The organism is Bacillus sp. FSL H8-0492 (genome assembly GCF_038006145.1).
GTDB lineage: Bacteria > Bacillota > Bacilli > Bacillales > Bacillaceae_G > Bacillus_A > Bacillus_A mycoides.
On record NZ_JBBOUP010000002.1, the window covers coordinates 1 to 57,671 of the forward strand.

General features: G+C 36.2%; 35 protein-coding genes and 2 pseudogenes (1 of these 37 running past the window's edge). 15 read left to right on the forward strand and 22 right to left on the reverse strand.

The annotated features are described in order from the left end of the window. The 3 genes from MHH66_RS27410 to MHH66_RS27420 all read left to right on the forward strand — a co-directional run. Window positions 1-1,933 (forward strand): collagenase (locus MHH66_RS27410; protein WP_340867940.1); only part of this gene is annotated, 1,933 nt, incomplete at its 5' end. Window positions 1,934-2,191: 258 nt separating this feature from the next. Further along, window positions 2,192-2,617, forward strand: coding sequence for a hypothetical protein (locus MHH66_RS27415; protein WP_078185373.1), 426 nt, complete (start codon window positions 2,192-2,194; stop codon window positions 2,615-2,617). A gap of 533 nt (window positions 2,618-3,150) precedes the next feature. Further along, window positions 3,151-3,738 (forward strand): methyltransferase, encoded by a 588-nt coding sequence (locus MHH66_RS27420; protein WP_078185372.1) that lies wholly within the window; start codon window positions 3,151-3,153, stop codon window positions 3,736-3,738. Between the two features lie 120 nt (window positions 3,739-3,858). Here MHH66_RS27420 and MHH66_RS27425 read toward each other — a convergent pair whose 3' ends face one another. From MHH66_RS27425 to MHH66_RS27450, 6 genes are all read right to left on the reverse strand, one after another. Next, window positions 3,859-4,956 (reverse strand): GerAB/ArcD/ProY family transporter, encoded by a 1,098-nt coding sequence (locus MHH66_RS27425; protein ID WP_078185371.1) that lies wholly within the window; start codon window positions 4,954-4,956, stop codon window positions 3,859-3,861. A 95-nt stretch (window positions 4,957-5,051) separates the two neighbouring features. Further along, complete coding sequence (locus MHH66_RS27430) at window positions 5,052-6,191, reverse strand: Ger(x)C family spore germination protein (protein ID WP_078185370.1); 1,140 nt, start codon at window positions 6,189-6,191, stop codon at window positions 5,052-5,054. A 434-nt stretch (window positions 6,192-6,625) separates the two neighbouring features. Beyond that, window positions 6,626-8,020, reverse strand: a complete 1,395-nt coding sequence (locus MHH66_RS27435) for a transposase (RefSeq protein WP_234803744.1) — start codon at window positions 8,018-8,020, stop codon at window positions 6,626-6,628. Between the two features lie 105 nt (window positions 8,021-8,125). After that, window positions 8,126-9,121: a hypothetical protein gene (locus MHH66_RS27440; protein ID WP_340867951.1), complete on the reverse strand. Its 996-nt coding sequence runs from the start codon at window positions 9,119-9,121 to the stop codon at window positions 8,126-8,128. A gap of 60 nt (window positions 9,122-9,181) precedes the next feature. Beyond that, on the reverse strand, window positions 9,182-9,643 hold the full coding sequence (locus MHH66_RS27445) for a DUF4158 domain-containing protein (RefSeq protein WP_234803742.1): 462 nt from the start codon (window positions 9,641-9,643) through the stop codon (window positions 9,182-9,184). Window positions 9,644-9,687: 44 nt separating this feature from the next. Then, window positions 9,688-10,230 (reverse strand): recombinase family protein, encoded by a 543-nt coding sequence (locus MHH66_RS27450; RefSeq protein WP_078185369.1) that lies wholly within the window; start codon window positions 10,228-10,230, stop codon window positions 9,688-9,690. A gap of 536 nt (window positions 10,231-10,766) precedes the next feature. Between MHH66_RS27450 and MHH66_RS27455 the strand changes: the two genes are divergently transcribed. The 5 genes from MHH66_RS27455 (at window position 10,767) to MHH66_RS27475 (ending at window position 14,215) form a co-directional block, all read left to right on the forward strand. Continuing rightward, window positions 10,767-11,120 (forward strand): ArsR/SmtB family transcription factor, encoded by a 354-nt coding sequence (locus tag MHH66_RS27455; RefSeq protein WP_078185368.1) that lies wholly within the window; start codon window positions 10,767-10,769, stop codon window positions 11,118-11,120. Window position 11,121: 1 nt separating this feature from the next. After that, on the forward strand, window positions 11,122-11,562 hold the full coding sequence (locus MHH66_RS27460) for a DNA mismatch repair protein (RefSeq protein ID WP_078185367.1): 441 nt from the start codon (window positions 11,122-11,124) through the stop codon (window positions 11,560-11,562). Window positions 11,563-11,643: 81 nt separating this feature from the next. Next, window positions 11,644-13,407, forward strand: coding sequence for a SulP family inorganic anion transporter (locus MHH66_RS27465; RefSeq protein ID WP_078185366.1), 1,764 nt, complete (start codon window positions 11,644-11,646; stop codon window positions 13,405-13,407). Between the two features lie 81 nt (window positions 13,408-13,488). Beyond that, window positions 13,489-13,728: a D-alanine--poly(phosphoribitol) ligase subunit DltC gene (gene dltC / locus MHH66_RS27470; RefSeq protein ID WP_078185365.1), complete on the forward strand. Its 240-nt coding sequence runs from the start codon at window positions 13,489-13,491 to the stop codon at window positions 13,726-13,728. Window positions 13,729-13,873: 145 nt separating this feature from the next. Beyond that, window positions 13,874-14,215, forward strand: a complete 342-nt coding sequence (locus MHH66_RS27475; RefSeq protein WP_078185364.1) for a zinc ribbon domain-containing protein YjdM — start codon at window positions 13,874-13,876, stop codon at window positions 14,213-14,215. 1,048 nt (window positions 14,216-15,263) lie between these two features. Here the strand turns inward: MHH66_RS27475 and MHH66_RS27480 are convergent. Then, window positions 15,264-16,070 carry a 5'-nucleotidase, lipoprotein e(P4) family gene (locus MHH66_RS27480; RefSeq protein ID WP_078185363.1) on the reverse strand — a complete coding sequence of 269 codons (807 nt, stop codon included), beginning with the start codon at window positions 16,068-16,070 and terminating at the stop codon, window positions 15,264-15,266. A 650-nt stretch (window positions 16,071-16,720) separates the two neighbouring features. Next, entirely contained in the window at window positions 16,721-17,206 is a 486-nt protein-coding gene (locus MHH66_RS27485; RefSeq protein WP_078185362.1) for a hypothetical protein, read from the reverse strand. A gap of 538 nt (window positions 17,207-17,744) precedes the next feature. Between MHH66_RS27485 and MHH66_RS27490 the strand changes: the two genes are divergently transcribed. From MHH66_RS27490 to MHH66_RS27505, 4 genes are all read left to right on the forward strand, one after another. Next, window positions 17,745-18,281, forward strand: a complete 537-nt coding sequence (locus tag MHH66_RS27490) for a hypothetical protein (protein WP_078185361.1) — start codon at window positions 17,745-17,747, stop codon at window positions 18,279-18,281. Between the two features lie 171 nt (window positions 18,282-18,452). Then, window positions 18,453-18,824 (forward strand): hypothetical protein, encoded by a 372-nt coding sequence (locus MHH66_RS27495; protein ID WP_078185360.1) that lies wholly within the window; start codon window positions 18,453-18,455, stop codon window positions 18,822-18,824. A gap of 444 nt (window positions 18,825-19,268) precedes the next feature. Then, window positions 19,269-19,442 (forward strand): hypothetical protein, encoded by a 174-nt coding sequence (locus tag MHH66_RS28695; RefSeq protein ID WP_414979042.1) that lies wholly within the window; start codon window positions 19,269-19,271, stop codon window positions 19,440-19,442. Between the two features lie 726 nt (window positions 19,443-20,168). Next, window positions 20,169-20,360 carry a YqbF domain-containing protein gene (locus tag MHH66_RS27505; RefSeq protein ID WP_078185359.1) on the forward strand — a complete coding sequence of 64 codons (192 nt, stop codon included), beginning with the start codon at window positions 20,169-20,171 and terminating at the stop codon, window positions 20,358-20,360. Window positions 20,361-20,650: 290 nt separating this feature from the next. Here the strand turns inward: MHH66_RS27505 and MHH66_RS27510 are convergent, their stop codons facing one another. Continuing rightward, entirely contained in the window at window positions 20,651-21,310 is a 660-nt protein-coding gene (locus MHH66_RS27510) for a recombinase family protein (RefSeq protein ID WP_234803741.1), read from the reverse strand. A gap of 379 nt (window positions 21,311-21,689) precedes the next feature. Between MHH66_RS27510 and MHH66_RS27515 the strand changes: the two genes are divergently transcribed. Together MHH66_RS27515 and MHH66_RS27520 are read left to right on the forward strand one after the other, a co-directional pair. Then, window positions 21,690-21,899 (forward strand): hypothetical protein, encoded by a 210-nt coding sequence (locus tag MHH66_RS27515; RefSeq protein ID WP_078185357.1) that lies wholly within the window; start codon window positions 21,690-21,692, stop codon window positions 21,897-21,899. Between the two features lie 32 nt (window positions 21,900-21,931). After that, a complete protein-coding gene (locus MHH66_RS27520) occupies window positions 21,932-22,894 on the forward strand; it encodes a tyrosine-type recombinase/integrase (RefSeq protein ID WP_078185356.1) in 963 nt (320 codons plus the stop codon). A gap of 372 nt (window positions 22,895-23,266) precedes the next feature. On the opposite strand, the gene MHH66_RS27525 is transcribed toward MHH66_RS27520, so the two are convergent. The 3 genes from MHH66_RS27525 to MHH66_RS27535 all read right to left on the reverse strand — a co-directional run bounded on the left by MHH66_RS27525 (window position 23,267) and on the right by MHH66_RS27535 (window position 25,184). Further along, the gene (locus tag MHH66_RS27525; RefSeq protein ID WP_078185355.1) at window positions 23,267-24,148 is read right to left on the reverse strand and encodes an Rpn family recombination-promoting nuclease/putative transposase; all 882 of its coding nucleotides are present in this window, start codon (window positions 24,146-24,148) and stop codon (window positions 23,267-23,269) included. 367 nt (window positions 24,149-24,515) lie between these two features. After that, entirely contained in the window at window positions 24,516-24,824 is a 309-nt protein-coding gene (locus tag MHH66_RS27530; protein ID WP_078185354.1) for a hypothetical protein, read from the reverse strand. Between the two features lie 69 nt (window positions 24,825-24,893). Then, window positions 24,894-25,184, reverse strand: a complete 291-nt coding sequence (locus MHH66_RS27535) for an ArsR/SmtB family transcription factor (protein WP_078185353.1) — start codon at window positions 25,182-25,184, stop codon at window positions 24,894-24,896. Between the two features lie 143 nt (window positions 25,185-25,327). Here MHH66_RS27535 and MHH66_RS27540 point away from each other — a divergent pair, with 143 nt between their 5' ends. Then, entirely contained in the window at window positions 25,328-25,603 is a 276-nt protein-coding gene (locus MHH66_RS27540) for an HU family DNA-binding protein (RefSeq protein WP_100248628.1), read from the forward strand. Window positions 25,604-25,666: 63 nt separating this feature from the next. Here the strand turns inward: MHH66_RS27540 and hfq are convergent, their stop codons facing one another. The 10 genes and pseudogenes from hfq to MHH66_RS27590 all read right to left on the reverse strand — a co-directional run. Then, the gene (gene hfq, locus MHH66_RS27545; protein WP_078185351.1) at window positions 25,667-25,900 is read right to left on the reverse strand and encodes an RNA chaperone Hfq; all 234 of its coding nucleotides are present in this window, start codon (window positions 25,898-25,900) and stop codon (window positions 25,667-25,669) included. A 20-nt stretch (window positions 25,901-25,920) separates the two neighbouring features. Further along, window positions 25,921-26,192: pseudogene (locus tag MHH66_RS27550) on the reverse strand (AbrB/MazE/SpoVT family DNA-binding domain-containing protein). Between the two features lie 482 nt (window positions 26,193-26,674). Continuing rightward, entirely contained in the window at window positions 26,675-27,400 is a 726-nt protein-coding gene (locus tag MHH66_RS27555) for a thioesterase II family protein (RefSeq protein ID WP_078185350.1), read from the reverse strand. Beyond that, window positions 27,387-28,091: pseudogene (locus tag MHH66_RS27560) on the reverse strand (4'-phosphopantetheinyl transferase family protein). The gene MHH66_RS27555 and the pseudogene MHH66_RS27560 overlap by 14 nt, the downstream one beginning before the upstream one ends. Window positions 28,092-28,453: 362 nt before the next feature. After that, window positions 28,454-43,336 (reverse strand): non-ribosomal peptide synthetase, encoded by a 14,883-nt coding sequence (locus MHH66_RS27565; protein ID WP_078185349.1) that lies wholly within the window; start codon window positions 43,334-43,336, stop codon window positions 28,454-28,456. Further along, the gene (locus MHH66_RS27570) at window positions 43,333-49,803 is read right to left on the reverse strand and encodes a non-ribosomal peptide synthetase (protein WP_078185348.1); all 6,471 of its coding nucleotides are present in this window, start codon (window positions 49,801-49,803) and stop codon (window positions 43,333-43,335) included. Before MHH66_RS27570 ends, MHH66_RS27565 begins: the two co-directional genes overlap by 4 nt. 2 nt (window positions 49,804-49,805) lie before the next feature. Next, window positions 49,806-54,362, reverse strand: coding sequence for a non-ribosomal peptide synthetase (locus MHH66_RS27575; RefSeq protein ID WP_078185347.1), 4,557 nt, complete (start codon window positions 54,360-54,362; stop codon window positions 49,806-49,808). Window positions 54,363-54,375: 13 nt separating this feature from the next. Then, window positions 54,376-55,629, reverse strand: coding sequence for an MFS transporter (locus tag MHH66_RS27580; RefSeq protein ID WP_078185346.1), 1,254 nt, complete (start codon window positions 55,627-55,629; stop codon window positions 54,376-54,378). A 365-nt stretch (window positions 55,630-55,994) separates the two neighbouring features. Then, window positions 55,995-56,870, reverse strand: a complete 876-nt coding sequence (locus MHH66_RS27585; protein WP_078185345.1) for an Rpn family recombination-promoting nuclease/putative transposase — start codon at window positions 56,868-56,870, stop codon at window positions 55,995-55,997. Window positions 56,871-57,475: 605 nt separating this feature from the next. Further along, window positions 57,476-57,671, reverse strand: partial view of a hypothetical protein gene (locus tag MHH66_RS27590; RefSeq protein ID WP_078185344.1) — the 3' portion only. The gene runs 161 nt beyond the window's last position; only the last 196 of its 357 coding nucleotides appear in the window; the start codon falls outside the window, past its right edge — the gene reads right to left on this strand; its stop codon occupies window positions 57,476-57,478.

Consider the following 57,671-nt stretch of genomic DNA (forward strand, 5'->3'; position numbering starts at 1 on the left):
CTCGTTAGCGGTTCCCATTTTAAATCAATTTAATCAAAATTTACAAACGTACGCGAAAGAATATTCAAAAGGAACAGCGGTATACAGTCTCTTAAGTGGCATTGACTATGATCTTCAAACGTATTTGTACCAAACAGGTACATCACCTAACGAATCGCCTTGGTATGGGAGAATAAATGCCTTTATCAATGAAATTGGAAAAATGGCATTATACGGTCAAGTCAACGCCGACACAGGATGGATTATTAATAATGGGATTTATTATACAAGTAGACTGGGTGTCTTTCATACCATAGCACAAAAAGGGTTACAAACTATTACGAATGCCTTACAGGTGTATCCTTATTTAAGTGAAGCGTATTTAACTGCCGCCCAACAAATTGACGAAAGATATAATGGAAAAGATTATACAGGAAATCTGATTTCGTACAAGCAAATCCAAGAAGCAGGGAAGAAAAAATATATACCGAAAGCTTACACATTTGATAACGGATCTATGATCATTCGAACGGGCCAACAAGTAACGGCGGAGAAAGCCCAAAGACTCTATTGGGCGTCTAAAGAAGTCCAATCCCAATTTTATCGTGTAGTGGGGTCGGATACGCCATTAGAGCAAGGGCATCGCGATGATATTTTGACTATGGTGATTTATAATAATCCAGAAGAATATCGATTGAATCGTTTATTATATGGGTATGACACGAATAATGGTGGGATGTATATTGAACAAGATGGAACCTTCTTTACGTATGAGCGAACACCACAGGATAGTATCTATAGTTTAGAAGAGTTATTTCGTCATGAATATACACACTATCTGCAAGGACGTTATCTCGTTCCAGGGTTATTTGGTGAAGGGAAGCTCTATGAAAATGAGCGTTTAACTTGGTTCGAAGAAGGTAGTGCAGAATTTTTTGCTGGATCTACCCGTACCCATCAAGTTGTACCAAGAAAAACAATCGTTCAACAGTTAGCAGTGAATCCTTTGAATCGATACACCTTGCAGCTGACCTTATACGCCACATATGGAAATTGGGAATTCTATAATTATGCGTTTGCCTTGCAGTCCTATCTATATGCAAATCGATGGGATTTATTTTCTCAATTGCACCATATCATACAAAATAATCAAGTGATACAATATGATCAATACCGTACAACAGTCAGTAAGGATGTAACACTCAATGTGGCGTATCAAAACTATATGCAGCTGTTAATTGATCATCAGAATGAATATACCGATCCAGCTGTTTCAGATGAATATTTACAACAGCCAACAGCGCAGCCTTTGGCAGATGTGCAAAAAGAAATCACCCAAATTATACCGCTTCAACATGCGAATACGACAGAGCAAACATCTGACTTCTTTCATACGTTTACCTTACGAGGTACGTACACAGGAAAGAAAACAGCAGGTGCCGAGTCCGATTGGAGAAATCTAAATACGGTATTAGATACAATACTAGAGCAGTTATCGACGAAACCTTGGAATGGCTATAAAACAATGACCGCCTATTTTACAAATTACCGAGTCAATACCAATAATCAAATAGAATGTGAGATTGTTTTTCAAGGTATTGCGAATAATATAGTAGAATCCAAGGAACCAAATGAATCCATTCAGGAGGCAACTCCACTACCTTTTCGAACAAATTTTATAGGTCACTTTGATGCAAATAATTCCTTAGATATTTATCAATTAAATGTGCAATTACCAAACAAATTGGCTATTGCGGTAATCAATCAACATCAGATTCAAATGAATTGGGTCCTATACCACGAAAAAAACTTAAAAAATCCAGTAGCGTATGCCAAGTTTCAAGGACAACGATTATTTGAAACGTATACGGCACAACCCGGAAAATATTATTTATATGTATATAGTTATGACAATCGACCAGGCGGATATCAGGGGCTTGTCACAATAGAATAGAAAAGATAGATTCGTTATTTTTGTACAGTATGGGGTATGTCCATACTGTTTTTTCATATTCTCGACTTTTTATACATTTATTTCTCAACTTCAACGGATTGCATCTTTTTTACTCGTTTTATATGATTCACATAGAGTTTGCTCTAAATCATCCTACTATTTGTTCCATTACCTGTTCTGCATAAGGTAAAACATGTAATCTAATAAACGATATTCCATTTTGAATCATTACATAATGAAAAATATAGGAGGGTTCTTATGAATAAAAGAATAAAATGGTGTAGTAGTTTGTTCATTTTGTTAGCCATACATTCTCTACCATGTATGTCTGCGCAAGCTGATCAGAGACAGGTGCAACGTACATATAGTACACACGATGAATATCTATATATGGGAACGACTTTTTTGCAGTTACAAGATATGTTTCAACAAAATGGAAACGTATATTACCGATTAGCACCACCAGGTGCAATGGATGCGCCAGCCCCAGTTGTATTACCGCCTCATATTGTGGGAAAGTATCTGATACGCCCAGATTCTTTGCAAGGATGGATCATTCAAACCTATATGAAGCAAAAGGAAGTTTTGCCAGGAAGATGGGTACAAGAAAGAAAATTAGATTTTTATAATCAATTTAGACGATATCAAGGAACTGCGTATCACCAATATACAGCTCCCCTATAAGATGACAAATAAAACTGTTTATTTATCTAGTTCATATCAGAAACAATCTTATGATTTTGTTCGACATATTACAATAAATATCTTTAAATTATAGTTTCTATACCTAAAATACAATCAAAAAATAACTCGTCACTTTTGTGTCGAGTTATTTTTTGATACTTAATGGTGGAATGGAACATTTATCTATGAAGAAAAGATTATTGGAATTAGACATGCTAAAACAACAACAAAAGAAAAAAACGTCCTCTAGGTAGGGTTTATAGTAGACATATTCCAACAAGAAACGGCCGAATAGATGTTTAAAAGAATGTACCATTGTTTATTTTCTCTTTTTTACAGACATGGTACATACAAATCGATTTGATTTAATATCTAGTAAACTAAGCGAAAGAATATGCTTTTTTTATAAAAGACTAAAATTTCAGAACTTTAACTTTTCATTTACTTTCTGTCGTGATATGATGTATCAAATCCTTATATATGACATGATTTGATACATTTCGCGAGCGAGAAGGAAAAGGAGGACTATACGTATGAAACAGTATAAAATCATAAGTGCAACAGCTTTAGCAGCAATGTTAGTAACGGGTTCATCCACATGCGCATTTGCTGCAGAAAAAGAAACAACCACGCAACAAGAAGTACCAGCAGCTCATGTATTTTCATCCGATTTTATTGAACAAACGAAAAATCTAGATGCTATTCCTATGAATAATTTAGATAAAGCGGTACAAGCAGCTTTGTTAGGTCCGGAAATAAAAAAATTAAAAGTATTTGATCATGAATTCAATGTAAAGCCAGCTTATATTTCTAAAAAGGACAATCAAACTGTCGTGAATGGCCAAATTTCGCATCATTTGAGTTATCGTCTAGATGATCAAGTCTATTATCGATTTGTAAAAGAAAATGGAGAAATCAAAAATTTAGAAATTAAAATTGATCGTGGGGGATGGACGAAAATTACTGCACCTATCGGTGCAATTATTGCTCAATATTTTGGTGTTCCTATTACGCCAGATCTTTTATCACAAATTGGCCAACAATTAGGAGCCCTAACAGATGGAAAATGGGAATACGCTTCTGAAGCGATTGTTGCCGCAATTGGTTTATATGTAGAATAAAGGGTGCATATAATGTGCATCACACCCGTCTCCTTGATTTCTATCATACGTAATGATTTTTGTATACACCGATGGGAATATACATACCATTTTTAGGATATTCCAAAATAAGGAGAATACTTATAATGTATTCTCCTTATTTTGATACTGTACTTTTAAACAAAATAACAAAAAGAGTATAGGAATATAGATATAGATTAAATAAAATGTAAAACGAGCAGTTTGTGTAATAAATGTATTAATGGTATGTCGATTTTGCAGCAAACAGACAATTATACTATTCATGCTTAATAAAATCAGTAACGTATATTTTTGACGAATCCTCGCTATTTCTCGGATACCCCGTGTACAGGCCCAAAGAGGTAAAACCATACTCGTAACCATCTGCCATGCATACGCTGATACCATCAGGTATTCAAATCTTTGTAGAAAAGGAAAAGTAATCACTTGAGAAAGCGACAGTTGGGACCAAATGAGGTGTGACAGTTGTTTTTCACTAAAACAGGCTAATGCCGAAATAATAGTCAAAACATATAACAAGTTTGAAAACAGCAGACCATATTGTGCAAATTTATGAGATTTTTTAGGAGTATGAAGAAAAGGATAAATCATAAGAATGATTTCAGAACCTGCCATCGTATAAATAGATTTTTGCATCGCATCCGCAATATCCAAGTAAGAATGATTCAAAATAGGTGAAAAACCATCCCAATGTCCATATACCATCACGCAGTATACACAGAGAATTGCATATAATATAGATATAGAAATAGAGACAATACAGACGGCGGTCATCACTTGAAATCCTGATGAAATAATGTAATACACTAAAACAGACAAAATAATGGCAAGTATAAGGGTAGAAGCAGTAGGAAACATCCATACTTGGACGATTTCAATATAAGTTCGTAAGATAGAGACACTTACCATCAAAAAATAAACAAGAAATACTAGGTTCAAACCTGTTCCGATAAACCTGCCAAACATATACGTCTGGAGTTCTAAAATACTTCCTTTAACCCAAGACAGCATACGATACATCATCCACATTAAAATATGCAAGAAAATACCCGCCAGTACGACTCCAATCCAAGCATCGTATCCGGCTTTTTTTGCGACAATTCTAGCAAACCCCAGTACACCAGCTCCAAATTGTGCACTATGTATTAAAAAGAAGACATAAATTGGAGATACTTGATATACCTTGTTAATCTTCATTTTTTTCTACTCCCACTGTATGGTATGTGATAGAAATAAAACAATATCCACGTAACAAAAGATGCATGATTTCATGGTGATAGGCTCTATATGCACTATTTTGGCAATGTCGATCCAGATTGTGTAATCTGAGGCTGTACATGAATACGAATGTGACAGGTAGAGAAATATTGTTTGCCATTCTCCCAATCATTCTCTATTTCTTTCCATTTTTTGAAGTTTTGTCGTTGATACTTGTCTCCAATTCCGATGACATCTAATTTATATTGTGTTTGTAAGCGTTTGGTTGTCATTTGTAGTTGTTTATTCATTTCGTTTGCTAATACCTGCTGGAGCTGTTTCATGGAATGTTGGTGAGCTAGAGAAGAATGCATCTCCGCAATTTTCCCATCTAATTTCACATATATATCAACCTTAGGGCGCTTGGGGTTTGCCACAGCGAGTTCCATACGCTGGTGTACACGATGAAATTCATAGGTAATACGTTGTTTGTTCATCGGAACAGTCACAATCCCTCTTACTTTTGAACTAGTCATATACTGTAAGGAGGCAGTATCTTGTGCGTTTAACATCGCAACCAAGCGATTATCGGTACCTTTAAATAAGGCAGAGCCACTTAATTCTACGCCTTGTTTTGTGCGAAATACAACGGGAAGGATAAAACTTTTCTTTGCGATGATTTTACTGTGAATATCGCCAATTCGCTTTTTCTCTATCATTTGTGCATTTTTTTGTGTATGCTCTGATAACATCCAAACATATTTTGCAGGTAAATATTCAGGACCTGCGTTTTGAGCTAAAATAGGTGCTGCACGGCCCTTAGCCACAAATAGCCGAATATTTCTTCTCATCGCTTCATCACGTGTATATACATCCAAAATATTTTGCAACATATAGGGTGTTCGTAATACCTCTTCAGAAAAAATAATGACTTGTATGTGTGGGAAAAATAAAGGGCGACTAATTTTTTTGGCAATCATACGGAAATGTGCAAAAATACTTTCTCCTGTAGAAGTTAGATTAATATAATTTTTTTGTGTAGCTGTGCCACGCTCCGAGCTACTAAATGTATTGGGTAATACCATTTGATAGGTGCCTTTAATGGCCGCATGTGATGATTGATCATAGGCAGCACCAACAACAAATCCTAATTCTTCAATTTCTCTTCGTTCCGCACACGCACATAATAGGCAAAGAAGGAAACCTGCAAAAATGAGTTTCAGAATCGCTTTCATATATACTCCTTCTGTTAATAATTGGTATGTATACTAGCGTTTGTTGTTTGAAGTATAAATATGTAAGAAAACAAAAATAGGACTAGAATAAAACAAGGTTCATGTAATAAAAATAGAGTGATTTTATTTGTCACCTATCCTATGGGGCAAAGGGATTCAAGTAAAAAAATTATTGGTATGTTATTGTACACTCATATGATTATGATGTGTAGCATGGTACTACATATAAGCATAAGATACAGAAGTAATCCTATAAAAAGGATATATCTCAAATAAGTTGGATCATGAAAATCGCTAAACAAAATGACACCTACAATTGTAATCAACATAATAGGGGTATGGCAACCAAAAGCGAAATATGGGGCCATATGCAAATAAATTCCAATTTTCAAAAGGTATGTGGAAAAGTTTTTATTCTCCACATACCCTTTTTGTTAATTTGCCACTTGATAAATTGGCATATCAAACTGTAAATCCGGTGGCTGTCTATTTGGATCAATTCCATATTTGCCAAAACGATTCACATGAGCTGTGATATATGGACTCAACTCACTTAATACTTCTTCGTCCAATTCATTTCCGTCTTGACGATAAGCATGTAACACTTGTGTTAATGCAAATACATTGTAGAAGATTAAACAATTTGCTATTAAGTGATTAAACTTAATCACTTTTCTTTGGTTTTCTCTATTATTTTCAGTAATGACTCCCTCTCCGCCAAAAAATAGCCATTTTGTAAAACCATTAAATGATTCACTTTTATTTGTAGCCGTTTGAATTGTACGTCTCAATTGTTCATCAGCTATGTACTTTAATAAAAACATGGTACGAATTACACGTCCTAGTTCACGAAACGCTTGATATAATTTGTTTTTCTTACTATAGGTTCCTAACTTATTCAAAATAGTTGAAGGGGTAATTTTTCCTACTTCAATTGACATTGCTACTCGTAGCATATCTTTATAGTGGATTTCAATTAAATCCCAATCAATTACATCGGTAAAAATATCGTCAATATGCTTAAATCGACTTTCTTTATCTGGACGGAACATTTTTAAATCTTTCCAATTTCGAATTCGTGGCATTAACTCGATCCCCATTAAGGTAGATAATCCAAAAATGGTAGCACTTTGTCCTTGTGTATCAGAATGAATGACTTCTGGTTGAATCTCAGAATTGTTATTCATTAAGACATCTAGTATATAAAGTCCTTCCCATACACCACACGGTATAAAATGACTAAATAATGCAATGTAATTATCAGAAACATGATAATAGCCAATTCCCCCATATCCTCCATAACGGATATGCCTCTCAGATAACAAGTTTTGTTCATATAAGGCCCATATTGTTCCATCAGCAGATGCGCTTTTCCCGTCTCCCCAATACTTAGGTAGGCCGAATTTGTTATAGGAATTGATAATGAATTGGATTGCTTGATCTAGATTTTCTGTCGTAATGTGTCTTTGATTTACCCATGAAATTTGCCTTCGGTCCATGTTTCCTAATGATCTTGCGGTTTGAACAGGTCCTAGATTACAACCATAGCAAAACACAGTAGTTAAATAGCGTTCAATCGGATCTTCTAATCGAGCTTCATGTTTTGAAATGGGTTTAAAAAATCGAGTCCAGTTTAACCAATGTTCTGTATCACCTAGCATATCTAGAACATTGATGGGAACTAGATTTTGAGCAATATATTTTTCTAAGGTTTTTAATTTAGGAGAAGGTTTTCTTTTCTTTGACTTTCCAATGACAATTTCACCATTCTCAATACGCACTTGTTTATTGTATGGAAAAGAAGCATCTGTTTTCTTTGCTATTTTCATAAACTTTTTCCGTAATTGTTTTACATAATCCTTACCTGTAGAGGGAAGATTGCTTTTATGACAAAAATCCAATAATTTTTGTTCATATTCATCCCAGGATATAAGTTATTGTCGATAATCAGCGTATTTTTCACTTCCCTCAATGTAAAGATCTCCAGATTTTAAACCCCACATAATTTGGGTAAATACACATGCTTCAAAGTGACGGCGATTCACTTCTTCTGGATAACACCCAGATTTTCGATTTGGAGCTATCCATCTCCACCATGCATCAGGAATCCACGATAAATCGAGTAAAGGTTTTATTTCCTTTTTCCAGTATCCCTTTTTTTCAATACTTACGATAGAAAGTGACTCTTTTCGGGAATTTTGATGAGTTTTTAAAAACGCAATAGCATCTTCTAATCCTTGATCTTGGTTTGTAGAGCGTAGGGAAACCGTGTTTAAAATTTTAAACAACGTAGAACGACTACTTTTATAATTATCCCAGACAAAGACAAAGTAGTTATCACCACTATAGGCAAGATACGATTCGCAATCATGTAATATTTCCTCATGTCGGTTTCCTACCACTTGCTCAATCGCTTTCATTTTATCTTGAGCTTGATTTTCTGACCGATAAGCAAGAATAACATCGTGAAGAGTAGTAATTAACAAATCGGTCCTTTTTTGGTTCTTCATTTGATAGTGTTGCAACTGATCACGACTTTTATTACGAGCAGACATCATTCTCTTAACCATCATTTCTCCAATATTATCTAAAACATGAGCGAGTTGAGATTGGCCAAAAGAGAGAGCAAGTGCATATCGTTTTTTAGGTTCCATTTTTTTCATTCGTGCTGCATCGAGTGTTTTGGCTTCAGAAGCCATTTGTCGTACTTTAACAGAAGGAATACTCTTAAGTATGGTAGTATTTACTCTTTGATCCATTAACCATTCCATTTGTGCTACTAATTCTCTGAAATGCTTTATGGTAGGACTTTTGGCATCTTGCTTGAGATGATGCCAGGGCGTATACACAGTACCATCATTCGTTTGAAAGAGAGAATCAAGCTTATTTTTATCGTTTTCATTTATCAACTGATATACTTGTTCATACACCACATGGTACGATTGAGAACGCAACCTTTTAGCTGTCTCATTCAAAGTAGAAAAAGTAGGTCATTCAAAGCGCTGACGAATTAATTCGTCTATGGCAGCATTAATGAAATCGGCTGAGTCGTCTTTTGTTGATGATACTTGATTCATCGTATCAACCATAATTTTTCTAGCTTGATCATTGAAGAAATGGGTGTTTCTATATTCTCTAATCAAGGCATGGTGACGTTTTTGAGTACCTGAGTTATGATATTTCTGTAAATCATCTCGTGACACAAGAGTAAGATTCATTTTTTGAGCAATATGTATGACAATGTCTTCAGGTATTTCTGTTACAGGAAGAAAATATCCTAATCGTTGAAATGTTTTTAGTAAAACGAATAACCCTAATTTAGCTACATCTCCTTTTACATGTGGCTTCATCCAATGAATTTCTTCAATTGTAGGCGAATATAGTTCTTGTAATTCTTTTTGGGATGGATTGCTTTTCAAACGAGGATAAGCTGTATCTTCAATACTAGGCATAAAAAAACTCCTTATATGAATTTAACTACTAACAAAGTCTTTTATTAGTCCATGTTTCGGTAAAGGGTCATTCTAGATATACCAGCTTTTTCGGCAGCCTCTGTGATACTTGTTCCTTGTTCCATTAAATAAAATGCATAACTTAATTTTTCTTTGTCTACAGATGGTCTACCAGGATATTTCCCTCTTTTTTTTGCTGCCAGAATCCCTTCTTTTGTTCGTTCTGAAGTTAAATCTCGTTCAAATTGAGCAATACCAGCAAAAACAGTAAACAGCATTTTTCCATGTGCAGTTGTTGTATCAAGCCAGGACTCTTTTAAGCTTTTCAAATTCGCTCCTTTTCGGGAGATGAGCTCGGCAATTTCAATTAAATCTTTTGTAGAACGTGAAAGTCGAGTCAAGTCTGTTACTACTACTGTATCTCCATTACGTAGAAACTCTAACATCCGATTTAACTCAAGACGATCTCGTTTGGTTCCTGTTACTTTTTCAAAAAACATACGCTCGCACCCAGCATCTCTTAGCTGCTGTTCCTGGCGGTCTAAATTTTGATCAATGGTAGATACCCGCATATATCCAAACTTCATATAATTCCTCCTTTTCAGTTTTATTGTATCAAAAACGATATAAAATAGGTATTGTTACAAAATAATTTTGTTACACATTTTTGTTACAGTGAGATTGCTAGTTCACTTGACTTCAGCTCTTGATACCCATCTCTGTCACAAAAACGGTCGTTTTTGTGACAGGGTATTATTTTTTTATGTAAATCTCTATTAAGAAATAAAAAACTTAATGATATAGGTATTAGACACGTTTGAATGATTTTTTTTTGGCTAACCTTATGCGCTTTTTTTCCACTTAAAGGATCATTAATATAAATGCAACCGTCCTCAAAACCTATGAGTACAACAGCGTGTAAATCCAGAGGATCTGTGATTTGTTTTTTCTCATGTTTCCAAGGCTCTCACCTATCCGGAACTTTGTACTCTCATGTCGTTCCAAAACGATTGCTTTTTGTTATTTACTAACGTTCAGATATTTTTATTGAAAATTGTAATCTCTAGGATTATGATATACATATTCAAACATTTGAAGATGTATAAGTAATGGAGGCATTAGAATGGGAAACGAAATGCAACAATTTAAAGCTGATTTTTTTAAAGCTTTATCACATCCTTTGCGAATAGGTATTCTAGAGCTATTGTCAGAGGGTAAAAGAAGTGTAAATGAAATTCAAACCATCCTTAACAAGGAAGGTTCAGCTGTTTCTCAACAATTAAGTGTACTACGTTCAAAAAACATTGTCGTTGGTACGAAAGATGGGAAACGAGTTTTATATTCTCTACGAGACCCTATGATTGTAGATTTACTGGTGGTTGCACGGAAGATTTTTAACAACCATTTAATCGATACGATTTCAATGTTAGAAGAGCTAGACGAAACAGAAAGTGAAACGATAGTTAAGGAGGGGTAAGTTGAGTAGTGAAGTTAAGAAAGAAGATATCCTCCAACATGGGATTGAAATTTTCCACTCAATAGGAGCTCATCATGTTTGTAAAGTTTGTATTAAAAGCGGGAATTCTTGTTGTTTTTCATGCCAACATTTACAAGATGGAGTTGGATGTCAAAAAAGAAATACAGCTTGTACAGCTTGGTTATGTGGGATTCAAGGTTTTTTATTTGATCAAATTGGATTATTAGATGAATGGAATCGTTTTTGGAGTGAAATCCCAGGACAGATGTTTCGTAGAGATATGACTCCAGATAAGGTAAGGATTACATCGTTTATTGATACGAAGAAGCTAGATAGTCGAGCCGGAGAACTTCTAGCGGAAAGGTTGAAATCCTACGTACAACAAGGTGGAAATGTAGGTAAATTAGATCGTCATTTAAGAAAAACGTATAGTAAATATTAGGATAATGTTTTATTTTGTAAAAAGGAACGAGAAATACATTTGCAATCCAGATTTATTATAAATAGAAAAGAAGGGTTTGTAATGAGAGGATTATTTACGGGAAGGTTTGAAGGATATTCATTGGGACATTTTCAAAAGGATCTTCTGTCAGGAATGATTGTTGGAGTTGTTGCGATACCACTTGCTATGTCTTTTGCAATAGCCTCTGGTGTTAAACCAGAGTATGGGATTTATACAACATGTATTGCCGGAATACTCATTTCGCTATTTGGTGGTTCAAAGTATCAAATTGGGGGACCTACAGGTGCTTTTGTTCCAATTCTTTTAGGCATTGTCATTACCTATGGATATGAAAATTTACTACTTGCTGGTTTGTTAGCCGGAATTATCTTATGTCTTATGGGAATTTTTAAACTGGGATCTTTAATTAAATTTATCCCACGTCCTGTAACAATTGGTTTTACGTCAGGTATTGCCGTCATTATCTTTACGGGACAAATGGCTAGTTTTTTAGGTCTAACAGGTATAAAAAAACACGAGGAATTTATAGCAAACCTGAAGGAAATCTTCACTCATATCGGTACTATCAATTTTTACAGTGTTATAACTGCGTTGATTTGCCTTTTTGTGATACTCATAACACCAAAGATTTCGCCAAAAGTACCAGGTTCATTAGTAGGTGTTGTTATTTCAACTTTAATTGCAACTGTATTTTTCTCAGGTCATGTGCCTACTATTGGTACAGCATATGGCACGATTCCAAATACACTTCCTCAGTTTGATATACCAGAAATCACATTAGAGCGTATCAAACAGTTGATTGGCCCTGCATTTGTTATTGCAATGTTGGGTGGTATTGAATCTCTTTTATCTGCTGTCGTGGCAGATGGTATGACAAATAGTAAGCACAACAGTAACAAAGAGCTGATTGGTCAGGGCATTGCCAATATTGTTACCCCGTTATTTGGAGGGATTCCGGCAACTGGAGCGATTGCCCGCACAGCAACTAATATTAAGAGCGGAGCTACATCTTCGATGTCAGGTGTTATTCACGGGGTATTTGTGTTATTCACACTTCTACTATTGGCTCCATATGCTTCACATATTCCACTTGCCAGTATGGCTCCCATTTTAATGGTGGTAGCCTGGAATATGAGTGAACAAAAACATTTTATTCACATACTTAAAATGAAGACAGGGGATTCTCTTGTATTACTTGTAACATTTCTACTGACTGTATTTACAAGCTTGACAACAGCTGTGGAAATCGGACTTATTTTAGCTGTTATTTTATTTACAAAACGTATGAGCAACATACTTGTTATATCTAAAGTGCTTCCAGATCACACAAGAAAGAACGAAAAACTGTTACCACATGTGGTAAATAAAGCTCATGATTGTCCACAAATAAGCATTTACACAATAGAAGGGCCATTATTCTTTGGGGCTACTCAAACATTTGAACAAAATATTTTAACGACCATTCATTATAAACCCGAGGTTTTAATTTTACGTATGGGAAAAGTTCCTTTTATCGATACAACAGGAGAATCCTACTTTAGGAATATTGTTCAGCATTTTAAAAAACAAGGTGGTGTACTTTTCATTTCAGGAATTCAATCAGAGTTAAAAACAACGCTAGATAAGAATGGATTATACGCCGAGATTGGAGAAGAAAACTTTTTTAATCACACTGGGGAAGCTATTAACCACGCTCTAGGGCATTTGAATACGAAAAAATGTATAGGGTGTAAGCATTTCGCTTTTCGTGAATGTACCGGGCTTTCTCAGCAATCCCAAGAAGGGAATACAATGAATAATAAAGCAAATGCATTAGATTTTTAAAAAATTTATGTAACGTACAAAATTTGTTTGATGTCTAAGAAGAAATTCATTATAAATCATGGATACAAAGGAGAATGAACAATGTCTGAATTTAAAGATCAAGTATTAAATATTTTAGAAGAAGTATGTGAAAATGATATCGTAAAAGATAACCAAGATGTGCAATTATTTGAAGAAGGGATTCTAGATTCTTTTGGTACAGTATCCTTATTAGTAGAATTCCAAGAACGTTTAAATATTGAAGTCTCTATTTCTGATTTCGATCGTGATGAATGGGCGACACCAAACCTGATTATTAAGAAATTGAAAAATCTACAATAAAATAGATGTTTGATAGACAGATAAGAAAAGAAAAGCTTCTCAAATGTCAGCTTGATAATTGTTTTTCTTACAAAGTTGGAAAAAGGAAATTGAAAATAATGCTTATCTATTAGAATACATGATAAAGAGTGGAGGAAATACAAATATGTCTAATTTACCAAATTGCCCAAAATGTAATTCAGAATACACTTACGAAGATAGAAATCTTTTTGTTTGTCCAGAATGTGCTCATGAATGGACTTTAGAATCAGAAACTAACAATAGTGAAGATACAAAGGTAAGCAAAGATGCAAATGGAAATGTTTTAAATGATGGTGATTCTGTAACAGTAATTAAAGACCTCAAAGTAAAAGGAACTTCATCAGTCGTAAAAATAGGTACAAAAGTAAAAAGTATTCGTTTAGTTGATGAAGATCATGATATTGATTGTAAAATTGATGGTTTTGGAGCTATGAAATTAAAATCTGAATTTGTTAAAAAGGTATAAATACGATTTTAATACAACAGAACTAGTTTGATTCAATTGTTTAAAGCTAATGAATATACAACATTTTCAAGATAGAAATGAAACAATTTTTATAATAGAAAGACCTCATTCGTGATAAGTATTCTCGAACAAGGTCTTTCTATTTTTTGAACTTATCTCAACCATACCCATGGATTTTTGGAAGGTGATGCGTAAATATGCTAGAAGCATAAGAACCAAAATTACTTAATAGGGGTAGGCCTTTGTGTAGCAATGGAACCCAATCTTACGTTAAGTATTAGCGAACATAAACTACCGATTTATATATATTTGATGTCCACTAATATTATTTAGTGGACATTATGAAATCAGAAACGACAGTAATGTAATCAAAAAATTACCTTTATACTTAAGAATCCCTACGATTTTAGTCATTTTTAATGTCCGCTAATGCTTGTTGCGTGATTTTGTTCCATTGCTACATATACCCCACCTTGTTCTCTTCAGAAATAAAAAACGAATCCACTAATTTGTAGATTCGTTTTAACAATTTGTTTCGAGAGATCACGAACTAAATTGGAATATATTTTCATATGGCCCCATATTTCGCTTTTGGTTGCCATACCCCTAAACGGATAACACGACTGGATGTAAATAGAGTGGTTTTTCTGTTGTGTAGATGACATAACAGGAAAAAGAGATTGCGAATAATAAGAGAGCCACGAAATTAGATTTATACATACAAGGATTCCTTTCTCAAAAAATATATAAAACATTGACGAATTGTAGCGAATCCGTATGAAGTTTGTACAAAGGATGCCGAATCAAACGTTTGTTTAAAACATACAAATCGGAATAAAGGTTCTCTATAGTTGATACATCAACATTTCACCATCAAGGAAATCCCCTTGATAAGCAGTATGTATTCGCCATATGTTGCAATCTAATCATGGAATCATAAAAAATAAGAAAAAAGATTGAGCGAATGCGCTCAATCTTCCAAGTGACAGCTTACCACAGCTTATAAAATATAATAGCAAACATGTATCTGTTTGTCCTAATATTTCTGTTATTTCGCATCTTCAAATACATGCAATGCATCTTTTCGGAGTTTGTCTTTTTCGACATCTGACTTTTTGAAATCGTATTGATATAAAGCGGACTCCCAATCCCCATACATCGGATTCGGGAACACAATAAACTTTTCTCCAAATGCTTCGTGCATTTCTTCGACCGATTGATTTCTATCTTGTACAGATTTCTCATCAAATCCCGTAAAATCAGATAAATTATCTCCAAAGAATAGAACAATATCATATTCTGACGCAACTTTTTTTCTTCGCTCTTCTTTCCCTTTTTCTTCTTTTCCTTGCAATAAGACATGCTCCTTATTAGCTTGCGGGATATTCAGTTTCTGTAAGTTTTGTAAAGTGGCATCTAACTGATCTTGTTTACGATTGGAAATGTAGTAAATCGCTACACCTTTTTCATTGGCATATTGTAAAAAGGAAACAGCGCCCGGGAGGGCATCTGCCTTTGCTTGTTGAATCCATTCCTCCCATTTATAAGGAAACCCTTTCTTCTCTTTTACTGTCATGGTTTGATACGGACTATTATCCACAACCGTTTCATCTAAATCTAAAACGATGGCAGCCTTTTTCTCAGTACCTTTGGCAATTGCCGCGTCTAATTTCATTTTTCCGATATTATACCCTTGATGATAGAGCGCTTTGACTTCTCCAGCCGTTTGATACCAAGCATCTGCCATAACTTGTTGTTCCGTTAGTGAAAATGATTGTGTTTCTGGCGACTGGCACCCCATGAGAGAAAGTGAGAACAGCGTTAGAGCTATACTTGTTTTCAAAATTGGTTTCATTGTGTATCACACTCCTAGTTGTATGTTTTATATGGTATGGGCTTACCATACCATACAGGAGTTATATTCAAAATACAATTCTCTTTTATTAGAAACAACTTTAATTTTATCCTTTTTAAAGGGGGGAAAAGTGAGTTTTAAATTTTTATGATATGAAAATTATCCGCAATCATTTTAAGAGTGATTATAAGGGCGCTGTTCCATATTAACTCGTCAAGGTGGTTTCTATATATAAATTCAAAGCGTTTGTAGATGAATCTGAATGGGTTGTTCAAGATGGGATCAGCTATATTTGGTTTATGAAACCATTATTCTGTCATTGATTGGTTTTACATACATGACTAAAACTGTGATCCGCACAAATATATAGTAAATACTCCGTTATTACGTGTATGATAAAGCGACGCTACAAGGAACAGAGACTTCAAATAAGAAGATAAATTAAGATAGAGATTGCATTCATTGTATGGTATAAAATTCATAAAACATTTTTATTCGTTTGAATTTATTTATCCATCGAATTTTTTATAAACGAGAAGCACCACAACTCAGTTTGCGGTATTTCGGAGAAAGTCATATAAAAATTTAAAAAAGAACAAACCGTGAAAAGTCTGTTTGTTCTTTTCTCTCACTTGATTTATGCGATATTACTATCTTCCAAGGATAGTAATAAATGCACTTCCTTCACATTCGCCACGACCTGGTCTGCCATGACCGTCTCGATCACACTCTAATTCTACATAATAATCTCCTCTTTGGAATCTTTCATCAAACATTTTTGTTGCATTCCTATCAACTGTACCCCGTTCAATTACCACGGCTCTATCAGGACCTCTACCATTTCTCTCCATTTTGTATAATTTGTACGTTAAATTACTGAACCTTGACTCATTCATGATTTTAAATTGCACATGATTTCTTCTTTCGTCCAAATTAAAAATAGGTGACTGACTAGAACTTTTGCCACGTTGTAATTTTACCATGTAATCAAAGCGGTCCGGACGTTGCCAGTTTTGTGACATGTCCTGTTGCGTTGACACCTCAGTTTGTACAGTGGAAGCTTGTGCATCAATCGTAGGCACAAGTAATCCTCCAGTTACGAATACCGTTGAAAGTATACCCATCATACGTTTCAAATTCATCACTCCTATAAATAGAATATGTACGAATACATTGTATAATGGATTCCTCTCGATAGTAAGCGCTTCATTTATTTCTCAATAGGGACTCTTTTGCCCCATAAGTTGCTGGACCGAAATGTTTTGTTTCGAAAAGGAAAAGATCTAATTTTTTCTTCTTAATTTGTAATCCCTCAGTCTAGTTCGAAAACATGAAAAAGAACAAATGTTAATAAGAGTGAACATTCTCTTATGAAGTAATGATATTCCAAAGACCTGTTCCAGTTGCTATGAACTAGTTCATGGCTTGTCATACAAATTGCTTTTGTTTACTCATCGCGCTACCGGGAACCGATACTTTCTGGCTAATCAAGTGTGCCGTGTATTGGTAATAGCCAAGCTACTTCGCAAAATGTTGTTTTGCTATTTCAGTTTCCTTTCGTTATTCGCAGGCTTTGTAAGAACACATCATTGAGAAATAAATGACGGGCTTACAATGGAAATCTTTCCATTGTACAATACGTTTGTAAGTATTCTATTTATAGGAGTGATGCGTTTGAAACGTATTATAGGTGTAGTTTCTACCGCTTTGTTAACTGGAACAATGTTATTTGGTGTATCTCATACATCGGCGTATGCCGATACTTCCTCGCAGCCTTATCAGGTTGTAACACCAGGTGAAGAAAATGAAAAAACTACAATAGTGGGCTTCGATAATAAAATAGAGTTTGAATCCTATGTAAAGGAACATCCCATTGCACCTAATTTTTCGAAAGCATTACAATCCTCTTCACAAATTTATTCTACCTTTTATCATGATATCAATTTAAAAGGCGCACAATTCAATGTAAATGCAGGTAGAAATCCAGTCATCTTAACCAATTTTAATGCAGCTAGTAATGATAAAGTGTCTTCCATACGTACACATAAGTTCGGTAATTATACAACAATTTATGAGCATAGTAATGCACAAGGTCGTGCATTGGCGATAGCGAACAATGGGAATTATCTGAACTTAACGGATTATAGTATGGGAGATGGTGCAAGAACATGGAATGACCAAGCGTCGTCTGCTATCGTAAAAGCAAATTAATACAAAAATCAGGTATAGTTTCGGTTACACAGTAAAAAAGTGTAGATAGAATGGCACAATGATTTTGTTAGCTATAATTCTTTACAGTGCGAACACCCTAAACTAGTACCGTCTTACAGAGAGATTCCTAATTTTTCACACCAATTCTAAATACAAGAGGAGTACCTATCGATGAAAAAAATGATAAAATGGATTTCCTTGTTTTCAATATCTTTTTTTATGATGGCTAACACAGGATCCGCACAAGGATTGGTAAATGTAACCCCCACAGATCGAACTATATTTTCAGAACCGTATTATTTAGATAACTATTCCTATTTTGGGTGGGAAGTATCCAATCAAAAAAATAGTCAGTATCCCGTACAATATGAAATTATTAAAGATGGGACAATGTTGAAAAGCGGAATGGTTCCAAAAGGGACGAGCATAAATGGAATGTTACCTAAATCGGGTAAAGGCGAATATGTATTGGTTTTAAAATGTAATAAGGGGTATTCAACAGGCTGTTCTGCTACCGGTATGGTTGCGATTGCAATGGAATAAATACGTCTTATATGTGGAATTTTCTCAATATTTATCGATGAGACTATGTGGTAAGATGAACGTGGGCATGAAACCCTTTCCGTTGTTCATAAAAATAAAAGTAAAGAAGAGACGCTTTCGTAAAGATTGCGTTTTTTCTTTTTTCTACAAAAAAGTAGAATGTATCATGCTATGCCATCCATAAAACAGCAAAAAATGCACTCTGTATTTGTTATTCTAATCTGGTTGATTCTTTCATTAATAAGGGGGCTTTTTTATGTTTAAACGTATTTTTACAAGTCTTATCATTGGATCGTTATGTATTGCTGTAACTGGATGTACATCATACACTACCTCTGTGGCTACTTCATCTTCTAAAATATATACTCCCTACACCAATGAAGATCTATACAGAGCTTTTCCTGTAGGCATGCCGATAGACACCTACATAAGTAAAAAAATGTGATGCCAGTAAAACATTTTTCCAGTATCCCACTTACAAATGGAAATGTAGGTAGAGTACTACAGACAAAAGATGGGTTTGTTATTATTTGTGGAAATGAAAAAGAAATCTTTGATGTGAAAATATTTCCGACAATGGAAGATGTACAAAATCATGAAGATAGCCTACAAAAATAACATGCAAATATCATTTTCTCAATATTTGTCAAAAGTATATGTGATATGATGTAGGTAATCCTTATCAGCTGGAATCTATAAAATATTCCATCCTGATTGCACGAAAAAGGCAACGTCATTCAACATCTGGAAATGAGGGTTGCCTTTTTTCATTTGTAAAGAGGCCAGCCGCACATTGTCAGCTGCTATTCATTATTTTGCTGGTTGTACCTTATATATTCTCTCACTAGGAACACTTATTTCATCCGCTCTCACTGCTATAATGTTTCCATCGTGCATACCTTCGTAGGATTTAATAACAGATTTGCAAGCTATTCAGGTAGTCTTCCTGATATTTCAAATAATTGTTTACATGCAGAAAAGCTCTTAGGGCAACCCTAAGAACTTTTCTATTGCGACTACAATAAATTAGAGGGACAACCATATATTGACTTGAAAGACACCTAATGTTTTATATGTAGAATAAACGGTAGTATTTCGTAACCAAAAGGTGCCCTTATCCAAGCCCCCCTTTTTTATCTGTCATATAAAAAGAGCAGTTAAACAAGGTGTGTATAAAAACATTGTCTTACGTTCTATACAATATTGGTATAAAAAACCAATTAATCAGTTATCCTAATAGAAAGAGGGTAGGCTGTACAATCTTTCTTTGCAGCGAAAAGGAAACAATACATTTGTTTCCTTTTCGTTTTATTCATATGCTTTTATGAAAAGGACTGTTGATGTATGTATTACGCAGCTTTGATAAAGGGTGCATCTTATTATGCATTTGGTCATCGTTTTCTGTTACACAAAGAATGTAAGATTACAAAACGGGAGTATCAATATCTACGAAAAAACGATTGGTTTCAGGTACGTGAAGAAGACACCGTTCTTCCTTTCTCTCAAGGTATAGAAAAACAAGAGGAAATTTTCTAAAGAAAATTGGGACAATGAGTATCTCTGTATTTTTTGTAATTTACAATTCAAATTAAAGGTATGAAACAACTCTCATCCTATGCACCTACCGTTAACAAGTGGTACATTCATTTGCTGAAAAAAATGCCTGTGTTACTTGAAGATGAACTCTATCAAGGGAATTCCCTTGATAGGGTTCATCTCTTCGTCAAATTTTGCAAGACATGATTTAGAATATTAGGTGTGTACTACAGTTTCAGTCACACTTTTTATATAATTAGGTAGAAACTCGATTGTCTTCTTTTTTAATATCATTCAATTTCATCTGTATATTTCGTTTTTCCTTGTGCTTCACATTCTTTTACTAGTTTATAAAAAGAAGAACGTTTTATATCATATTTTCTCATTGCTCCGACGGCTGTTATTTTTCCAGATTGCCATTCTCGGTACGCTTCCATAAATTGATCTGTAATTTGTACAGGAGGTCTTCCTAAATGTTTCCCTTTCTTCTTTGCTAATGCAATCCCTTCCGCTTGTCTTTGTTTAATATCATTTCTTTCTTTTTCCGCAAAAGCAGATAGAATAGTAAGAGTTGCTTTTTGTACAGCTTGCTGAATCACATCGTTTGTACTTTCGCCATTATAATTCACATTAATAAAGGGTTCTTTAATAAATTGCAAATTAATACGCTGTTGTTCAAAATAACGAAATTCCTCTAACACATCATTCATGCTACGACCTAATCTTGTTAAGGAATCAAAAACAATGGTATCCCCCGTACGAGCCAATCTTTTTAACATTTGATAATTTTCCCTCTTCATATTTTTCCCAGATTGCTTATCAATAAAAATATCCCGATCTTCTATTCCAAGATATTTCATATTTTCAATTTGACGTTCTTCGTTTTGGTCTTTACTGGAAACTCTGACATATCCAAACTTTTTATCTTGCAATCTTTTCACCTCGACCACTATTATAGCTCATTTATATCTGTAAAGGTATATAAAAATTAAAGATGTCTGTAAAATTAAAAACAAACTTTTATGGACGTGTCTTTCCCTATGTTTCTATGTATCTGAAAAAGTGTACCTTTACGAATAAAAAAGAACAGACTATTGAAATAATCTGCCCATAGATAAAAGATGAAATGAAAGTCACTCAAATTCATAGTATAATGAATTTCTAGATAATAAAAAGAATCAACAAAAAAAAGAACGGTTCTATTGGCATAATCCGTCCTTTGAGAAGGAAATAATGAAAGTTATTCTTCTTTATTATACCTGAAAATAATGAAAATTAAATCTTATTTACGTTGAGAAAATATTCATCCTACAAAGGAAGGTTATTTTTATGAATAAAGGTGATGCAATTTTAAGGTTGTTATCAGAAATCAAGTTGGAACTTAAAGAAGTAAAAGAGCAGATGGAGAAAATGCAAACAAAGTTAGATACATTAGAACAACAAAATCAGGTGAAGAACAGAATAGAGCGAAAGAAGCCAAAAACAAAACCTGATAAACAAGATAAGCGAGATTGGAAATACCCAGCTAAGCTGAAATGAAAATTGTGCAGAGAAAGTGAGGTGATAGGTACATGAATAGAAAAGAATTTGAGGATACCTTACAAAATTTTTCTTTCTTTTTAGCTAGTCGTGGAAGAAAAGCATCCACAATTAAACGATATGTCTATGATATTGAGGACTTTGGAAGATGGCTGCAAACATCGAATCGTTTTCAAGAAAAGAACGTATGGAACAAGATAGATAAAGAAGATTTTGAAGCCTATTTTCAGGAACTCATATACAAACGAAAGTATGGAGAGAAAACCATTCATCGCATTGCAGTCGTGTTAAAGAAATTGTATCAGTTCTTGGATATTCCAAGTCCTATTGTAGAAATGCAAGGAATCACTCCACCGAATCGGGCCCTACGCAAGGAGGACTTTATTACGAAGGAAGAAGAGAAAAGGCTGAAAAACATTCTTTCCTCTTCTGAAGGATTATCAGAAGAACAACTTTCCGTTCGACCGCTTCTCATAGATCGAAATGTATCCATCCTATCACTTCTTTCGGATTATGGGCTCACACTACAAGAACTCGTATCGTTACAGATGCAACAGGTGCACTTTGGAAAGAACATGATTACTGTTCTACATAACAAAGGGACAGAGAGAAGGATCATGTTAAAGGAAGAGGATAAAATACGTTTATTTACGTACTATAAAACGATACCTGAACCAGTTCGTCCGAGATATCACAGTACAGATCCGTTATTGGTTGCATTTGATTTTAAACGAGGGACATTTCGTTGGGTGTATGACAATGATGCTCCGAAAGCACTAACAGCCATTGCTGTACAAAAAATGATTCGATTAGAAGTAGCCAGAGCGCAACTGAGAAAAGGAATTTCCGCACAGCACTTACGGAATACCTATATTCTACGCTGTCTAGAAAGAAATATGTCTACAGAGGAAGTCATAAAAAGAACAGGATTCCTTTCTCATCTATCAGTAAAGCGTTATGTAGAATATGCAAATCAATATTCACATGGAGAATAATTTGAAAAGAATCCCTTTTTATGCATACTAAAATAATATAAGTTTATCTTTAAAATGTAACAATTGAATCTTTTGTGATGGAGAAATAATAGTCGTCACATACCGAAAACCCGAGTACTTTCAATATATTACTTTTATATGGGAATCTGCTGAAAATAGAATCGTAGAACAGGAAGCATACGAAAAGCTCCCTGACTTGTTATACAAATCAGGGAGCAAAAGGTAGTACAGTATATCGGTTACGCTAATTATAACATAACTGGATTCATTCGGCCTATTTTTTCTGAATATTCATTTTTTTGAATATTAGTTATTCAGGTTCAGATGACTCTAAAGAATCATCTAACCTTGTGAAAAAGTGTACGGTACACTTTATTTGTCTAAAATATGGCGTATTTCCGACAGTTCCATATTTGTAAACTTCGCAATATCTTCGATATCCATGCCATTTTTATGCATACCTCGAATAAGCTGGATTTTCCCTTTTTCCATCCCTTCTTCTATACCGACTTCACGAGCATGTGCTAATTTCGCTTGTTCATCAAATAACACTTTTTCGCGTGCTTCATATGCGAGGCGGAACGAACTGCTCTGACTCATATTTTCCCATTTGTGGATGGCCTTCTGTAACATTGGATCTTGTTTCATGGCGATATCCTCCAACGTGTGGGTTAAATGTTCATCTGCATGCGCTGGTAGTAAAAGTAACCAACGAGCAAATTCATTTTCCCACGGATTAATTTTTTCCTCTCTCCATTGCTGTAGCAATTTCGGAATTTCAATGAAATGGATTTCTAAATCTTCGAGTAACACTTCCTTGTGTTGTTGACTCCAAAATTGTCCGACTGTATGCATGTCATCATATTGAGGGAAGAGATCAAAATCTAATAGATTAATCGCAATCGTTTTCCGTAAAGAACGATAGGGCATCCCTTGCTCTAATTGAGATGTATACAGTTTACTCCAATAATACAGGGAACGTTTTACTATCTCTTGTGTATTTCGTAACTGGATTTCCACGTTCACCTTGGTTTCATCTTGAAGTGTAGCTAATATATCTAGTATAGATAATTTATCTTCTTCATATTCTTTATGCAAATGTGGGTCTTCAATTTTTAAGGATACAATCGGTGTAGATAAGGATTCATGCAAGATTGCATTTAAAAAAGAAATCAGTAATTCCTCTTGTCCTTGTACACCAAATAATTGCTTGAAAGCAAAATCGACTCGTAAATTTACTAAAGGTTGATTCATAGAGTGAGTCACCTTTCTTTGTGTTTATTCTATCTCTATTGTAGCGGATACGGAAGAGAGGACGCAACCCTTGATGATTGTTTGGTGGTGGTAATTAGTTGTTATACAGATCGATACGTGAAATTATTTACATTACTACTTAAACATGCATATATCCCTGCATAATCAGCTTGTTTTTTCTTAATTACGTTAAACGCTTTTATTACCTTATTTTTAGCGTTTAACGTTTTTTACATGGAAATGTATTCTCTTGGGCGTCTTCTTTCGTTAAAAATAAATTTGAGCAGTCGTTTTTTTAATTCTTTACAAAAAACAGTCGTTTTATCTGTTTTTCAGAACATAATGCATACATAGTGACCTATCTGGATTAAAGATGAATCACCAAATGAGACGAACAATAGTTCACCGCTCGATGTTTCAACTCTTCATACGTGTATAACTTTTGCTTATCAAATAATTTCGGATGTTTCTTTCTATAGTATCCAAATAATTCTTCTCCATTTTTACGTATACGATACCGACGCGCTTGTCTGATTGTACCTGGTATTTCTTCAGGAGCAAACTGTTTGAGTATTTGTAATGCTTGTGAAGAAGGGATTTCTTCCCCTGTTACATAGACATGTATAAAGATAAGGTCTTTTATTGTTATATAATTGTAATATGAATTCCCGCTCATAGAATAATACCCCTCCTCGGTCATTATTTTTATCCGCACATGACTAGACAAATAAACAAAGCTATCTGTTTAGCCTAGCAGTATCTTCACCGTTTGTTTCACTTTTTCATCGTCGACTCGATAAAATACTTCTAATCCTTTTCGCTCATATGCTACTGCTTTATGCGATTTTAACTTACCAAGATGTTGCGAAATAGTGGATTGGGGTAGGTCGAAATACCGTTGTAATTCTGTAACATTTAAAGCCTTTTTCTCTAACAAATGATGGACCATTTGGAGACGAACAGGGTGTGCTAATACCTTGAGCATTTCTGAAATACGTTCCAAATCATTTCGCTCTGTGTGAAAAACATTTTTCATACTCTTTTTTCTCCTCCATTCCTTTTTTACAAGATTTTCATATTTTTTCTGTTATATCATGAACAGCTCCCAAACTATCTTGCACCGTTCTCTTTTTCGCTTTATACTAAGATTCACATAACAACAATCATACGAGGTGCCTGATGAATAAAACAGAATTAATTCAAAAAGTAGCAATACAAACAGGACTAAACAGGACACAAGTCAGTCTTGCGGTAGATAGCGTATTCGCATCCATTCAAGAAGCTCTACAAAATGGAGACAATGTACAATTAATCGGGTTCGGTTCATTCGAAGTGCGAGAGCGTGCTACACGAGAAGGACGCAATCCACAAACTGGAGAATCCATAACCATTCCTGCCAGAAAAGTACCTGCTTTTAAAGCTGGAAAAGCATTAAAAGAAGCTGTAAACAACTAAATATGTATCTGTCTATCATTCTACAGAAGCATGAAATCATCCAGATTCATGCTTCTGTTTCTTTTATAATCGGATTGTTGAAATAGCATGTTTATACACGAGCTGTTGTTTCCCGTCCACTTCTAACAAAATCGAATATAAATCATACCCTGTTATTGTTCCTTTGATATGAAATCCATTTACTAAAATCATTGTCATGTTCTTTTTTCTTTGTACTGCTTCTTGTAATACTTGTTCCTGAAAGGATACCATATCTTTTTTTCTTTTCTCTTGTAGTACTTGTGGTTTTCTTTCCAACGATTTCTTCCCCCTTCTTCTTAGGCGCTTACAAGATATGGTTCTAATTCCTGTATAAGCTGTTTTGCTCCTCCTGGACTCAACGTAAACTTTCCATCTGCCAGCTTAATATGCTGGAAAGATACTTCTCCTGTGATGGGGCAAACATCATCTCCCTGATATTTCTGCAAAATAATCGATTCTCCCTCTACAAAGATTTCTATCAAGTCTTTTTCTCTATTTCCAGCACTCTTCTTGTTTCTCTCGGTATGACAATCCGTCCTAAATGGTCTCTTTTTCGCACGATTCCTATTTATAAAATTCGCTCATTTATTTCTCTTGTTTTTCTATAACCAATTGTATACGAAATTTTTTCTTCCGCTTTTAATAGATGACTGATCAATTCTTCAGAGCTGTGGTCCACCCCTGTATAAGTGCAGCTACTGGTATACTATGCAACACTTCTGAATCTCTACCACAAAGAGAAATTTGTTCTACTAGCGGCACAGATGCCATTTATTTTCCCTTCACATTCTTATCATATATACGTAAGAATAATGAATATTCCATATGCTTTCAAACTCATTTTCTCATTTCCGATACCATTTGCCCCTTTACGTGCAAAGTACATCTTTACTTCTCTATACGGTATCCAAATACCAAATACCAAATTTTAAAAATAGAAATCTGTCCGTATTATTATTGGAGAATACAAACGTTATAAATTACCATTGTTTTTTATTGCAAATAAAAAACGTAGATGTTTCCTACCGCTCTTTCCTTTTGTTTCGTCAATCATTTATTAGTACTAAAGTTATTATGAAAATTTAAATTTGTTTTAATAATATTAGCTATTTCTTCAAGGTTTTCATTTAGAAAGAAATGCTTTCCTTCAAAAGAATGAAACGTACACGTTTTACTTGTGTAGTTCTCCCACTTTATTACTTGATCGTATGTAGTAAATTTATCATTTTCCCCATTAAATATAAGAAAATCAATATCACATGGTTGTATATGATTGTCATGAATGTATGTCTCGACAATTTTAAAATCAGCTCTCAGAATTGGGAGAAAGATCTCCATTAATTCTTCTGATTGAAGTACCCCAGATGGTGTACCCCCCATTACAATAACTTCCCTTTTAAATTGTTCGTTAGAAAGATTATGTCGGATATTTTTTATTTTACTATTTGGATGGTTTCTACCAGACAAAACAATAAATTCAGGTAATACGTTATTAGAATCCTGTATTTTCCTGGCTACTTCATAAGCGATCAAACTTCCCATGCTATGCCCGAATAGAATGTACGGCGAAGCATCTATTTGCTTAACTATACTAGTGTAGGCATCATTTACGGCCTCTTCCATACCTTGGTACAAGCTTTCTTCAATTCTATATCCTCTACCAGCTAATTCTATCGGGACTACTTCAATATATGGATTAAAGTAATTTTTCCATTTTGCGTAGTTAAACGCAGATCCCCCAGCATGTGGAAAGCAAAAAAGTTTAGTCTTCTGCATTGATTTTCTCCTTACTTTCAAATTTGTATATAGTTTGGCAAATTGTATAAATGTCTTTAATTATTATCTCTTGCGGAAATTCATCTCTTGTTGCACAAGCAGATAACTTATAATTTGGATCAATGTTATATTGTTTAAAGTAAAAGTTTTTAGGTATATTCTTGTATGAAATTGAAGTTCGTGATTCTTTTTTTATAGAGAATGAATTTAACGGGATATACAGCCCTTTCCCAATCGTTTTGATATAACTTTCTTTTAATGTCCATAAATCATAAAAATAATTAATTTGCTCATCAGAACTCATATTAGATATATCATAAAATTCTTCCTCTGAAAAAAATTCATGTGCTAATTTAAAAGCCTCTATTTCTGAAACTTTTTCTATATCAATACCCTCATTAAAATTAGCAGTAGTACAAACCACCCATTCTCCTGAATGTGACACATTAAAATGAAAGTCAGAAATTTTTTCAACAAAAGGTTTTCCATACTTATTATATATAAATCTAATTTATTCATTATTAATTTTATACTTTTGGCAGATTAGAGATCGGATTAGTAAATCTCCTATCAGAGTTCTATTAATGTCGCATGAATGTAATAAACGCTTCATTCGTTCTTTTTTCTCATTTGAAACTACGTTACTAAGTTGCTTAAATAAATGCCTTTCAATATTCTTTGGTATTTTCACAGCTTGAATTTGTATGATAAATCACGTCCTTTTTTAAAGAATTACTTCATATATGAACGTTACGGAAATTCAAATTAACTTTATTAAATTGCATATACAATAGAATAGGTGCATATTTACATATCAATGAAAATATGCACCTTTCCTCAGTAATATCATCAGGCATTCGCTTCTATTACAAAGGTTTCATAGTATTTACATCATACTATGGGTAACTCATAAATATTTCTATGTCTCTACCAATTACTTTTTACATTATCCCCTTAAAAAGTAATGCTCTTAATATATTCATTATTCCCTACACTTGATATGCAAGTAGTGGTCTACCCTTTCCGTTCATAGTGTTGCATCTTTTGCACTCTCTACTTTTCAGTAAATGAAAGGGATGTTTCTTTTATCCCTTCAAATTCATTTAATAGGTACTTAGCTATCTTTTCAACTGCGGGGAAGTCTACTATTTCCTCATGTGATCCAGGGACAGAATACTTATTTACTCTTCCTTTTAATAAAGGTCCCCAATTTGTAAACAACTCTTTTCCTTCCTCAGCACTAAAGTAGATAACTTCTCCAAAGTATGGTATCAAATCATTCTCTGCCATTAAGTTCAGGCATTTCCTATGAGCATTGATAACTTGCTTCAAATTCATAAGATTTGCATCAGGCGGGAGTACTCCTTCCATAATTAATCGCTCCACAAGCATATCTTGCTTATGGACGAGGCCTTCTTCCTGCTCAGTAAGATCTCTAGGAATGAAATGTTCAGATATATATGAAAGCATATCCTCCCTTGTTTTACGATCTTGCTCTGAAGGTACTTTAGTATCCATTAGTACCAAAAACTCAACTTCCTCTCCTTGATTCCTTAATACAGTTGCAATTTTATAAGCAATTGCACCGCCTAAAGACCATCCTCCAAGACGATATGGGCCTTCTGGCTGAACACGTTTTATTTCTTCAATGTAAAGTTGAATTACTTCCGGCAAGGTCAAATCATCAATTTCTCTCTTTTCTATGAGAGGATTCTGTAAACCATAAAATGAACAGTGGTTCTTAAGCAATCTTGCTAGTTGAATGTAACAGAATACATTCCCCATAAACGGATGAACGCAGAAGAAAGATCTTTTTTCTGATTCTTGCAGTGGAACCAGCGCTGATACTGATTTCGTCATATCATGCTTATCACGAATAAGGCATGCGATTCCTTCCACTGTTGGATTCTTAACCAATGTAGACACCTTAATCTCTTTTCCAAACTTCTCCCTAATTTTTGAAACTAATTTAATTACAAGGAGAGAGTGTCCCCCTCTATTAAAGAAATCATCATTTACATAGACATCTTCTATCTGTAACAAATCCTTCCAGATTTTAATCAACTGATATTCAATTTCATCCCTTGGAATGATTGGTGTAGAGAAGTTATTTTCTTTTTGAATAGTTAAATTGTTCAATGCCTTTCGATCAACTTTTCCATTCGTTGTAAGAGGAATCTCGTCTATCTTAATAAAGTGTGCAGGAACCATATAATTCGGTACTTGTCTCTTGAGATATTCACGCCAATCATACATACTTCCATCTCCAACTACATAAGCAACCAATCTCTGCTCTCCTAATTTATCCTCTGTTACCAAAACTACTGCTTCTTTTACCAATGGATGCCTCTCTAGATTCGCTTCAATCTCTTCAAGTTCAATACGAAAGCCCCTAATTTTCACTTGATTATCAATTCTTCTCAAGTAATCTAAATTACCATCAGGTAAATAACGAACCAAATCTCCCGTACGATATAAACGCTCTTCTTCATTAAATGGATGACGGATAAATCGCTCTGCTGTTAATTCTGGACGATTCAAGTATCCTCTCGCTATACCTGCACCACCGATATATAGCTCACCTGTTACACCAACTGGAACAGGTAACAAATTTTTATCCAATACATAAGTTTGAACGTTCGGCAACGGACGTCCAATTGTAACTTTCTTACTATCTGTTTGAATATGATAACACGTTGCATCAACCGTACATTCTGTAGGACCGTATACGTTATAAAAATCAATTTTTTCGGTCTCTACTAGCTGTTCCCATAATGACGGCATGATTGCTTCACCACCGACTAATATCTTACTTGGTACATGAACATCAGCACTTATTTCTAGCAATCCCCCATCTATAAGTAATTGAAGTAATGAAGGTGTCATATCAAACATTTCCAATTTATTCTCCCTAATATAGGACACAAATTGTTCCGGATTAGTGCGAACTTCACTTGGGATAATATATAAACTTGAACCATAAAGCAACATTTGTAATTGCTGAATAGATACATCAAAGGCAATTGACGCATTCAAACCGACGCGCATATTACTAGGTATCTCATGTGAGAAAACTTCTTTTTGTAAACCATAGGATAGGTTTATTACAGAATGGTGCTGTACTAAAGCCCCCTTTGGATTCCCTGTCGAACCAGAAGTATAGATAACATACGCTAAGTTTTCCCCTGTTACCTCACATATTGGTGAAAGTTTGCTTTCTTGAGAAAGCATTGCTTGGTCCCTATCTAGGCAAACTGTCTTGATGTCTTTAGGTATCCATCCTAGTAATACCTCATTTGTAACTAACACTTTAATTCCCGTGTCTTCTAAAATATATTGCAGGCGGCTTTCCGGATTAGATGGATCCAATGGAACATAGGCTGCTCCAGCCTTCCAAATTCCCATGAGACCAACAACCATCTCAACTGATCGATCAAAGCAGAGGCCAACTAATGACTCTGTCCCAATTCCACATTTCTGTAAATGATGGGCTAATTGATTAGCTCTTTCATTCATCTCTCGATACGTTAGTTGCTGTTTATCATCTACCAATGCCACCGCGTCAGGTGTACGATTTACTTGCTCTTCGAATAGTTGATGAATTACATGCTCACGTGGATAGGATATAGCATTATTATTCCATTCTTCCAATAGCCTTCTTTGTTCAGCCTCCGTAATATATACTAGTTCCGATAGATTTTGATCAATGTTTTTGAGCATTTGCATTAACACTTTGTGTAAATGACCCAACGTTCGTTCAATGGTTACTCTATTAAACTTACTACGGTCATACATTAACTTTAACGATAACTGGATTCCTGGAACTATAGCCAATCCTAGTGGGTAGTGGGTTTGTTCTACCCCTTTCAATTCACCAATTTCCAAATTTCCTGAAGATCCTTCTTTCACTGGATAATTTTCAAACACATATAAACAATTGAACAGCGGTGCACCTCTAGGAACCTCACTCCACCCCTGAATCTCTGTCAAAGAAGCATACTCATATTGTCTTCTTTCTATCTCTTCCTCTTGTATCTTCTGCAACCAATCTATTACTTTTATATCATCCATCAATTGAATTCGCGTCGGTGACGTTGTAATGAAAGGACCTACGATGTTTTCAACATCAATAATCTCCGTAGGACGCCCTGAGCTTGTTACACCAAAGACAATGTCATTTTCTCCACTATATCGGCTCATGAGATATGCCCATGCACCTTGAATTACTGTACTCAAAGTAAGTTTATTTCGTTTCGCCCATCCTTGTAACGCTTGAGTCTGCTCTTCTGATAAATAGGTAACCTTTTCTGTATAACCTTTTTCTTCCTCTTTACTTTCTAAGCCCAGCAAAGTTGGTGCAGTAAAACCTTTAAGCTTTTCTCTCCAGAATTGTTCCGCCTGCTCCTTATCTTGTTCCCTGAGCCATTGGATATATTTCTTATATGGTGAGGGTTTAGGTAACTTTACAGCTTTTCCATTCATTCTCTTCTGATAGACTGTAAGTAATTCATTAAAGACCAATGGTAAACTCCATCCATCCAGTAAAATATGGTGATGTGTCCAAACAATCCGATATTCTTCCTCACCTTCTTGAATGACCGTTACCCGCATCAATGACGCTTCATCAAATTGGAAGGCTTGTTTTCGATCTAATGCCAAAAAGACTTTTCTTTTTTCCTCTATCTCTTTAGTTGTCATTGTACGCCAGTCTTCTTTGTTCACTTTAAATGGGATATTTTCATACACCACTTGTAATGGTTCTTCAATTTCGTCCCAAACAAATGCTGTACGAAAAATTTCATGCCGCTGAATTACAGATTTCCATGCCTGCTCAAAAGTAGGAATATCCATTTTTCCTTTAATCATAAAACTTAATTGCACTATATACGGTGCAACATGTTCATTCCCTTGGTCATGCAATGTGTGGAAAATCATACCTTCTTGCAAAGGTGATAGTGGATATAAATCAGTAATCTGATTGTTCTTTCCACGATTCATTTTGTTTAGTACATTTGTCAAACCTACTTGGTTAAGATTAGCCATTGCAAAATCCGAAATGGTCAGTGCAGATTCTCTATCTGAAGGTTGAATCAATCTGCTCAGTTGATATAGCATATTCTGTGCCATACTTTGAATCTTTGATTTGGCGAATTGTTCAACATTGTATACCCAAGTGAACTGAAGTTTTCCATTCGTTACAACCCCAATTACATCAATTACATGCGATCGCTTGGAACCGGCAGCATGATCTAAACGCTTAAATTCGTTCTCCGGCATAAACATTGCATCGCTAGAAAACATTTGATCAAATTGTCCAAGATAGTTAAAACTAATAGACGGTGTATGTTGAGAGCTCAATTGCTCACACATTGTTGCGTTCATGTAACGCAACACTCCATAATCAACACCCTTATTAGGAATTTTGCGAACTTGTTCTTTAACTGCTTTTAATGCTGCAATTGGCGTATTAGCACTAGTAATATTTAAATGAACTGGGTAAATACTTGTAAACCATCCCACGGTTCTCGATAAATCAACATCTTCAATAATCTCTTCTCGACCATGTCCCTCTAAATCTACGCTTAATATCAGCTGCCCCGTACATGCTGCTGTAGCTTGTACCAATGCCGCTAATAATACTTCATTGATTTGGACACGGTGAGTGCTTAAAGTCTCTTGCAATAACATACGGGTCTCATTCTCATTTAACACCACAGTAATTTCCTCAGTTACTGCGCTTACTGGATTACTTATAATACCATCTACTGGCAGTATAACTACGTCTTGTTCACCCTGCTGCTCCCAGTAATGTAGCACTTCTTTTGATATTCCAGTTTCAGCGTAATGTTGTAATTTCTCCGACCATTCTTTAAAAGATGTACTCTTCATAGGTAATTGAATTTTTTGCCCTTGGACTGCTTGCGTATATGCTGTTTGCAAATCTTCCAATAAAATCCGCCAAGAAACACCATCCACGGCTAAGTGATGAATTGTCCAAAATAATCGGCCAGTCTTCTCACCTTCATCAAAATACACCATTCTCATTAACGGACCATCATGTAAATTCAATCTTTCTTGTGCAACATTAATCTCTTTTTGAATAACTTCATGCCAATCCGCTTCCGGCACTTCTTCTAATGAAATGACAGTCAGCATCAATTGTTCTTCAATTCCTTCATTCCACTGTTTCCAAGCCCCATTAGGTAAACGTTCATATCTTAAACGCAGGGCATCATGATGAAGTAGAAGGTTACGCGCTGCCTTTTCCAGTGATCCTATGTCCAATTTTTCTTTCGTTCTAAAGAACATGGATTGATTCCAATGATGTGGGTTAGGATGATTTTGTGCAAAAAACCTTTGCTGAATAGGTGTAAGTATCGTCTCTCCAGTTATAATTCCTTGTTCAGCTTGTACACCTTGTTCTTCTTTGACTACTAGCGCCAACTCAGCAATCGTTTGGTGTTCAAATAGTTGTTTTGGTGTCAACTGTAAACCAGCTTGCTTCGCACGAGAGACAATCTGAATGCTAAGAATTGAATCTCCACCAATTTCAAAAAAGTTATCATAAATACCAATACGTTTTGAACCTAGCACACTTTCCCAAATGATAGAAAGCTTATGTTCACGTTCATTTCTTGGGGCCGCGTACCCTTCTTGTGTTCCTTGATAATCTGGTATAGGTAACGATTTCCGATCAACCTTTCCATTTATGGTTAGCGGTAATTCTTTCATTTCGACAAAGTAGGAAGGTATCATATGGATTGGTAGTTTTATTTTAAGATACTCACGCCATTCTTCTAAACTGCCTTCGCCCACTATATAAGCTACTAACCTCTTATCTCCCGACTGATTTTCCCTAACTATTACAACTGCCTCTTTTATCAAGTCATGCTCCTGTAAAGTCGACTCAATCTCCCCAAGTTCGATTCGAAATCCTCTAATCTTCACTTGATTATCCATTCTTCCTAAATAGTCTATATTACCATCAGAAAGATATCTCACAAGATCGCCTGTTCTATATAATCTCTCGCCTTCTTTGAATGGATGAGAAATAAATCGTTCGGATGTTAACTCTGGACGATTTAAGTATCCCCTCGCTAGACCCGCTCCTCCGATATAAAGTTCACCCATCACACCAACTGGAACTGGCAACCCATTTCTATCCAATACATAAGTTTGAACGTTAGGCAACGGACGCCCAATCGTTACTCTTTCACTATCTTTTTTGATATGATAGCATGTTGCATCAACCGTACATTCTGTAGGACCATATACATTATAAAACTCAATTTTAACAGTCTCTACTAGCTGTTCCCATAATGACGGCATAATCGCTTCGCCGCCAACCAATACCTTACTTGGAACATGAACACCATCGTACGTTTCTAACAGTCCGGCATCTATAAGTAATTGAAGCATTGAAGGTGTTATATCAAAGATTGCTAACTTGTTCTCCCTAATATAAGCTACAAACTGTTCCGGATCACTTCGTACTTCATTCGGAATAATATACAAACTTGAACCATACAACAGCATTTGTAATTGCTGAATAGATGCATCAAAGGCAATTGACGCATTTAAACCGACATGCATGTTAGATGGTATCTTATGTTCGAAAACCTCTTTTTGTAAACCATGCGACAAGTTTATTACAGAATGATGCTGTATCAAGACACCCTTTGGATTCCCCGTCGATCCAGAAGTATAGATAACATACGCTAGGTTTTCTCCTGTTACTTCACATTTTGGTGAAAGAATGCTTTCTTTTGAAATCATTGCCTGATCCCTATCTAGACAAACTGCCTTGACTTCTTTGGGTATCCAACCTCCTAATGACTCATTCGTAACTAATACTTGAATTTCAGTGTCCTCCAAAATATATCGTATGCGACTTTCTGGATATGATGGGTCCAATGGAACATATGCTGCTCCAGCCTTCCAGATCCCCATAATACCAACAATCATCTCAACTGAACGCTCAAAGTAAAGTCCAACTAATGATTCAGTCCCAATCCCACATTGCTGAAGATAGTGGGCCAATTGATTAGCTTTTTCATTCAGCTCTCGATATGTTAACTGCTGTTTTTCATCTACCACTGCTACCGCATCAGGTGTACGATTTACTTGCTCTTCAAACAGCTGATGAATCGTACTTTCCCGTAGATATGCTACAGCATTATTATTCCACTCTTCCAACTGTTTTTGCTGTAATCCTGATAATATAGGCAACTTAGCTAATGATTTATCAGGATTCTCCACGATTACATTCAACCAGTTCCCAAAATGTTCAGCCATGGATTCAATAGTTAAGCTGTCAAATAAATCAGTTCTATAAACAAAAGTAAGTAATAAACCCTCTTCCACTTCTGCAGCTGTTAAACTTAAATCAAACTTAGCGATTGGAGCATTACTTTCCATTACTTCTATATTTCTTCCATGTAGTTCTGGTAGCTTCTGTCCCGTATTTTGCAAAGTAAATATGGTTTGGAAAATCGGAGAATGGCTTGTATTTCGTTCAGGTTGGATAACCTCTACAATTTTCTCAAACGGAACATCTTGATACTCATATGCCTTCAATGCTTTTATCCGCACTTGAGACAACAACTCTTGAAATGCCGGTGCATTACTTAAATCAGCTCGATAAACCAATGTATTGACAAAGAAACCAATCAGTCCTTCAATTTCTCGATAATTTCGATTTGCAATTGGGCTGCCAACAATAATATCCGTTTGTCCCGTATAACGAGCAAGGAAACTTTGATACGATGCCAATAAGGTCATGAAAAGTGTGGCCCCTTCTTGACGACTTAGTTCGTTTAATTTATCCAGTAATGGGCGCGATAACAAAACATTATGAGTTAATCCATGGTGGGTTTGCACTGGCGGACGCGGACGATCCACTGGCAACATTAAGACTGGTAACTCACCAGATAATTCTTCCTTCCAATATGCAAGTTGTTGATATAGTACTTCATCTTTCAACCATTCTCTTTGCCACTGAGCAAAATCGGCATATTGAACTGGTAGTGGTTCCAGATCTGCTTGTTTTTCACCAATCGCATTCTCATAAAATGCCATCCATTCTTGAAGTAAGATTTCCATCGACCATCCATCTGAGATAATATGATGCATATTACACAGAAGAACCCATTCTTCTTCTGAAATTCTTATGAGTTTCCCACGGAACAATGGCCCTTGTTCTAAATCAAATGGAGATTCGACTTCAGTTTGAATCCATTGCTCCAACTTTCTTTCTCGCTCCTCTAATGAAAGCTTAGTTAAGTCCATTTGGAGAAGCGGACGGAAAACGTACGGTTGAATCTGCTGCACAGGATGGCCATCCTCTTCATAAAATACAGTCCGCAAAGATTCATGACGCTCTATCAACTGATTCCATCCCAACTCCAATCCCTCAGGTAACCAATTCCCTGTAAGGCGGCATGCCATTGGCATATTATAAAGTGCACTATTAGGTGCAAATTGATCAATAAACCATAAGCGCTGTTGGGCATAAGATAGTGGAATATTATTTCCGCGTTCCATCGGCACCAATGGTGGAATTTCTCGTTTTTCACTCCCCTTACGTAACTGATCTATTCGTTTCGATAATGCCTCGACCGTTGAATATTCGAACAGTTCACGTACCGGTAATTTGATTTGAAAGACTTCCTGTAAGCGTGAGACCACTTGTGTAGCAAGTAGAGAGTGACCACCAAGCTCAAAGAAAGAATCCTGAACACCAATTTCTTTTATTCCTAGCACTTGACTCCACACTGAAGCGATAAGTTCTTCCAGCGGAGTTCGTGGGTATACAGTATTTTCGGCGGATTGTTCACTAAGTATAGGCAATGCCTTCAAATCAAGTTTTCCATTCGGTGTAAGTGGTAAAAATTCCATCTCAATAAAGTTTGTTGGAACCATGTAATTTGGTAAATGTGTTTGTAGATGTTCTCGCCATTCATGTACACTTCCTTCACCAACTACATAAGCTACTAATCTCTTGTCACCTTGATTATCCCCTCGTACCAATACAACTGCTTCTTTCACAGAAGAATGTGCCTGCAAAACAGCTTCTATTTCTCCCAATTCAATCCGGAAACCACGAATTTTCACTTGGTCATCTATACGTCCATGGAACTGGAGATTACCATCAGAAAGATAACTTGCTTTGTCTCCTGTATAATAGAGACGTTCTCCTGACTTGAAAGGATGTGGAATAAATTTTTCCTTTGTAAGATCCGGACGATTAGCATATCCACGTGCAAGACTCTTCCCTCCAATATAGAGATCTCCAATTACACCAATTGGTACTAGCTGAAGATGAGAATCTATCACATAAACTTCTGTATTCGCAATCGGTCGACCAATCGATGGCGTACCTGTTGTCACTCCTACAGGTACATAACAATCTGTGGTAACAACGGTATTTTCCGATGGACCATACTGATTAATTACCGCAAAAGGAATATCGTTAGATGGGTACTGCGTTAATTGATCCCCACCAGTAATGATAAAACGAAGATCCGTTTTATCTGGCCAAGATAATTTCAAGAGCCTTTCCAGAATAGGCGTAGGTGCAAAGCTAGCTGTTATTCGTGAATCAATGAGCCAGTCCCTTAGTGCTTCTGGATTAATTCTCAGTTCCTCTGTTGACAAGTAGAGTGTTGCGCCAGCAGTTAGATACGGCCAAATCTCCTGGACAGCCGAATCAAAAGCAACCCCTGCAATCTGAGTCGCACGATCCTCTGCTGAAATATGATAAACTTCCTGATGCCAAGAAACCATATTCATTAATGAGCGATATTCAACCATGACACCCTTCGGTTTTCCTGTAGAACCAGAGGTATAGACAATATAGGCTAAGTTCTCTGGATTTATTTGACGTGTAGGTGCGATTACGCTTTCCACCGTTAATTCTTCTAACCTCACCATTTCGACGTGTGCGAAATGTCCTTCTTGTCCTTCCGCCGTCACTACAAATTGAATTCCTGCATCTTCAATCATGTATTCTAACCTTGATTTTGGATACAACGGATCTAAAACGACATAAGCTCCACCAGCTTTTAAAATGCCTAGTAAACTTGCCATCAGCTCAGCTGACCTCGGAAGATAAACTCCTACCACTGACTCTGGGGCTACTCCCTTTCGCTGTAAAACATTTGCCAACTGATTTGCTTGTGTATCCAGTTCACCATAAGTCCACTGTTTTGTTTGATCAACTACCGCAATCGCATCAGGACGCCTTGCTACTTGCTCCTCAAATCTGTCGCAAACAAGACCCTGATGAGACATTTCCATTACAGTGTCATTCCATGCTTCTAATAACAAAGTACGCTCGGGTTCTGATAGCATGCTCAGACTATGCAACGGATTTTGCGGGTAATGGGAAACTTCGTGTAGCCATTTCTCAAAGTGCCCTGCCATCCGTTCAATAGTTGTGGCATTGAATAAATCCTTATTGTATTCAAAAGTAAAAAGTAATCCCTCTTCCGTCTCAGCTACCATTACGCTTAAATCAAACTTTGCGATTGGACTATGGCTTTCTATCATTTCAATACTTCTACCAGATAACACCGGGAACTCTTGTTTCATATTTTGCAAGATGAACATAGTCTGGAAGATTGGCGACTGACTTGTACTCCGCTCTGGTTGTACAACTTCCACAATTTTTTCAAAAGGGATATCTTGATACTCATACGCCTTCAATGCTTTTTGACGAACCTGAGACAGAACATCCTGAAATGTCGGTCTACCACTTAGATTAGCCCGATATACCAAGGTGTTGACGAAGAAACCAATAAGTCCTTCAATTTCTCTATAATTTCGATTAGCAATTGGACTTCCGACCAGAATATCTTCTTGTCCCGTATAGCGGGATAGAAAACTTTGATATGCAGCTAACAGGGTCATGAAGAGTGTAGCCCCTTCTTGACGACTAAATTCATTTAATTTGTCATGTAGCGTGCTTGGCAGAACCTGGGTGTATGTCGACCCGTGATGAGTTTGTATTGCGGGACGCGGGCGATCCATAGGAAGTTGGAGTACAGGAAGCTCCCCAGACAATTCTTCCCTCCAATATTGGAGTTGTTGATCAAGCACTTCCGCCTTCAGCCATCCTTTTTGCCACTGAGCGAAGTCGGCATATTGAACCGGTAATGGTTCAAGTTCTGCTACCTTTCCATCCGTAGTTTTCTCATAGAATGCCATCCATTCTTCAAGTAGGACTCCCATTGACCATCCATCTGAAATGATATGATGTAGAGTACAAAGGAGAATCCATTCTTCCTCTCCCACTTGCAAAATACTTGTCCTGATCAGTGGACCCTCGCCTAAATCAAATGGCATTTCTGTTTCTTGTTGAATCAAACGTTTAACTTCTTCTTCTCGGTCTTCTGGAGAAAGCATAGTTAAATCCGTTTTCGGAATTAATCGAAAAGCATACGGTTCAATTTGCTGTACGGGTTGACCGTTCACTTCATGAAAGACCGTCCGCAATGATTCATGACGCTCTATTAGCTGATTCCATCCCGTTTCCAATGCCTCAGGTAGCCAACTCCCTGTAAGGCGGCATACTATTGGCATATTGTAAAGTGCACTATTAGGTGTAAATTGATCGATAAACCATAAGCGCTGTTGGGCATAAGATAGTGGAATAGTTTCCCCTCGTTCCATCGGCATTAGTGGCGGAATATCTCGTTTTCTATCTCCTTTACGTAACTGATCTAATCGCTTTGCCAGTGACTCCACCGTTGCATACTCAAATAGTTCGCGTACCGGTAATTCGATTTGAAAGATTTCTTGTAAGCGTGACACTACTTGAGTAGCTAGTAGCGAGTGACCACCGATTTCAAAAAAAGAATCCTGAACACTAATATTTCTTATACCTAATACTTGACTCCATACAGAAACGATGAGCTCCTCCACTGGTGTTCTTGATGAAGTAATATCTTCACTTATGAACTGTGCCTCCAATTCCAGTAAAGCTTTCCGATCCACCTTACCATTTGAAGTGAGTGGCATCGATTCAACTTGGAAAAAGTATGCCGGAACCATATAATTTGGCAATTGCTTCTTCAGATATTCACGCCACTCTCCAGTATCCCCTTCACCCACTACATAAGCTACTAACTGCTTATCTCCTGGTCGATCTTCCTTCACCAACACGACAGCCTCTTTTACAGATGAGTGATCATGTAAAGCTGCTTCGATTTCTCCCAGTTCAATTCGGAATCCTCTGATTTTGACTTGGTTATCTATTCTTCCAATATACTCCAAGTTACGATCATTCATATATCTCACCAGGTCACCCGTTCGATATAATCGTTCCCCTTCCTTAAAGGGATGCGGAATAAAACGTTCAGTAGTTAACTCTGGTCGATTGAAGTAGCCACGTGCCAAGCCTACTCCTCCAAGGTAAAGTTCCCCCGCCACACCAATCGGTAACAACTGTTGATATTGATCCAACACATACAACTCTGTATTATCAATTGGACGACCAATTGGAATAAGCATAGGTTCTTTTTCTAAATCACAATCATAATAAGTCACATCCACAGTTGCTTCGGTAGGGCCATACAAGTTAATTAACTTTGTTTGCTGAACATCGTAAAATGCCCCCTTAAACCGGCGAACCTGTTCAGTATTTAATGCTTCTCCACTAGTAAAAACCTGATTTAAAGACGATACATCCCTTTTCGAATTATATTGTTCCATATAATCCAAGAAAGTAGATAACATCGACGGAACAAAGTGCATGGTGGTCACACGATATCGTTCGATATACTCCTCAATCACCGCAGGATCTTTCTCTCCTCCTGGCTGAAGCAAACAAACACGCGCTCCTACAAATGACCACCAAAATAATTCCCAGACAGAAACATCAAATGAAAACGGTGTCTTTTGTAGGATTGTATCCTCCTCAGATAATGGATACTTTTTCTGCATCCACTGTAGGCGGTTGATAACCGAATGATGTTCAATCATTACTCCCTTCGGATTTCCCGTCGAACCCGAAGTGTATATGATATAGGCTAAGTTATTTGCTGTTACTCCACTCACCGGAGCCAAATTACTCTCTTTAGAAATCATTACTTGATCCCGGTCTAAACAAATTGCTTGAATATCTTTAGGTAACCAGTCCTGTAGTGCCTCTTTTGTTAACAGCACTTGAATTTGTGAATTCTCTAAAATGTATCTCAGGCGGTTTTCGGGATAACTTGGGTCCAGTGGGACATAAGCCCCACCTGCTTTCAAAATCCCAAAGAGACCAATAATCATTTCAGGAGAACGTTCAACACATATACCGACCAATGATTCAGGTCCTATACCTCGTTTTTGTAGATAATGTGCCAATTGATTCGATTTTTCATTGAGTTCTTGATACGTTAGCTTTCCACCCTCATAAACTACCGCCACTGCATCAGGTGTACGTGCAACTTGCTGCTCAAATAGCTCATGAATCATACACTCATGACCATAAACTACGTCAGTATCATTCCATTCTTCTAGGAGTTGTTTCTGCTCTGTGTCCGATAACATTGACAGCTTTGTATATGATTCATCTGGATGATACGCGATTTCATTTAACCAGTTCTCAAAATGGCCTGCCATACGTTCAACGGTACTACTATCAAATAAATCCGTGTTGTATTCAAATGAGACAAATAGGCCTTCTTCCACTTCGTAGGCAGTTAAACTCAGATCAAATTTTACAATAGACATATTACTTTCTACCATTTCGATACTTCTACCAGACAAATCTAGTCGTTCTTGTTTTATATTCTGTAGTGTAAACATGGTCTGAAAGATAGGAGAATGACTCATACTTCTTTCAGGTTGTACAGCTTCTACCACTTTTTCAAATGGTATATCTTGATATTCGTAAGCTTTTAACGCCTTTTTCTTTGTTTGGTTCAAAATCTCCCGAAAAGTAGGGGTGCCACTCAAATCTGATCGGTAAACCAACGTATTAACAAAGAAACCGATTAATCCTTCTACTCCCTTATGATTCCGATTTGCAATCGGACTTCCGACTAGAATATCTTTTTGCCCCGTATAACGAGCAAGAAAGCTCTGGTATGCAGCCATTAAAGTCATAAATAAGGTAGATCCTTCTTGTCGACTTATATCCTTTAATTGGTTGAGTAATCTATAAGGAAAAATCACGTGATGCGTATCCCCAGCGTAAGTTTGCGTAACCGGTCGAGGTCGGTCCACTGGCAGTTGTAATATAGGAAGCTCCCCAGACAATTCTTCCTCCCAATACGTAAGTTGACGATTTAACACATCACCTTGCAACCACTCCTTTTGCCACTTCGCAAAGTCTGCATATTGAATGGATAGTGAACTTAATTTAGCAGGATTCCCGCCCGTTTCTTCTTCATAGAAAGTAAGTAATTCATTCATGAGTATACCGATGGACCAAGCATCAGAAATAATATGATGCATCGTACATAGTAATAACCATTCATCCTTTCCTAATTGAACAAGCTGATTACGAATTAAAGGGCCATTCATTAAATCAAATGGTTCTTGCGCTTCTCTAGCAATTAAACTATCTACCTCTTTTTCTTTTACTTCTAGAGGAAGTTGCGAGTAATCCCTTACAGGTAATGCTCTAGGAAGGAATTCGACAATTTGTTGTACAGGTTGTTCTCCTACTTCTTTAAAAACGGTTCGTAATGATTCATGACGTTCAATGAGTCGATTGAATCCCTTTTCTAATGCTTCAGGAATCCAATTTCCTTTTAGATGCCATACCGTTGGAATATTATATAAAGAACTGTTTGGGTTAAATCTGTCCATAAACCACAAACGTTGTTGTGCATAAGACAACGGAAGTGCTTCTTTATTCTCCTTTTTTTGCATTTGCTTCTGAAGCCAAGCTCTTTTCTCAGGAGAAAGTGAACTCAGCTTTGCATGTAAATCACTTCTCATTTTTTTACCCCTTCCTCAACTAAATTACTCTCGAATATTCCTTGTGCTTCTTCCTCTGATAGCTCTTCTAATTGCTTAAGTAGTTCAAGTAATTCTTCATCATTACTCACTTCTGCTTCTTTTTGAATATAGTCTTGAAGACTTACATTCTCCTTACTATCATTCTGTATTTCTTGATTTTTGTTATAGAACAATTGATCAATCTGTTTTGCCAATTGTTGCACCGTATGAAACGTAAATAGATCATGCAATGGTAACTCGATTCCAAAAGCCTCTTTAAGATTGGAAACAGCTTGTGTAGCAAGTAATGAATGCCCACCTATTTCAAAAAACGAATCCTGCACTCCAATATTTTCTACACCTAAAACTTGATGCCATATTGAAACGATTGTTTTTTCCGTAGGTGTACGGGGAGCAATATACCCCCTCACTATCTCCTGTCTCTCTGGTACTGGTAAGGCCTTCCTATCAATCTTTCCATTTGGAGTGAGTGGAAATGCATTCAATCCGACAAAATAGGCTGGAATCATGTAATTTGGTAGCTGGTCCTTGAGATAATCACGCCACTTATGAGCATCCCCATCTCCCACAACATAGGCAATCAAACGTGGATCACCAAGATAATCTTCCCGCACCATCACAAGAACTTCGTTAACTAATGTATGCTTTTGCAATGTCGCTTCAATTTCTCCTAGTTCAATCCGGAACCCACGAATTTTCACCTGATGATCGATTCGGCCAAGATACTCCAAATTTCCATCTGGCAGATACCTTACTAGGTCTCCAGTCCGGTATACTCGCTCTCCTTCTTTAAACGGATGCGGTATAAAACAATCTTGCGTTAAGTCAGGACGGTTTAAGTATCCACGTGCTAATCCTGATCCACCAATGTAAAGCTCACCAACTACACCAATTGGAACCATTTTTTGTTCAGCACTCAGTACATATACTTCTGCATTGAAGACTGGTTTACCAATTGGTGGTACCCTATACATGACACCCTTTTCTAATTCCATATATGTGGAATACGTAGTATCTTCGGACGGTCCATATAGGTTGTACACCTTCTCAATCGTACTTCTCTCGTATAAATCTTGAACGAGTGAATATGGTAATGGTTCTCCAGCCAAATTCATCACCTTTACCGAAGAAGGAATTGTTTTTGCGCGAGCCAGTTCCTTCGCTGCCGATGGCACAGTATTGACCAAAGTCACACCCTTGGTAGACAACTTGTCTAGATGTAGAGCATTTTCAGCGACAATCACCTTACCACCCATCGTTAAGGGAACAAACACTTCAAAAACGGATAGGTCAAAGGATAGCGAAGTTGAAGCTAATACCCCCGCTAATTCCTTTTGGGAATATGTGTGATGCGCCCAATGAATCATTGTTACTGTATTCCTGTTCTCAATCATTACCCCCTTTGGATTTCCAGTGGAACCTGAAGTATAGATAATATAGGCTAAATTATCGCCCGTCACTTCACTGGTACACACTGTAGTTACTTCTTGTTCTATTTCTTCTCGATCACGATCAATACAAATCACGGCAACGGATTTAGTTATAACCATTTTTTGTTGTAACTTTTCCTGTGTCACCAGTACCTTTATTTGAGCATCCTCTAAAATGTATTGCAGTCGACTTTCCGGATACGCTGGATCAATTGGGACATATGCTCCTCCTGCCTTCATAATTCCTAAGAGGCCGACAATCATCTCGGATGAACGTGTAACGCAAATCCCAACCAATGATTCGCATGCAACACCATTTTTCTGTAAATAATGTGCCAGCTGATTCGAGCGTTCGTCCAACTCTCGATATGTTAGTTCTTCATCTTCGCACACTACTGCAATTGCTTCTGGTGTTTTTTTCACTTGTTCTTCAAACAATGTATGAATCGTGCTTTCTTGTATATCTACAACACCTGATTCATTCCATTCCTCTAGTAATTGCTTATATTCTGCTTTCGATAACATATTCAGTTCAGATAATAAATATTTTGGATGAGAGACAATTTGATTTAACCAATGTTCAAAATGACTTGCCATGCGTTCAATGGTTGTATCATTAAACAAATCAGTATTGTATTCAAAGGTTAGCGATAATCCTTCTTCCGTCTCAGAAGCAAATAAACTCAAATCAAATTTCGCAACAGAAGCATGACTTTCCATGAGTTCCATGTTTATTTCAGATAGCTGAGGAAACGCTTGTTTCGTATTCTGTAAAGTAAACATGGTTTGAAATATCGGTGAATGACTTGTATTCCGTTCCGGTTTTACAGATTCCACCACTTTCTCAAATGGAATGTCCTGATACTCGTAGGCTTTTAGTGCTTTTTTTCGTACCTGCGACAAAAGTTCTTGGAACGTCGGATTTTCACTGAAATCTGCTCGATAAACCAACGTATTTGCAAAGAATCCTATTAATCCCTCAATCTCTTTCACATTTCGATTAGCGATTGGGCTTCCAACTATAATGTCGTCCTGTCCTGTATAACGAGAAAGGAAGCTTTGATACGCTGCCATCAATGTCATAAATAAAGTGCATCCTTCTTGCAAACTTAAATCTTTGAGCTTTTCCTGTAGGGAATTCGCCACTATTAAAGACTGACTTGCACCACGATGGGTTTGAACTGCAGGTCGAGGACGATCCATCGGTAATTGTAAAACCGGTAGTTCCCCAGATAATTCTTCCTTCCAATATTGAAGGTGCTGATTCAAATTCTCCTCTTTTTGCCATTCCTTCTGCCACATGACAAAATCTGCATATTGGATAGATAACTCCTTCAATTCCACTGGTTTTCCGGTTAGTGCTCCTTCATAAAAAGCCATCCATTCTTCAAGTAAGATTCCCATTGACCATCCATCTGAAATAATATGATGCATCGTACAAATGAGAACCCATTCTTCCCTGTCCACTTTCAATATTCGTGTTCGAATCAGAGGATCTTGTCCAAAATGAAATGGTTCCTCCGCCTCGTTTTGAATAAGGCGTTTCATTTCTCTTTCCCTATCTTCCAAAGAAAGATCTGTTAGATTCGTTTGAGGAATATGTCTGAACACATGAGATTGAACCTGTTGAAAAGGTTCACCCTCTTGTTCTAGAATTGTCGTCCTTAATGATTCATGACGCTCCAACAATTGATTCCATCCGACCTCCAATGCTTCAATTGACCATTTACCTGTTAAGCAACACGCTGCATGAATATTGTACATAGCACTATTTGGCATTAATTGATCAATAAACCATAGACGTTTCTGCGCATAGGAAAGTGGGATAACTTCTTCTCGTTTCATAGGTACAAGAGGAGCAACCTCTCGTTTTTTATCTTCTTTTCGTAACTGATCCACTCGTTTCGCCAATGCTTCCACTGTATCGTGCTTGAAAAGTTCACGTAATGGAATTTTAATTTGGAACAGTTCTTGCAATCGAGAGACGATTTGAGTAGCAAGTAGTGAGTGCCCACCACGTTCAAAGAGGGAATCCTGTATACCAATATTTTCTGCTCCTAATACTTGACTCCAAACCGAGGCAATAAGCTCTTCCGATGGCGTCCGAGGTAGCACATTTAAATCTTCAATAGCTTGCTCATCAGGTGCTGGCAAGGCCTTTCGGTCAATTTTCCCATTCGGAGTAAGCGGGAAGTGTTCTAACTCTATAAAGTGCGCTGGAATCATATGATTCGGTAATTGTTTTTGTAAATACTCTCTCCACTCTTGGGTATTTCCATCGCTTATTACATATGCAACCAATCGTTGATCACCTGGACGATCTTCTCTAACTAATACGACAGCCTCTTTAATAAACGAACATTTTTCTAAAGTTGCTTCAATTTCTCCTAATTCAATCCTAAAACCACGCATTTTGACTTGATGATCCATTCTACCTATAAATTCTATATTTCCATCAGTTAGATATCTTACTGAATCCCCTGTTCGATATAGTCGTTCCCCCAATCGAAATGGGTGCGAAATGAATTTTTCAGCAGTAAGATTCTGACGATTTAAGTATCCACGCGCTAAACCAGCACCACCAATATATAACTCACCCTCAGTTCCTATTGATTGCAAGCGTTGATTTTGGTCTAATACATATAATTGCGTGTTCTGTATTGGCTGCCCAATAGAAACAAATTCTTGATTAGGCTGAATATCAAATGCATTTACATAAATAGTGGCTTCAGTTGGTCCATAAAAGTTGGTTAATTTCACTTGTCCACTATAATTCCATTTCTGTTGAAATCGTCTAACTAACCCTGAACTTAGTTCTTCTCCACCAGAAAATACATGGCGTACGGACGAACAATTCATGTTCAATTCAATATGATTGAAGTGATCTAAGAAAACAGATAACATCGAAGGTACAAATTGAACTATAGTAACCTGATGTTGTTTAATCACTTCAGCTATAATAGAAGGATCTTTTTCTCCACCTGGAGGTAGGAAAGATACACTTGCACCAACGTGAATGCCCCAAAACAATTCCCAAACAGAGACATCAAATGAGAATGGCGTTTTCTGCAAGACCACATCCTTTTCAGAAAGCGGATATTTATGTTGCATCCATTCTAGATAATTAATTACTGAATGATGCTCAATCATTACTCCCTTTGGATTCCCTGTAGATCCTGAAGTATACATAACATACGCTAAATTTCCTCCTGTTACACCACTTATACATGGGGTTGATTCTTCTTTTTCAATTGCAGTGTAATCTTTATTCATACAAATTGTTTCTGTATTTTCAGATACAAATAAATTTTTAGAATTCTCTTCTGTCACTAGTACTTCGATTCCAGCATCCTCTAATATATATCGAAGCCGACTCTCTGGATAAGTAGGGTCAAGTGGAACATACGCTGCTCCTGATTTTAGAATACCTAATAACACTATCATCATTTGTAATGAACGTTCCATATATACCCCAACTAGAGACTCTGGGCCTACACCATGCTTTTGTAAATAATGAGCTAGCTGATTTGCACGCTTCTCCAACTCTTTATAGGTAATTTGTTCATTTTCGTAACTAGCCGCGATTGCTTCCGGTGTTTTTTTAACTTGCTCCTCAAACATCGTATGAATCATGCCTTCAGCCGAATAATTAACTTGAGTATGATTCCATTCCTCTAGTAACTGTATTTGTTCTTCTTCTGTTAAATGAGTAATTTCAAATAGTTTTGAATCTAGGCTTTTCGTCATCTGAATTAATATTTGCAATAAGTGATTCTGAATCCGATTTATTGTTTCTTCATTAAAATAGCTTCGATCATACATCAACTTTAAAGTAATTTTCTTACCGGGCATTACAATGAGTGTTAAAGGATAATTTGTTTGTTCCGTGCTTTTAACATCTAGTAATCTTAAATCATCCTTTCTCTCACCTTGAATTGGATAATTTTCAAACACATACAAGGTATGAAATAAGGAGCTATTTCGCGGAACCTCACTCCAGCCTTGAATATCTATCAACGAATTATACTCATACTGTCTTCGTTCCATTTCTTTCATTTGTATTTTACGAAGCCAATCTACTACTGATGTATTATCCGTTAATCGAATTCTGGTAGGTAATGTGTTAATAAATAGCCCCACCATATTCTCTGCTCCTATCAAATCAGTAGGACGTCCAGAGCTAGTTATGCCAAATACGATGTCACTTTCACCGCTATACCTACCCATCAAATAGGCCCATGCTCCTTGGACTAATGTATTCAATGTTAATCGACTATTTCGTACCCACTCTTGTAAATTCTCAGTGAATTCCTCAGATACCTGATAAACACACTCTCCATAGCCCTTCTCCTGCCCTTGATCCTTTCTTTCCATCGCTAATGGCGTAGGTGCATAGAACCCTTTTAATTCTTCTTTCCAAAATTCCTCTGCTTGACTTTGATCTTGTTTATTTATCCACTGGATATATTTTTTATAAGGAAGAGATTTAGGAAGATTCAACAATTCTCCCTTTATCATCTTGAGATAAACTTCCATCACTTCACTAAAGACCAATGAAACACTCCAACCATCTAGCAAAATATGATGATGTGTCCAAAGAATTCTCGTCTCCCCTTCTGCTTCTTTAATCGCAGTGACTCTCATCAATGGTGCTTCATCCAATAAAAATCCTTTCCTACGATCTGCAGTCAAAAACTGGTGTAATTTCTTCTCCTTCTCCTCATGCGAATGGGTACTCCAATCCTCTTGATGAATAGTAAAAGGAAGACGTTCATAAACTGCTTGCAGAGGTTTTTCAACTTCCTCCCACACAAATACTGAACGTAGAACCTCATGTCGATGAATAACATATTCCCAAGCCTTTTCAAAAGTAGCAACATCCAATTGCCCCCCGAGCAAGAAGCCTACTTGTACAATGTAGGAAAAAGAATGTTCATCATCTTGATCGTATAAAGTATGAAACAATATTCCTTTTTGCAAAGGTGATAATCCATATATATCTATAACGTCTCCCATCTTTACACCCTCTTCTTTGTTAATTTAAGTAATACTTTGCTCAAGCTTTCTTCCGTAAGATCCTCAGCATCAGCAAAATCTGATACTGTAAAAGCTGACTCTGATGTTGGTTTATTTATAAGCTGACGAAGATGCCTCAACATACCATCTGCTATCGCTTGAATTTTTAATCTAGAAAACTGTTCTCTACTATATATCCAAATAAAATGTAACTTCTCATCTTTTACCATACCGATAACATCAATTAGATGCGATGGCTTGGAATCTGGAGCATGATCTAAAAATGTAAACCCTGTCTCTTGCATAAATAAAGATTCCTTTGAAAACACTTGATCAAATTGGCCCAAATAGTTAAAGCTTATTGAAGGCTTTTGCTGATAAAACGGAAGTAATTCTTTTTTCAAGTAACGTAAAATACCATAATCAACTCCACGATTCGGAATTTGACGCAATTGATCTTTTACAGCCTTTAATCCTTCAATAGGTGTTTTAGTTCCTTGAAAATTCAGATGAACAGGAGAAATACTCGTGAACCAGCCCACTGTCCGTGATAGATCAATACCTTCAACCATCTCTTCTCTCCCGTGTCCTTCTAGATGAATAGAAACCGTTTGCTGATTTGTAAAATCGACGATAGCTTGTCCTAATGCCGCCAATAGTACCTCATTAATCCTTGTCTTATGAGTCACTGGAACTTCTTGTAACAATGCATGTGTTTCTTCTACTCCTAAAGTCCTCGTCACTTGATCAATCGATTCTTCTGTTGTTTCTTGCATTGGATAGTCCATTGGAATTTTCATCGTTTCTTTTTCTACCCGTTCATTCCAATAATCTTGTACTTCTTTTGGAATACCCGAATCACTGTATGCCTGCAGGCGTTCCGACCACTCTCTAAAAGATGTACTTTTCGCAGGTAGGCGAACTCCTTGACCTTGTTTCATCTGGTTATATACCGCCTGTAAATCTTCCAATAGAATTCTCCAAGATACCCCATCTACTACTAAATGATGAATCACCCAGAATATTCGATCATTTCCAGACAAGGTGTCCTCAAAGTAAACTACTCTCATTAACGGACCTGTAACTAAATTGAAACTAGTTTGAGTAATGTTCATCTCTTCTTGTATTACTTTATTCCACGCTTGTTCATTAGCTTTGTTCCGTTTTACCACATGAAGTACAGAATGCTCATCAGTCCCTTCATTTCTCTGCCTCCACGTTCCATTTGGTAACTGTTCGTACCGGAAACGTAAAGCATCATGATGTTTTAGTAAGTTTAAGATCGCTCCTTCTAGTAACTTCACGTCCAATCTCTCTTTTACTCTTAAAAGCATCGATTGATTCCAATGCTCCGGACGTGAATGTTCTTGCTCGAAGAACCAGTACTGAATTGGAGTAAGAGGCACATCTCCTGTCACAATCCCCTGCTCCGCTTGTATTCCCTGCGTTTCTATAGCCACTTCTGCCAGCTCGGCAATAGTTGGGCATTCAAACATTTGCTTTGGAGTAAGTTTTAACCCTAATTGACTTGCTTGAGATATGATTTGAATACTGAGAATCGAGTCGCCACCAATTTCAAAGAAATTATCATAGATTCCCACCTTTTTAATACCTAATACTTGCTTCCAAATTGTAGCCAATATCTGTTCATTACTATTCCGAGGGCCAACACATTCACTATTAATCTGCTTTTCCTCTGGCATAGGTAATGCCTCACGATCAACTTTGCCGTTAGCTGTAAGTGGAATGGCTTCCATCGTCACATATCCCGAAGGTACCATATAGCTCGGTAGTTTCGCTTTAAGATACTCTCTCCACGCACCTACATTTCCATCTCCTACAACATAAGCTACTAATCGTTTATCACCCGGTTGATCTTCTCTTACAATTACAACTGCCTCTTTTATAGATGCATATGCATTTAAAGTAGACTCAATCTCCCCAATCTCAATTCGGAAACCACGTATTTTAACCTGATGATCAATTCTTCCACGATAATCCAGATTCCCATCTGGCAAATACCTCGCTAAGTCTCCTGTCCGGTATAATCTTGCTTTCGGATCACTACTAAATGGATGAGATATAAAGCGCTCTGCTGTTAATTCAGGTCTATTTAAATACCCACGTGCAAGCCCTGCCCCGCCAATATAAAGCTCACCATCTACACCTATAGGAACAGGTTGTTGATAAGCATCTAATATATACACTTCTAAATCTGGAATCCGTTTTCCGATATTACTTCTCGAAGCATGATGTACATCATCTAGAGTAATTGGATAATATGTAACATGAACTGTAGTTTCTGTAATTCCATACATGTTAATTAGCTGTGGTTCTTTATCCCCATATCTTTGAAACCACGGTAACAAGCCAATAGGTTCTAACGCTTCTCCGCCAAATATCACGTAACGCAGCTGCAAATTTTTATTCTTATCTTCTTGTTCACACACTCGTATTAATTGGCGGAATGCCGAAGGTGTCTGATTTAGAACTGTGACTTCTTCCTCCACCAATAATTGATAAAAATCCTTAGGTGATCGACTAATCCAGTACGGAACAACAACTAATTTTCCACCATATAATAACGCTCCCCAAATTTCCCATACTGAGAAATCAAATGCATACGAATGAAAAAGCGTCCAAGTATCTTTTTCATTAAACTGATACAAACAATCCGTCGATTTAAATAACCGTATAACATTGTGATGCTCTATCATAACGCCTTTTGGATTTCCCGTTGATCCCGAAGTATAGATTACATATGCCAGATTTTGGGGAACGACACTAGAAACCGGCAAAGTCTTACTTTCTTTCCCAATCTCATCTTGATCACGATCCAGGCAAATCGACTCAACATTTTCTGGTAACCAGTTCAATTCTTTTAAACTTTCTTGCGTTACGAATAACTGAATGCTAGCATCTTCTAAAATATATTGAAGTCGCTGCTCTGGATATGTTGGATCAAGTGGAACATAAGCCCCACCAGCCTTCAAAATTCCTAAAATACCTACAATCATCTCGAGGGAACGTTCAACGCACAGTCCAACTAAAGTATCAGGTCCTACTCCCTTTTTCTGCAGATAATGAGCTAACTGGTTTGCACGTTCATTAAGCTCCTTATAAGTAATTTTTTCTTTTTCATACGTAACTGCAATAGAATTTGGATAAATCATCGCTTGCCGTTCGAACATTTCATGAATAGTTACTTGAGGTGGGACATCCAGTTTAGGATTGTTGAACTCAACTAAACTTTTTCTTTTATCTTCCTCAGAAATGATTTCTATTTCAGCCACCTTCTGCTTTGGGTTTTCAAAAGTATTTTCTAGTATCACTAGCATAACGTTAAAAAATCGTTCTATCTCTTCCTTAGAAAATAGCTCCTCACGATAATCAATATGTACATGTAAAGAGTCTATATCAATTAGATTTTCAATATGCACTGCAAAATCTTGTACTTCTTCACGGTTTGGAATCCATAGTGAGTCACCACTTTCATCACGATCCCTATAATCAATCGTAGTTCCGAAAAGTCTCACATTACTGTTATTCTCTTTATTAATCTGCTTTAATAACAAATCAAATGGATATTTCTGGTGTCTCAATGATTTACTTTGTTTTCTGGACACCCTACTAATAAATGAAAGTACTTCTTCTTCTGGATCAATATCCATCCTTAAAGGAACTGTACTCACCATCATTCCAATCAATTTTCGTTCCATTTTAGTCATACGATTGCCGTAAGCCATTCCTAAACCAATATCAAGCGATGAGGTCCACCGATACATGGACAACGAGAAAGCAGCAACAAAAAGGGTGTATAAACCAATTTTGTAATCTTCAGAAAATTTTTCTATCTTTCTCTTCAAATGCTCCGTTAATATAAATGTCTCACGTGTTGCTTTAGTACTAACTTGGTACGTATTATAAGGCTTCAATCCAGTCACAGATGGCAGTGTTTTAAATTCCTCTAACCAAAACTTTTGATCTTTTTGAAAGCGACTACTATTCAAGTATGTTTGTTCATTGGTCAGAAATTGAACATATGAATTTTTAATTTCGCCTTCCTCATTCTCGTTATGCATGTCATAATAATATTTTGCAATCTGCTCAGTGAATATTTGAATTGATAAACCATCCATAATAATATGATGAACATTTCCAAAGACTGCACATTCATTATCGTTTAATTTTATTAAAGCGAAATAGTATAAATTTGAATTAAATAATGTAAACGTTTCTTTTGTTTTCTGCTCAATCCATTCCTCAAGCAAATTTGTATTCTCCACATTACTGAAATCAAAAAACTCAAATTCTTGTTCTTCATGTTTAGTAAAATATTGTTTCGGTTCCTGATGCCCATTTTCTTTTAACCTAATGCACAGACCGTCATTTTCACTGATAACGCGATTCACAACTTGGTTTAATTTTGAATAATTCATTTTTCGATGAAGTTTAAATAAAAATCTTAAATTACATATTCCTTTATCAGAATGAACAACTTCTGTATACCATATTCTTCGCTGCGGATGGCTTAATGGATAACATTCCTCATTGGTCATAAAAATCTTCCCTTCAAAAATTATTTGCTCTTATAGGTTCGTGTTTATGTTTAGCCCATAAATATTTCTGCAGTGAAACTCCAATTACTCCAATAATAACAAGCCCAATCCCTCCATAAACATAGAGTTGAGTTACTCCAAACAAATGCACTAATGGACCACTCATAGCAGGAGAAATAATTAGAACTGCGTTTGTTAAACTGCTTTGAATACCAAATACTCTGCCTACTTGATCTTGATTGGATTCTATTTGTAATATGACTTGATTAGATACAAGCATCAGCCCACTTCCAATACCAGCGATAAAACTAATTAAATAGGCTAAAACGAAGACCGTATCGGGCGTTATCAAACCAATCCCCCCAAAACCAATTCCCATTAAAAGCATACCTCCACATACTACCCAGCCATATTGAAATTGTTTTAATTTCTGAGTTAGTAATGCACCCAATATTCCCCCAAGTCCAATAATCGAAATGATATATCCCATTTGATTTTTATCATGGGGAAACAAACTTTTAAATAAAGTAGGAAACTGCGCATCTACTAATTGTAGTACACCCATAGCTATTGTAACGAAAATTATGGTTGATAATAGTATCCGATTAGATAACACATACCCCCACCCTTGTACCCAAGCAGTCCAAGTACTTTGCTGGTTCTTTTCAACAAGTTCCTTTGATAGAGATTCTTTGAATTTTATTGTGGGTATTAGAACCAAAGTAGCTAATAAACAACTTATCGCTTTTATAATGAGGCAGAACTCTGGCTGAAACCAGCTCAACAACATACCTCCTATAAGCGGCCCTACTATTTTGGTTCCCTGCTCAACTATTCCATTGATACTTACTGCTTTAGTAAGCAAATCAGGGGACACAATCTGCCTTGTTAGTACTTGCTGTGCAGGATAATAGAAAACAATAAAAATAGAACGAATCATTAATACCAATAACAACCAATGAATATTTTGAACAAATAAAAGAACAATTGTTAATAGACCCACCATAAGATTACAAAACATCATAATTGGAATTTTCCTAAAGCGATCGGCAATCACACCTGCCCAAGAACCAAATAAAATCCCTGGAAGTGCATACGCAACAGGGATCAATCCAATCATGGTGGGTCCAACTTCCCATTCAAATCCAACAATTGTCATAATAGCCAACATATCAATAAATACCCCAAGCATAAGTAAGGAATACGCAGAGAAAACTTGTACATAAATTGCATTTCTCCATAGGCTTTTTGAATCCGTAGTTTTCATAAGAACATGCTCCCTAAGTTTATTAAAATTAAAAATGATGAAATATTATATTTTTTCGATTTTTCTAATTTCTATACTATCACATGAATTTCCACCTTCCTTCTTCATAAAGTTGAAATATTATAATCAGAAAATTTAATCAATATATTAAGGATATAAATATTATATACCCGTAGTACTAATTGCAATTTATTCGGTATTTTTAATGGCTATTATATAGGCTTTTCTTTCGTATGATAAAAGCTATTTTGATATGATATATACGTACAAACACTTGCGAAATCAAAAACACAACAAAGACAGTCTGGCATAACTGTCTTTGTTGTGTTTTTTCGTAAAAAAAAGCGGTCCAAAGTCCGCCTCTTTTATGCTTGCTCTATGATTTTCTTTACTTCTTCAATCGTTAGTTCACTTGCTTGTGCAATGGTTTCTATTGGGATTTGTAATCGATGCATACCCAGAATCATTTGACGTTTTCCCTGTTGAACCCCTTTATTTAATGCATGTGCAATACCGGCCGCTTCATCCATCAAAGCTTTTTCCCTTGCTTCATACTCTTTACGAAAAGAAGCATCTTGACTCATATGTTCCCATTTATCCATCGCCTTTTGTAAAATTGGATCCTGATTCATCGCAATCTCCTCCAGTGTATGTGTTAAATGCTCATCTTCATTGGCTGGTAACAATAATAACCAACGAACAAACGAATCCTCCCATGGGTTTACTTTTTCCTCACGCCACTGCTGTAGCAATTTTGGAATTTCAACGATATGAATTTCTATATCGTCACTTAGGAGTTGCTGCTGTTGTATATTCCACAGTTTCCCCGTCGTATGAAAATCTTCATATTCTTTAAACATGGCGAAGTTCAATAAATTAATGGTAATGGTTTTATGAAGGGAACTATATGGCTTCCCTTTTTTTAATTGAGATGCATACAATCTACTCCAATAATAAAGGGAACGTTTTAGAATGTCGTGATGATTATTCATTTGAATTTCAATGTTAATCCTAGTTCCCGTGTCTAATGTTGCGGAGACATCTAAAATTGATAATTTATCTTCTTCATGTTCCCTATGCAAATGTGGGTCTTCAAATTGAAGCGATTGAATCGGTGATTCTAACGAATTCTTTAACATTGCGTTCAGAAATGTAATGAGAATTTCTTCACTTCCCGATGTACCAAATAATTGTTTAAATGCAAAATCAATGCGCAAATTGACCAATTTTTGATTGGACATGGGCTTCCTCTCCCTGTCTGATAATATCTCTTTTTTCTTATTGTACATAAAAACAAATTGAACATGCAAATAGGCTCTTATGATGAACATAAGAGCCCGACTGCCGATACATACAATAGATTAGATAACGACCATAAATTGACTTGAAAAACACCTAAAAATTTTACAAAAGAAACCATATTTAGTATACATCTAATTAGAAATATATACAAGGAATGGTGAAATATATCGCTTTTTCATCATTGATTTATGATATGATAGACTTGCGGATTCTGTTTGTGCAACAAGCTATGTAGGGATAATATACGTTTCTGGGTCAGCACATTTTCTGAACGTGGCATGTCTTACTACTCATAAGACATGCTATATGTATAATGTTCAAATAAAAAACGTCTTTTACGTGCTGATAAAAGACGTTTTTTCATGCCTAAAACCGCATAATATAGTTCTTACTTGAGCTTCTTTAGTATACAACAAATGAGCCATGAGTACTCTATTTTTCTACGTATGTATAACGCTTTTCTAACACGTATTTTCATTGAACTACTCGCCACTAATTAATCTTTACAATGTAATCAAACTTTTTATAAAAATAGAACGATACTCTACCATCGTTCTCCTTTTAATTTGTCTTCTGCCGATCTCCGATCCATGATTGTGGTACAAAGTTCAGTAATTAGTTTTCCATGCTCAAAGATAATTTGATTCTTGGTATATGCGTCAATGTACTTTCCCAAACCTTTACTGAGTGTAACCTCAGCTTCCCCATTATCGTGAATGACTCCTGAAAAGATGGTTTTC

What these genes read in the sequence shown, in the direction of transcription:
- MHH66_RS27515 (WP_078185357.1), top strand. Translation starts at nt 21,690, where the DNA reads ATGAATAAAGGTGATGCAATTTTAAGGTTGTTATCAGAAATCAAGTTG.
- MHH66_RS27565 (WP_078185349.1), bottom strand. Translation starts at nt 43,336, where the DNA reads ATGAGAAGTGATTTACATGCAAAGCTGAGTTCACTTTCTCCTGAGAAA.
- MHH66_RS27435 (WP_234803744.1), bottom strand. Translation starts at nt 8,020, where the DNA reads ATGAAAATAGCAAAGAAAACAGATGCTTCTTTTCCATACAATAAACAA.
- MHH66_RS27425 (WP_078185371.1), bottom strand. Translation starts at nt 4,956, where the DNA reads ATGAAGATTAACAAGGTATATCAAGTATCTCCAATTTATGTCTTCTTT.
- MHH66_RS27445 (WP_234803742.1), bottom strand. Translation starts at nt 9,643, where the DNA reads ATGCCTAGTATTGAAGATACAGCTTATCCTCGTTTGAAAAGCAATCCA.
- MHH66_RS27455 (WP_078185368.1), top strand. Translation starts at nt 10,767, where the DNA reads ATGGGAAACGAAATGCAACAATTTAAAGCTGATTTTTTTAAAGCTTTA.
- MHH66_RS28695 (WP_414979042.1), top strand. Translation starts at nt 19,269, where the DNA reads ATGCCAGTAAAACATTTTTCCAGTATCCCACTTACAAATGGAAATGTA.
- MHH66_RS27585 (WP_078185345.1), bottom strand. Translation starts at nt 56,870, where the DNA reads ATGTCCAATCAAAAATTGGTCAATTTGCGCATTGATTTTGCATTTAAA.
- MHH66_RS27580 (WP_078185346.1), bottom strand. Translation starts at nt 55,629, where the DNA reads ATGAAAACTACGGATTCAAAAAGCCTATGGAGAAATGCAATTTATGTA.
- MHH66_RS27570 (WP_078185348.1), bottom strand. Translation starts at nt 49,803, where the DNA reads ATGGGAGACGTTATAGATATATATGGATTATCACCTTTGCAAAAAGGA.
- MHH66_RS27530 (WP_078185354.1), bottom strand. Translation starts at nt 24,824, where the DNA reads ATGAGCGGGAATTCATATTACAATTATATAACAATAAAAGACCTTATC.
- MHH66_RS27430 (WP_078185370.1), bottom strand. Translation starts at nt 6,191, where the DNA reads ATGAAAGCGATTCTGAAACTCATTTTTGCAGGTTTCCTTCTTTGCCTA.
- MHH66_RS27480 (WP_078185363.1), bottom strand. Translation starts at nt 16,070, where the DNA reads ATGAAACCAATTTTGAAAACAAGTATAGCTCTAACGCTGTTCTCACTT.
- MHH66_RS27540 (WP_100248628.1), top strand. Translation starts at nt 25,328, where the DNA reads ATGAATAAAACAGAATTAATTCAAAAAGTAGCAATACAAACAGGACTA.
- MHH66_RS27465 (WP_078185366.1), top strand. Translation starts at nt 11,644, where the DNA reads ATGAGAGGATTATTTACGGGAAGGTTTGAAGGATATTCATTGGGACAT.
- MHH66_RS27555 (WP_078185350.1), bottom strand. Translation starts at nt 27,400, where the DNA reads ATGCAGAAGACTAAACTTTTTTGCTTTCCACATGCTGGGGGATCTGCG.
- MHH66_RS27535 (WP_078185353.1), bottom strand. Translation starts at nt 25,184, where the DNA reads ATGAAAAATGTTTTTCACACAGAGCGAAATGATTTGGAACGTATTTCA.
- MHH66_RS27525 (WP_078185355.1), bottom strand. Translation starts at nt 24,148, where the DNA reads ATGAATCAACCTTTAGTAAATTTACGAGTCGATTTTGCTTTCAAGCAA.
- MHH66_RS27475 (WP_078185364.1), top strand. Translation starts at nt 13,874, where the DNA reads ATGTCTAATTTACCAAATTGCCCAAAATGTAATTCAGAATACACTTAC.
- MHH66_RS27575 (WP_078185347.1), bottom strand. Translation starts at nt 54,362, where the DNA reads ATGACCAATGAGGAATGTTATCCATTAAGCCATCCGCAGCGAAGAATA.
- MHH66_RS27495 (WP_078185360.1), top strand. Translation starts at nt 18,453, where the DNA reads ATGAAAAAAATGATAAAATGGATTTCCTTGTTTTCAATATCTTTTTTT.
- MHH66_RS27450 (WP_078185369.1), bottom strand. Translation starts at nt 10,230, where the DNA reads ATGAAGTTTGGATATATGCGGGTATCTACCATTGATCAAAATTTAGAC.
- dltC (WP_078185365.1), top strand. Translation starts at nt 13,489, where the DNA reads ATGTCTGAATTTAAAGATCAAGTATTAAATATTTTAGAAGAAGTATGT.
- MHH66_RS27505 (WP_078185359.1), top strand. Translation starts at nt 20,169, where the DNA reads ATGTATTACGCAGCTTTGATAAAGGGTGCATCTTATTATGCATTTGGT.
- MHH66_RS27520 (WP_078185356.1), top strand. Translation starts at nt 21,932, where the DNA reads ATGAATAGAAAAGAATTTGAGGATACCTTACAAAATTTTTCTTTCTTT.
- MHH66_RS27420 (WP_078185372.1), top strand. Translation starts at nt 3,151, where the DNA reads ATGAAACAGTATAAAATCATAAGTGCAACAGCTTTAGCAGCAATGTTA.
- MHH66_RS27415 (WP_078185373.1), top strand. Translation starts at nt 2,192, where the DNA reads ATGAATAAAAGAATAAAATGGTGTAGTAGTTTGTTCATTTTGTTAGCC.